At 40.0% G+C, this 54,630-nt stretch carries 36 protein-coding genes, 1 pseudogene and 3 riboswitches; of the genes and pseudogenes, 10 read left to right on the top strand and 27 right to left on the bottom strand.

Translation table 11 applies throughout. The features are described 5' to 3' along the window. Positions 1-395: 395 nt before the first annotated feature. The 7 genes from ptsG to SB775_RS20720 form a co-directional block, all read right to left on the bottom strand. Positions 396-2,465: a glucose-specific PTS transporter subunit IIBC gene (gene ptsG / locus SB775_RS20750; RefSeq protein WP_410863107.1), complete on the bottom strand. Its 2,070-nt coding sequence runs from the start codon at positions 2,463-2,465 to the stop codon at positions 396-398. Between the two features lie 214 nt (positions 2,466-2,679). Further along, the gene (gene glcT, locus SB775_RS20745; RefSeq protein ID WP_125162882.1) at positions 2,680-3,522 is read right to left on the bottom strand and encodes a glucose PTS transporter transcription antiterminator GlcT; all 843 of its coding nucleotides are present in this window, start codon (positions 3,520-3,522) and stop codon (positions 2,680-2,682) included. Between the two features lie 153 nt (positions 3,523-3,675). Beyond that, positions 3,676-5,007, bottom strand: a complete 1,332-nt coding sequence (locus SB775_RS20740; protein WP_089364198.1) for an NCS2 family permease — start codon at positions 5,005-5,007, stop codon at positions 3,676-3,678. A gap of 107 nt (positions 5,008-5,114) precedes the next feature. Continuing rightward, positions 5,115-5,216: riboswitch (purine riboswitch) on the bottom strand. Between the two features lie 224 nt (positions 5,217-5,440). Then, positions 5,441-6,997, bottom strand: a complete 1,557-nt coding sequence (guaA, locus tag SB775_RS20735; RefSeq protein ID WP_061461258.1) for a glutamine-hydrolyzing GMP synthase — start codon at positions 6,995-6,997, stop codon at positions 5,441-5,443. Positions 6,998-7,139: 142 nt separating this feature from the next. After that, positions 7,140-7,241, bottom strand: a riboswitch (purine riboswitch). A 36-nt stretch (positions 7,242-7,277) separates the two neighbouring features. Beyond that, positions 7,278-9,473, bottom strand: coding sequence for a DUF4129 domain-containing transglutaminase family protein (locus SB775_RS20730; RefSeq protein ID WP_410863105.1), 2,196 nt, complete (start codon positions 9,471-9,473; stop codon positions 7,278-7,280). Next, entirely contained in the window at positions 9,470-10,624 is a 1,155-nt protein-coding gene (locus tag SB775_RS20725) for a DUF58 domain-containing protein (protein ID WP_410863104.1), read from the bottom strand. Before SB775_RS20725 ends, SB775_RS20730 begins: the two co-directional genes overlap by 4 nt. 38 nt (positions 10,625-10,662) lie before the next feature. Then, on the bottom strand, positions 10,663-11,619 hold the full coding sequence (locus SB775_RS20720; RefSeq protein ID WP_410863102.1) for an AAA family ATPase: 957 nt from the start codon (positions 11,617-11,619) through the stop codon (positions 10,663-10,665). Between the two features lie 169 nt (positions 11,620-11,788). Further along, a riboswitch (cobalamin riboswitch) is annotated at positions 11,789-12,009 on the top strand. A 264-nt stretch (positions 12,010-12,273) separates the two neighbouring features. Between SB775_RS20720 and SB775_RS20715 the strand changes: the two genes are divergently transcribed. Next, the gene (locus tag SB775_RS20715; protein ID WP_410863101.1) at positions 12,274-12,642 is read left to right on the top strand and encodes an ABC transporter substrate-binding protein; all 369 of its coding nucleotides are present in this window, start codon (positions 12,274-12,276) and stop codon (positions 12,640-12,642) included. A 279-nt stretch (positions 12,643-12,921) separates the two neighbouring features. Here SB775_RS20715 and essA read toward each other — a convergent pair whose 3' ends face one another. The 7 genes from essA to SB775_RS20680 all read right to left on the bottom strand — a co-directional run bounded on the left by essA (position 12,922) and on the right by SB775_RS20680 (position 24,188). After that, positions 12,922-13,404 carry a type VII secretion protein EssA gene (essA, locus tag SB775_RS20710; protein WP_410863099.1) on the bottom strand — a complete coding sequence of 161 codons (483 nt, stop codon included), beginning with the start codon at positions 13,402-13,404 and terminating at the stop codon, positions 12,922-12,924. Further along, on the bottom strand, positions 13,391-16,318 hold the full coding sequence (gene esaA, locus SB775_RS20705) for a type VII secretion protein EsaA (protein WP_410863098.1): 2,928 nt from the start codon (positions 16,316-16,318) through the stop codon (positions 13,391-13,393). Before esaA ends, essA begins: the two co-directional genes overlap by 14 nt. Further along, entirely contained in the window at positions 16,311-20,792 is a 4,482-nt protein-coding gene (gene essC, locus SB775_RS20700) for a type VII secretion protein EssC (RefSeq protein WP_410863097.1), read from the bottom strand. Before essC ends, esaA begins: the two co-directional genes overlap by 8 nt. 29 nt (positions 20,793-20,821) lie before the next feature. Continuing rightward, positions 20,822-22,138 (bottom strand): type VII secretion protein EssB, encoded by a 1,317-nt coding sequence (essB, locus tag SB775_RS20695; RefSeq protein WP_410863095.1) that lies wholly within the window; start codon positions 22,136-22,138, stop codon positions 20,822-20,824. 71 nt (positions 22,139-22,209) lie between these two features. Further along, positions 22,210-22,449 (bottom strand): ESX secretion system protein YukD, encoded by a 240-nt coding sequence (yukD, locus tag SB775_RS20690; protein WP_061465940.1) that lies wholly within the window; start codon positions 22,447-22,449, stop codon positions 22,210-22,212. Between the two features lie 97 nt (positions 22,450-22,546). Further along, entirely contained in the window at positions 22,547-22,837 is a 291-nt protein-coding gene (locus SB775_RS20685; RefSeq protein ID WP_089364189.1) for a WXG100 family type VII secretion target, read from the bottom strand. Between the two features lie 436 nt (positions 22,838-23,273). Further along, positions 23,274-24,188 (bottom strand): nucleoside hydrolase, encoded by a 915-nt coding sequence (locus SB775_RS20680; protein ID WP_410863093.1) that lies wholly within the window; start codon positions 24,186-24,188, stop codon positions 23,274-23,276. A gap of 362 nt (positions 24,189-24,550) precedes the next feature. On the opposite strand from SB775_RS20680, the gene SB775_RS20675 reads away from it, so the two are divergent. After that, positions 24,551-24,733: a hypothetical protein gene (locus SB775_RS20675; RefSeq protein WP_410863091.1), complete on the top strand. Its 183-nt coding sequence runs from the start codon at positions 24,551-24,553 to the stop codon at positions 24,731-24,733. 57 nt (positions 24,734-24,790) lie between these two features. On the opposite strand, the gene SB775_RS20670 is transcribed toward SB775_RS20675, so the two are convergent. The 3 genes from SB775_RS20670 to SB775_RS20660 all read right to left on the bottom strand — a co-directional run bounded on the left by SB775_RS20670 (position 24,791) and on the right by SB775_RS20660 (position 31,123). Next, positions 24,791-26,518, bottom strand: a complete 1,728-nt coding sequence (locus tag SB775_RS20670; protein WP_410863089.1) for a glycine betaine ABC transporter substrate-binding protein — start codon at positions 26,516-26,518, stop codon at positions 24,791-24,793. Positions 26,519-26,522: 4 nt separating this feature from the next. Next, positions 26,523-27,728 (bottom strand): quaternary amine ABC transporter ATP-binding protein, encoded by a 1,206-nt coding sequence (locus tag SB775_RS20665; RefSeq protein ID WP_089364186.1) that lies wholly within the window; start codon positions 27,726-27,728, stop codon positions 26,523-26,525. Positions 27,729-29,089: 1,361 nt separating this feature from the next. Next, complete coding sequence (locus SB775_RS20660; protein WP_410863088.1) at positions 29,090-31,123, bottom strand: sigma-54 interaction domain-containing protein; 2,034 nt, start codon at positions 31,121-31,123, stop codon at positions 29,090-29,092. 275 nt (positions 31,124-31,398) lie between these two features. Between SB775_RS20660 and SB775_RS20655 the strand changes: the two genes are divergently transcribed. Beyond that, entirely contained in the window at positions 31,399-32,820 is a 1,422-nt protein-coding gene (locus SB775_RS20655) for a YfcC family protein (protein ID WP_410863086.1), read from the top strand. A gap of 28 nt (positions 32,821-32,848) precedes the next feature. Next, entirely contained in the window at positions 32,849-34,021 is a 1,173-nt protein-coding gene (gene iadA / locus SB775_RS20650) for a beta-aspartyl-peptidase (RefSeq protein ID WP_410863084.1), read from the top strand. A gap of 688 nt (positions 34,022-34,709) precedes the next feature. On the opposite strand, the gene SB775_RS20645 is transcribed toward iadA, so the two are convergent. Together SB775_RS20645 and SB775_RS20640 are read right to left on the bottom strand one after the other, a co-directional pair. Then, positions 34,710-35,117, bottom strand: a complete 408-nt coding sequence (locus tag SB775_RS20645) for a sporulation protein (RefSeq protein WP_410863083.1) — start codon at positions 35,115-35,117, stop codon at positions 34,710-34,712. A gap of 62 nt (positions 35,118-35,179) precedes the next feature. Next, on the bottom strand, positions 35,180-36,151 hold the full coding sequence (locus SB775_RS20640) for a sporulation protein (RefSeq protein ID WP_410863082.1): 972 nt from the start codon (positions 36,149-36,151) through the stop codon (positions 35,180-35,182). Between the two features lie 595 nt (positions 36,152-36,746). Between SB775_RS20640 and accD the strand changes: the two genes are divergently transcribed. Together accD and SB775_RS20630 are read left to right on the top strand one after the other, a co-directional pair. Then, a complete protein-coding gene (gene accD / locus SB775_RS20635; RefSeq protein WP_410863081.1) occupies positions 36,747-37,601 on the top strand; it encodes an acetyl-CoA carboxylase, carboxyltransferase subunit beta in 855 nt (284 codons plus the stop codon). Then, on the top strand, positions 37,598-38,551 hold the full coding sequence (locus SB775_RS20630; protein WP_410863079.1) for an acetyl-CoA carboxylase carboxyltransferase subunit alpha: 954 nt from the start codon (positions 37,598-37,600) through the stop codon (positions 38,549-38,551). The genes accD and SB775_RS20630 overlap by 4 nt, the downstream gene beginning before the upstream one ends. 787 nt (positions 38,552-39,338) lie before the next feature. Here the strand turns inward: SB775_RS20630 and SB775_RS20625 are convergent. The 5 genes from SB775_RS20625 to pbp4b all read right to left on the bottom strand — a co-directional run bounded on the left by SB775_RS20625 (position 39,339) and on the right by pbp4b (position 45,573). Beyond that, the gene (locus SB775_RS20625; protein ID WP_410863109.1) at positions 39,339-40,736 is read right to left on the bottom strand and encodes an amino acid permease; all 1,398 of its coding nucleotides are present in this window, start codon (positions 40,734-40,736) and stop codon (positions 39,339-39,341) included. A gap of 355 nt (positions 40,737-41,091) precedes the next feature. Then, complete coding sequence (gene hutH, locus SB775_RS20620) at positions 41,092-42,609, bottom strand: histidine ammonia-lyase (protein ID WP_061461238.1); 1,518 nt, start codon at positions 42,607-42,609, stop codon at positions 41,092-41,094. A 113-nt stretch (positions 42,610-42,722) separates the two neighbouring features. Then, positions 42,723-43,172 carry a histidine utilization transcription antiterminator HutP gene (hutP, locus tag SB775_RS20615; RefSeq protein ID WP_061461237.1) on the bottom strand — a complete coding sequence of 150 codons (450 nt, stop codon included), beginning with the start codon at positions 43,170-43,172 and terminating at the stop codon, positions 42,723-42,725. Between the two features lie 399 nt (positions 43,173-43,571). Then, the gene (locus SB775_RS20610; RefSeq protein ID WP_317778175.1) at positions 43,572-44,084 is read right to left on the bottom strand and encodes a GNAT family N-acetyltransferase; all 513 of its coding nucleotides are present in this window, start codon (positions 44,082-44,084) and stop codon (positions 43,572-43,574) included. Positions 44,085-44,199: 115 nt separating this feature from the next. Continuing rightward, on the bottom strand, positions 44,200-45,573 hold the full coding sequence (gene pbp4b / locus SB775_RS20605) for a penicillin binding protein PBP4B (RefSeq protein WP_410863078.1): 1,374 nt from the start codon (positions 45,571-45,573) through the stop codon (positions 44,200-44,202). 771 nt (positions 45,574-46,344) lie between these two features. Here pbp4b and SB775_RS20600 point away from each other — a divergent pair. The 3 genes from SB775_RS20600 to SB775_RS20590 are packed head-to-tail and all read left to right on the top strand — an operon-like array spanning position 46,345 to position 50,239. Next, on the top strand, positions 46,345-47,913 hold the full coding sequence (locus SB775_RS20600; protein WP_410863077.1) for a spore germination protein: 1,569 nt from the start codon (positions 46,345-46,347) through the stop codon (positions 47,911-47,913). 24 nt (positions 47,914-47,937) lie between these two features. After that, the gene (locus SB775_RS20595) at positions 47,938-49,041 is read left to right on the top strand and encodes a spore germination protein (RefSeq protein ID WP_410863075.1); all 1,104 of its coding nucleotides are present in this window, start codon (positions 47,938-47,940) and stop codon (positions 49,039-49,041) included. Continuing rightward, positions 49,025-50,239, top strand: coding sequence for a Ger(x)C family spore germination protein (locus SB775_RS20590; RefSeq protein WP_410863073.1), 1,215 nt, complete (start codon positions 49,025-49,027; stop codon positions 50,237-50,239). Before SB775_RS20595 ends, SB775_RS20590 begins: the two co-directional genes overlap by 17 nt. Before the next feature lie 745 nt (positions 50,240-50,984). Here SB775_RS20590 and SB775_RS20585 read toward each other — a convergent pair. Further along, positions 50,985-51,113 (bottom strand): annotated as a pseudogene (locus SB775_RS20585) (VOC family protein); the annotation flags it as partial. Between the two features lie 671 nt (positions 51,114-51,784). Here SB775_RS20585 and SB775_RS20580 point away from each other — a divergent pair. Then, positions 51,785-53,017 (top strand): glycerophosphodiester phosphodiesterase family protein, encoded by a 1,233-nt coding sequence (locus SB775_RS20580; protein WP_410863072.1) that lies wholly within the window; start codon positions 51,785-51,787, stop codon positions 53,015-53,017. A gap of 308 nt (positions 53,018-53,325) precedes the next feature. On the opposite strand, the gene SB775_RS20575 is transcribed toward SB775_RS20580, so the two are convergent. Beyond that, positions 53,326-53,475, bottom strand: a complete 150-nt coding sequence (locus SB775_RS20575) for a hypothetical protein (protein WP_167555960.1) — start codon at positions 53,473-53,475, stop codon at positions 53,326-53,328. A 425-nt stretch (positions 53,476-53,900) separates the two neighbouring features. Beyond that, a complete protein-coding gene (locus SB775_RS20570) occupies positions 53,901-54,413 on the bottom strand; it encodes a DUF3189 family protein (RefSeq protein ID WP_410863071.1) in 513 nt (170 codons plus the stop codon). Between the last annotated feature and the right edge of the window lie 217 nt (positions 54,414-54,630).

Here is a 54,630-nt window from a genome sequence, read left to right as displayed (position 1 = left end):
TTTTGCTTTTTTGATAGTGTGTGCTCACTTAAAATTTAACGTTGGCGCTTTGTTTTGTTCAGTTTTCAAAGAGCAATATTTTCCATCGCTTATTCAGCGACTTAATTAGTGTAACACCATTCGAACTTCATGTCAACAACAAGTTTTAATTTCTCTTGCTTGCCTTCACTGTCTCAAGCGGTGTATTTAATATATTAGCACCTGCATGTAGACAAGTCAATTAAATCTTTAAAAATTCTTTGTTTTTTCAAGAACTACCACCTCCTTCTATATAAACACTGTTTCATTTTATTTTGAAGCATAGAGATTTTAATATCCCAAATGCCCAGCCCTGCTAATGAATAAACAAAAACAGAAGGGCAGCTAATTATAGCCACCCTCCTGTTCTTGAATGTTTATTTGCCGATAGAAATTACGTCCGATTCTTCCCTGTCTACATTCCCCGCCTTTTCAATCTTCACACTTTCACCCTCAGAAAGGTTGGTAAAGACGATTGGCGTAATTATAGAAGTTGCATTGTTTTTGACATATTCTAAATCAACTTTAAGCAACGGCTGTCCGCTTGTCACTTTGTCTCCTTGAGCGACAAGTGCTTCGAAGCCTTTGCCTTCCAACTTAACTGTATCGATCCCGACATGTATTAAGATTTCACGTCCAGCATCGGAAACGATACCTATTGCGTGCATAGTCGGGAATAGGTTAACGATCGTACCATCAACAGGAGAAACAACCAATCCTTCCTCCGGCAAAATGGCAAACCCATCACCCATCATTTTTTCAGCAAAGACTGCATCAGGCACTTCCGTAATCGGTTTTAATTCGCCTTTAATAGGTGAAATAAAGCGCTCGGAAACTTCTTCCGTCCGTAAAGGTTTCGGGACGATATCCTCGATTTGTTTTTCCACGCCCTCTTCAGGAGACGCTTCTACTTTTCGAGGCCTTTTTCCATCGATAATATCCTTCATTTGCCCTTTGATCGTTTCTGAACGAGGTCCGAAGATCGCTTGGATGTTATTGCCAACTTCCAGCACTCCAGCGGCTCCAAGTTTCTTCAACCTATTTTTATCAACGTTACCAATGTCATTCACCGAAACACGAAGACGGGTAATGCAAGCATCTAAGTGAGAAATATTTTCTTTCCCACCCATAGCATCCAAGATATCCCCAGGTAGACTTCCAGCTGTACTTGCAGATCCCCCCGTTTCATCGTCCTCTTCCACTTCACGACCAGGAGTTTTAAGGTTAAACTTCCTTATTGCAAATCTGAATCCAAAGTAATAGATAAGTGCAAAGACTAAACCAACCGGGATAACAATCCAAGCATTGGTTTGAGGATTAATTAAACCAAACAGTACGTAATCGATCAAACCACCCGAGAACGTCATCCCGATTTTCACATTCAGTAAATGCATGGTCATGAAAGATAGACCTGCAAACAGACAGTGGATTCCGAAAAGTACAGGTGCAACAAATAAGAAAGCAAATTCAAGTGGCTCAGTAATCCCAGTCAAGAAAGATGTAAGTGCCGCCGAAGCCATCAAGCCGCCGACTATTTTCTTTCGTTCCGGTCTTGCTTCATGATAAATGGCCAAAGCTGCAGCCGGCAACCCGAACATCATGAATGGATACTTACCAGTCATGAAAGTACCTGCCGTTAAATTCTGTACGCCATCTTTAATTTGCGCCATGAAGATGGCCTGATCACCTCTGACTGGCGTTCCCCCGCCTTGAGGGATATAGCTGCCAAATTCAAACCAGAATGGCGAATAGAAGATATGATGCAACCCAAACGGAATTAACGCACGTTCCACAACCCCGAACACGAAGGCTCCCAGTGTCAGGTTAGCACCTAACATATTTTCGGAAAATGCATTTAATCCCGATTGAATCGTTGGCCAAATCAAAATCATCAACAACCCAAGAATAACTGCGCTTGCAGCTGTTACAATGGGTACAAAACGTTTACCTGCAAAAAATCCTAAATATGAAGGCAGTTCAATTTCATAAAATTTATTATACATAACAGCAGCCATGACACCGACAATAATACCGCCGAACACGCCAGTTCCCAACGTCGGGATACCCAGAACATTGCTGTACACCGCACCATTATTCTCAATGTCGGCAGTGTCAATTCCAAGGACAGTTCCCATCGTCACATTCATAATCAAGAACCCGATAATCGCCGCCAGCCCGGCAACACCCTCTCCACCAGCTAGCCCAATCGCGACCCCCACAGCAAACAACAAGGGAAGATTCCCAAAAATAATATTTCCGGCATTCTCCATGACCGATGCGATCATTTCAACTCCGCCACTCGCAAGAAACGGGGCGATATCCAATAAAGTCTCGTTTTGCAATGCATTACCAAACGCAAGCAATATTCCGGCCGCTGGTAAAATGGCTACTGGAAGCATCAAGGCTTTTCCGATTTTTTGCAAAACACCAAACAACTTCTTAAACATAGGTTTTCCTCCTCTTTACTGTTTTTCCATGCTAATAAAACGGTTACATTTAATGATGGACTTCATCTTCCCACGCAACAGAGTTCTAATACAAAAAAGGCATAAGCAAAGATAGGATTGATATGAAAATTCAGGTATATAATACCCTCTTTCATAACAATCATTCTCCTCACTTATGCCTGATCGAATCAGTAACACGTAAGTTAATGTATTTTTATTTTATTTTCTTTTGTAATCGTTGAATATGCATCGTTAGATAGACAGCTTCCGCATCACAAACCGGTTTGCCTAATTTCTGTTGCATAATTTTTATTAGCTTCCATGAGATATTGTAACACAAGGGATATTCTTCTTTCAATAGCAATGCAATTTTTTCAGGTTCATCTACTTTTTCCCCAGCCAACACCCTGTCTATCATGAATCTTAAATGACGGACCAAACGTGTATAGTCAATGCTTTCCTTATTAATTTGTACGTTGAGCTGTTCCTCAACGACTTGGATAAGATGGTAGATTAATTGTGAGTGCTGATTGACTTCCGATAAGTCTTTATTTGCTATTGCACTATGAATATGAAGCGTAATAAAACCGATTTCCCCTTGGGGAAGGCCTATGCCTGTCTTATCCTGAATTAAGTCGATTACATCAACAGCAATATCATGTTCAAACGGATAAAGGGTTATCGTTTCTTTCAAGAATGGATTTTTGATAGTCATTCCTTGTGAAACACGCTGAAGGGCGAACAGTAAATGATCAGTTAAACCGACATGTATATGTTCATTGAGTTTTCCAGTTACTCGATCGTTAATGAGATGAATGGATTCTATGATGGCAGCTTGAAGACTTTGATCGATCTGCGGTAAAAGTTTTTTATAACTTTCCTGTTCCTTAACATTTTTTAGAACGAATGTTTTTTCCGCAAGTTCCGGACTTAATTCTTCGCCTTTCTTTCGGTTAAAACCTAAGCCCTTTCCAATAGAAACTACTTCACCATACGACGGATGCGTGGCAATCACCACATTATTGTTCAAAACCTTTTCAACGATAAAACCATTCATTTTTCTCCCTCATTTTTTCCCAAAGTCATCCCAATGCCCCATACAGGATAAAGTACTTAGTACTTAGTCCTTTTACTATACACGATAAGACCTTTCTCTTACAACATGAAAGAAGAGCCCCAAAATCAGGGCTCTTCTAACTTACTCACATTATTACTTCAAGAAAATGAAATATAGAAGGAAGACGACTCCAAGTCCCCACATGATTGGGTGAACTTCTTTAGCCCTTCCTTTCATCGACATAGTGATCGGATAGAAGATGAATCCACAAGCTATCCCTGTCGCAATTGAATATGTCATAGGCATCATGATAACGGTAAAGAAGGCCGGAACCGCAATTTCAAACTTCTGCCAGTCAATGTTTTTAAGTGAAGATGCCATTAATACTCCGACTATAACCAATGCCGGCGCAGTTACCGCAGATGTCACCACTGAAAGAAGCGGGAAGAAGAAAAGGGATAGGACAAACAGTAAACCTGTTACTACAGCAGCAAATCCACTTCGAGCACCAGCAGCAACACCTGATGTAGACTCTACATATGATGTAGTGGTGGATGTACCAAGAATTGCACCTGAAACGATGGATAATGAATCAGCTAGTAATCCTTTTCCCACTCTAGGAAGTACATTATCCTTCATCAGTCCAGCTTGTTGCGCAACAGCCACTAACGTACCGGCTGTATCAAAGAAAGCTACGAACAAGAAAGTCAATATCACGATTAACATTTGACCAGTGAAAAGATCACCGGGATTTCCTAGGGCATCGAACGCAACCCCGAATGTTGGCGCTATGCTAGGAACGGCACCGATTATTTTCTCCGGCACCGGAACTTGTCCAAAGATCATTCCTGCAATGGCCGTAATGACCATTCCTATGAACACGCCGCTTTTGACGCCTCTCGTCATCAAAATGACGGTTACGACAATTCCGAACACGGCCAATAAAGTATTTCCTGATGTCAAGTCGCCCAGTCCGACAAGTACACTGTCATCATTCGTGATGATTCCAGCATTCTGAAACCCTACAAAGGTAATGAATAAACCGATACCAGCTCCGACAGCGTATTTCAATTCGACCGGAATTGCATTAATGATTTTCTCACGTATTCCCGATAGGGAAAGCAAAACGAAGATTATACCTGAAATCAATACCCCCGTTAAAGCTGTCTGCCAAGGAATCCCAAAACCAAGTACAACGGTAAAAGCGAAGAAAGCATTCAATCCCATGCCCGGGGCAAGCGAGATTGGATACCTGGCTATAATCCCCATCAATATCGAGCCAATCGCGGCTGCTAAGGCGGTAGCGGCAAAAACCGCTCCGTAGTCCATTCTCAATTCATCCGGATAGTCCTCGATGCTTTGTAAAGTCAGCATCACAGGGTTAACAACCAGGATATATGCCATTGAAAGGAACGTAGTTAGTCCCCCAAGTATTTCACGGCGATAATTAGTTCCCAGCTCATTAAACCGAAAATAGTTTTTCATTATGAGTCTCCCCTATCATAAAATCATAAGCCAACAGAAAATGCCCCATTCACTTTTGAACGGGGCTTGACTGCGGTCATGTAAAGAAGTGGCGGTTTATCCATAACTCGCCAATCCATACACATCGTAGTCAAGCCGTTCACGGCAGCTTGGTAGAAACTTTTGGGCCATATCCCCAATATTATACGACAATTATGTTTTTTTATTATTATAGGTATAGTGTACCAATCACTAAAATAATCGTCAATATACCAAACGAATATCTTTTATGTAATTTTAGGCAATGTTCGCTTTTCGCTATATATCCCTTACTTATTATGGCTATATATTCGCCAACATACGGGAAATGTAATTAATCTACATATTCAAAAATTATTTTAACCAAAAAAAATCAGTGAAGGAAAATTCCTTCACTGATTGGATGATCAATCTTCTATTCCCACTCGATAGTCGCAGGCGGCTTAGACGTAATGTCATACACGACGCGATTTACATGGTTTACTTCATTAACGATTCTCGTCGAGATGATTTCAAGTACATCCCATGGGATTCTCGCCCAATCGGAAGTCATTCCGTCAATGGATGTAACCGCTCGGATCCCGATTGTGTAATCGTAAGTACGGGCGTCGCCCATTACCCCTACACTACGGATGTTAGGAAGCACCGTAAAGTACTGCCAAATTTCACGTTCCAAACCATTCTTTTTAATTTCTTCACGTAATATATGGTCAGACTCACGAACGATTTCAAGTTTTTCATCTGAAATTTCGCCTAATACACGAATGCCTAAACCAGGACCTGGGAATGGTTGACGCCAAACGATTTCATCTGGAATGCCCATTTCACTTCCAAGTGCACGCACTTCATCCTTGAATAAAGTGTTCAATGGCTCGATCAATTTAAATTGCATATCTTCCGGTAAACCGCCAACGTTGTGATGCGATTTAATTGTTTGTGCAGTAGCCGTACCACTTTCAATAATGTCTGTGTAAAGTGTTCCCTGAGCAAGGAAATCAATGCCTTCGAGCTTCGTTGCTTCGTCATCGAATACGTAGATGAATTCGTTGCCGATGATTTTCCGTTTTTGTTCCGGATCTGAAACGCCAGCAAGTTTCGATAGGAAACGTTCTGATGCATCGACCTTGATTACGTTCATATTGAAGCCCTCACTGAATGTTTCCATTACACCTTCGGCTTCTCCTTTACGTAGTAATCCATGATCAACGAAAATACATGTTAACTGATCGCCAATCGCTTTATGAATCAAAACAGCAACAACGGATGAATCCACTCCGCCGCTCAATGCGCATAACACTTTTTTATTTCCGACAGTTTGACGGATTTTCTCCATCTCGACTTCAATGAAGTTCTCCATTGACCAGTCACCTTTGCAACCACAAACGCCGAATACGAAATTTTTCAAAATGTCATTTCCATAAACTGAATGACGGACTTCCGGATGGAATTGTACGGCATACAATTTACGTGACTCGTCACTCATGGCCGAAATTGGGCAAGATGGGTTCGTTCCATCAATCTTGAAACCTTCAGGCGTTTCCACCACTAAATCACCATGGCTCATCCAGACGATTTGTTCTTTCGGCAGATCACTGAATAACTTGGACTCATTTTGGATGGCAAGTGCCGCTTTTCCGTATTCACGGTTTTTCGCTGGTTCCACTTTTCCGCCAAAATGTTTAGTCATAAGCTGCATGCCATAACAAATACCGAAAATCGGTAGGCCCATTTCGAATATGCGTTCATCACAACCAAATGCAGTTGCATCATAAACACTATTCGGGCCCCCTGAGAATATTATTCCCGTTGGGTTCATTTTCTCGATTTCCTCTACAGTAATTGTATGAGGATGAAGCTCACTGTACACACCAAATTCACGGATACGACGAGTGATCAATTGGTTATATTGGCTTCCGAAATCAAGTACTACGATCATTTCCTGGTTCTTTTGCAATTCTGTTTTCCCCGGCACAAACGTCACCTCTATTAATGTAATTCACTCATAAAATCGAGTGATACTTTCTTATAAAAAATATTATCATAAAAAAAGAAAAACTAAAAATCCACCCTCAAAAATACACAAAAAGTATAGACGAAGGCAGATTTTCAGCTTTCCTGTTAAAATCCGCCTTCATAGTCAAATCATTTACGGTGATTCGGTAGAAACTTTCGATCCATATTATCGAGGATATATGAAGGATATATTAGTTTAAGTTAGTTTTTGTTATTGTATCAATATAATAAAAACCTGGTCAAGAGCTAGTTTTTCTCATTAAGCTTTCCCAACCCTTTTGAAAGTGTTTCCATTCGCGATCTTCCACGTCTCCACGATATATCATTAACTCGTATGCAGCCGTCAATTCACTCATCTCATCTGTATCGTACACTACATCCACATAGGCGGCATACTCCCTTAAAGTTTGCCCCTCCGGACGAACTAAACCTGCTCGCTTTAATTGTTTCAGTAATATTAAATATGCTGTCGTAAAACGAGCACCTGATTTGTTTCTATAATGAAGAATCTGCAGATATGGAATCCACTTCCTTCTGGAAAAATAACCTATTGTAGCAAGAATCATTACACTTAACAGTGTGATGGCAGTCCATTTTAAGAGCCCTTCCATGCCCCCAATACCCATTTTGCCTGATGATTGAGTTTCCCTATCGGGTGTATTCTGGCGTTCCCTGGTCTCTTTCTTTGTTTGTCCTTCCTTAGTTGGATCAGAGTTCTTGATCTCTTCCTGTTTCAATTCCGAATCGTAAAATTCAACTTCCCCATCGAAACCCTTTGTCGGCTCGAAGGGGACCCAGCCTATCCCTGAAAAATAAACCTCGGCCCAGGAATGTGCATTATTATTGGTCACCTTATAAACAGATTCACCATCATGGATTGATTTTTCCCCTTCCGTATAGCCCTTTACCCACCTGGCAGGTATATTGGCGGCACGAAGTAAAACGACCATTGCACTTGAATAATTATCACAATACCCTATCTGCGTCTCGAATAAAAATTGATCGACATAATCTTGATTTGTCTCCAGATACGGAATATCGTCCTTTGAATAAATGAATTCAGGTCCGTCAAAATAATCCTCTATTGCTTTTGCTTTATCGTACCAATTCGATTCATTTTTTGTAAGTCGGGATCCCAATTCGTAGATCCGGTTTGGCAATCCCTCTGGAAGCTGTGTGTTTTTTTCCATTAACAAATCCATCGATTCGTCAGGTTCTGTGGTTTTCCTTAACTCAGCTATATCAAAACTCGGCATATCATAGACCAGCCCATACTCTTTCATGACCAGTCTTTCGCCATTTTCCCGTTCAGAAATGACCTTGTCCATACCCTGATAATATTTGAAATCGATTCCGCTTTTGGCCTCAATCTTTTTTAAATACCCGGACTGCGGATGAATTATATGGGAATACGATTCCGTCATGGACAGTTTTGCTGTCATTTCTTCTGTTTTAACCACTTTAGGAACGTCATAAATATTTAAAGATGCCATATCCTGACCGTTGGAAAAAGAGTGAAAGTCCTTTTCCAGTATGGAAACCCATCCTTTCCCGGTATAAACGTCCTTGTTCTCCACTTTCCAATAATGTCCTGCAGGTGCATTATTATAAAAAACGGTGGAACTATCTGGCTCTATCGAACCGCCAAGATCCGAATCGTCTTCATCATATCCGACACTTTTCCCCTTCGAACTACCGTCTTCTTTCAGGGCTTTATCAGAATAAGAAGTAATATAAGGCACTGGGTCCGGCCACTGCGGAGTGAGTTTTGGAGCACCGAAACCAACAAGGACACTTACCGATATCATTCCGGTCAGCATCAAGATCCATTTATTTATGGAAACCATCGGAAACCTAATCATCTCCTGTATCGTTAGACGCAGCAGGGACAGCAGACCGAGCATCAAGAACCCGATGCTGATGATTCTTATCATTGCCTTATCCCCCACATAGGGAGTGAATGTATCTAGTACAGAAATGAAAATCACCGTTAACATAAAAAAGAAAAAGATGCTTTGCCTCACTATCACCCAGTAATGGATCAAATACGATACAAGCCAAAGAAGGGTAAAAAACAGAAACGTCCGAAATGGATTTGTTATCAATTCCCAATTCCCATCGTATATATACCCTAGGTTTCCCGAAAAATCCACTAGAAATCCTTTCAACCATGATAATTGAAATAAAGCGTTTTTCGAATGAAGGAACTGTAAAGAAATCATTATATAAGCACTAATGAGAATAAACCGGATTGACCAATGCACGCGGAAATAGTGCAGCAGTAAGGAAAAAATCAAAAATAGAACAAAAATGATGATATTCCCTGTATCTGTGAGTTTATCGACAGGCCTTAACCACTCAGTGATCAACAACAGACCAAAGATATATAGGAGGACATGCATGAACCTTTCCAACTTTTCGGTAGTGACTTTCATTTCGCCATCACCTCTGATAAATCACACTTTAGTTGGCCATGTTCAAAAAAGCTAACCTTTATCCCCCTCGAGACTGCTGTAGATCTTGACATTTTTTCCTCATCAGTAAGATCTGCCGGTTTCTTCACGCATAACATCAATCCATTATTAGCAAGGGAAGCACTCAACATGTCCACCTTTTCTAAGGTTAAGTCTGAAACAATGAATATCACAGCAGCGTTTGCCGGAAGGATTCCCTTCCATATCTTTTCGTCCAATGCGTTTACCTCACTTGGTTCTTCTTTAGCAAGTCGGTAAAAAATCTTTCGTCTATGGTTATTGCCTGCTCCTGTCGGTATGATTACCCTCGATCCCATACTTGCATACCCGATCTCCATGCCTTTTTTTAACATGGCATGTGCGATGGAAGCCGTCATTACAATGGATTCTTCTAATAAATCCGAAGGCTTATTATCAAGCACGATGAATAAATCCCGGTTTTTCTGCACTTCGAATTCCTTCGTCATGATTTCACTCGTTCTAGCCGTCGCCTTCCAGTTAATCCATGACAACTGATCGCCTGGCTGATACTTCCTTACCCCGGAGACCACTGAATGTTCCCGTTGTGTTTTCTTTGTTGAACCCACCGCCCCCTGATTGAGCACTCGATCAAGATCATTGTAGGCAAGCTCATGATATGGAGGGAAAACAGTTATTTTCAAAGGTGAGCTATATATCGCCTCCTTTTCAAAGAGCCCGAAAAAGTCCCCAATCCAAAAGCGGATCGATTGAAACGAATGTTCTCCGCGTGGCAAGTTTTCCAATGTATATGACATACTGAAGGTACGCTTGAACCCCGGAAAAATCATTATTTTCCTTTGGAATCCGCTATCTTCCATCCTCTGAGGCAATTCCTCCTCTACCAACATAAATAATAGGGGCATTAGGTTTTTACGGGTAAATGTAAAGACTATTTCAACAGAATCTCCTGGATAGCATTCCCGTTTATTGCTCTTTCTCTCAACGGTAAAGGCATGCAGCGGATAAAACAGCAGAATCGCAGCGTAAGTAGAAAATGGCAAAAACGAATAAAAAATAAACCAACTGACAAAACCACCTTGAAACATTGCAAAGCAAAAGGTAACGGCCATGAGTGATACCAGTCCGATCACACTCATATTTCCCCTTGAAATGCTGATGAATTTGCCCATTAAGTCACAACCCGCTTTACAGGCACTTGAGTCATCGCGACAATTTCATGTATCACCATCCCGGTATCGAATCCATCATAATTCGCTTCGGGTTTCAAAATAAGCCGGTGGGAGAATACGAATGGAACTAAATATTGAACATCGTCCGGTAAAACATAGTCCCTGCCCTGGATCAAAGCGTATGCTTGGGCTGCCTTCATCAACGCTATCGATCCACGCGGGCTTACCCCTAAATAAACCCCTTCATGCGTACGGGTTTGATTCGCCAATTCAACAATATAACGTTTTATTGAATCATCCACTATCACCGCTTTTACCTCTGCCTGTAATGATATCAATTCATCTATGGTGATGACGGATTCCAGCTCTTCAAGCGGTGCCATATATTGAGCCCTATGAAGTACCTCTATCTCTTCTTCCACACCTGGATAGCCAATGTTCATTTTTAATAGGAATCTATCCAATTGAGCCTCTGGAAGCGGATATGTTCCCTCGTACTCAATGGGATTTTGTGTTGCCATTACGAAAAAGGGCTTATCCAATCCTCTTGTGATACCATCAATCGTCACACTTGCCTCTTCCATGGCTTCAAGCAAGGCAGACTGCGTTTTAGGCGAGGTCCGGTTAATTTCATCGGCTAAAATAATATGGCCCATTATCGGTCCTGGCCTAAAAATGAATTCTTGTTCCTTAGGATTAAAGATTGAAACACCCGTTACATCAGAAGGCAGTAAATCAGGCGTGAATTGTATACGCTTAAAGCTTGCACCAATTGATTTTGCCAGCGCCCTTACCATGACTGTCTTTCCCACACCCGGAACATCCTCCAATAAGACATGTCCACCGGAAAGAAGTGCCACGATGCTTAGTTCTGCTATATCCCGTTTTCCGACAATCACCTTTTCGATATTACCCAGAACCATTTCAAGTTTCTGATTGACCTGCTTATAACTCATTCTCTACCTCCTGAGATTTCCCTTTCATTTCATATCTTTTCTATATCAATGCCAACACGCTGTTTACATTAAGATCCAATTAAACCTTACATTGTAAGTTTACTAGATATTCGGTAATCCATAAACGAATTTCTCTAAATATATTAATACTGCTTAATGAATAAGGTTTGGCAAACTGTTGCTAATAAGTGCTGCCTTGTCAGCTTATTAGGGAATTCGGTTTAAAACCGAAGCTGTTTCCGCAACTGTAAGTGCTACTGATATAAGATGCGTACCACATATTCGAGGATGTAATCACACGCCGATTGCCGTCCACATAGCCCAAACGGGAAGGCTCTTAGAGTAAAATGACGCACGAGCCAGAAGACCTGCCTTTTTTTACCGTATTATGCTCTTCGGAAGATAGAAGATTGTACGGCTCTTCCACCTTTTTTCTACTAAAGATACATAGATGCCCGATGCCGGCCAAACCTCTTGGTCGGCTTTTTGTTTTGCTGCAAAAAGCGATACGGAGGTCATTCACCCAACTACGATGATGTGTATGGAGATATCGGGAAGATCGCAAAAGTCATGGGCGTTACCGAAGAAGGGGGTAAATTAGTGAAGGATATCAAATCCAAATTGCAAGTGTCGAGGAAAAAGTGGAAACTTTAAATGAAAAGGAACAAACATAATTTGAAATTAGTCCTGCTCGGAAATCTATACACCAGGAGGGAAACCTTCCAACAAGAAACCTTGGACAATGCCGGCATTAAAAACATCTTTGCTGACCAAAAAGGCTGGGTTAAAGTATCCGATGAAGAAATCGTCAAGAGAAACCATAAATCCATCATTACCACTGCCACGTTTGCAGAAGATGCTGTTGATGAAATTAAATCGTGTACAGGCTGGGAAGATATCAATGCCGCAAAAAATGATGACGTCCATTTACTTGATGAAAATGTCACGTCACGTCCTGGACCAAGGATCGGGGAAGCTGCTGAACCCGGAGCAATAACCGCTTATCCTGACCTGGTCAAATAACTCAGAAAGAAAGGATACTCCGGTCATTAGGCAATAAATCTACGATCACATGATCTATTTATCTTAAGGAATTAAAAATGCACCAACTTCCTTTCTTTCTTGTTTATGCTAAAATAAATGCAATCCACTCATAAGATATAAGAGGAACTGATGAACATGTATAAAAAATTCTTCATTTTGATCTTCGCAGCCGCCCTTCTTTTAGGGCTTATTAAAACCATTACGGATATGTAGCAAAAACAGCCCGAGTCCTGACATTAGTCAGGACTCGGGCTGTTTTCATTTTCGTTTAACCTCTCCATTAAACTTACCCATTTTCGGGATAAGGATAAAAAACAAACAAATAACAGAAAGTGCCAAAACGATGCCGAGCAATATCGTCAGGTCAAAATTAAGGGAAGGCTCTGTTTCTTCTTCGCTTCTCGTTCGAATGCTGACTTCCGAGAATAATCCAAGCTGTTCTGATTTTGAAGCGATGGTATTATTTTGATTCTTCGTTACCGGAGAAAGAAACAGTGAATCCTTCACCGAATCCATGACATCATATTTCCCTCTTTCAAAAGTAAGGTCCTTTTGTTCTTCAGGCAATCTCCGCTTCTGCTCCAACAATCCTTCCTCATGGAAATATTCCGTTTGAATATCAATATCATTTTCTTGATATTCATTGGGCTCCACCATGGGTTCCTCTTCTGCCCCGCCATGCGGTGTATGGCTAAAGAACATGAAGAATAAGACTGCCATTACGTATTTAATCCACTTCATGGGCCATTTCTCTTCTTTCTGTAAGACGCCTCACTATATATGGAATGACCGTTCCGATAAGCGTCAGTACAATCAAAATGATAATAGCCGGAATGAATGCCGACTGATTACCGAATTGAATGGACATGTATGCGTCTGCAACCGGGTGGTCGACATTGAAATTAGGCATGATTAAATCCAATAATGGAATGGTAAAGAAACTGATTAAACCAATCACAAGGATAGAACCGACAAACGGACCAATTGAGAAGGCAAGCCGGGTAAACGCTGAACAGAAGAATAAAAGCAGGACAGTGAAAACGGTCCATTTAATCTCCTGCATATCGCCCAGTGGATAAATCTTCAAACCATATATGCTGATTATTAAACCTACGCTCAGATTCAATAAGGTAAACAAAGCCGCATGGACCATCATTGGCATGGTTTCATAATGATGCAGGAAGAAACCGATCAATAACCCAGAAATGAGTATGATCACCAACATGACAATTGGCGGGATATTGACCTTTTCCTGATGAAGGACTTCCCCGCTGATTTGAACGGGATTCGCTAAATATTCATACACATACCCGTTCTGCTGATCATCGACTAGAGTGTTGTTCAAGACACTATATACGTCCGTCTTGATTTTTACGGTTGAGTCTACATTTTGGGACCAATTATCATTAAGCTGATCGGCCCTTTCCTGTACGGACCCCACTTTCGCTTGCAGGTCTGCTGTTTCCTTCGTAACCATGTCTTGCCGTTCCGCTACAGAATTGACAAGGGCGGAAATGAAGCCGACAGTTTTTGCCGTATTGTCTTGAAGTGAGACAAACATTTCACCATCAAGGTTCACTGGAGGTTCCGTCCCTATTTCAGGATCTCCCATATGATCTGATAAATTGGCAGATACTCCTTGAGCCCGTTCGGTAATTGCCGCCAATTCAGCTAAAGTTGCTTTCTGCCCTGATTCGACGTTTGCATCATATTCCTTCATATAACCCATAATGGAGTCGGAGAACATCCGAAAGTTTTCATTGACTCCTGCCAAACTTGCTTTGACGAGTTTTGCTTCTTCATCTACATTTCCGGAAACCCCAATTTTCAAGTTTTCCAATTCTTTTATATTGGCTGCAAAAACCTTATCTACATTTGCTTCCGTGACTCTTTCAGCCAATTCTCCATAAGATGAGAGTGAACCATAATAGGCAAGGAGGGTAGTTGAATCCCGGTTAGTGATAGGTTTTTCAAAGGCCTTCACCAACATTGCCCGCCTTTCTCCCCCCACCTTTTCAAGCAATGCCTGTTCGAGATTCTTGATCTCTGTGATGGTCTCGTCAATTGTCATACTCTGGATATCCTGTAATTTTTGAATATCTTCCTGTGACTTCTTCCACTGATCACCTAGATCCTTATAATTCGTGCCAAGATCATTATAATCAGTCTGTAATTGCGTAAACTGTGCAAGCAGATCATTATATGAATCTACCAGTGTATTAAATTCCGTTATCACTTCATTATAATTTCCCGTTCTGCCGTTTACCGTTCCGCTAAGATTATTGATTTCAGTTTGGAGTTCTGCTGTAAGAATATTGATTTGTTCAGCGGTTCCTTCATTCCCCTCTGCCGGCACCAAACTTTCAAGTGCCGTGTTGATGCCATTTATTTGATCCAGCAGTCCCTGTAGCGACAGTTCATCAATCGGGTCCTTCTTTGAAGGAGCAGCCTCCGATTCACCTTTACCCGTTTCCGTTTCAATATCTTCTATAGATGTCGGTCCTTCACCAATAATTCCCCCATCACCAGAACCGCTTGCAAGATTTCCTCTTTGCATAAGCAAGGTAGACTGAAGGTTTTCAAGACCCGCCTCTTCAGATTGTTTGAATTGTTCAATCGAGCTTTGTTGATCTTGGGTGATTTTCGTAATTTGTTCTACTTGTTTGTCTTTCATGCTTGTTGAAAACTCTTCCAATTCATTATTACTAGAATCAAGTTTCTGCTGCATGACTTCAACATTCCCATTAATGCCTTGGTCATTTAGACTGTATTTCGTATTCATCCCTTGCTGAATCTCAGGTACAGATTGGTTCCCCTCATTCAACACCTTGTCATATGATCGTACACTGTCCATGATAAGCTGCTGATTTTGGGCCGAGGTTTTCTCAAAAAGGTTACTTTGAGCTTTTTGATATTCCTCAAAAGAGGCTACATCCTTCACAAAGGAAGCCATCTGGGCTTTAGTGTTCCCTATTTCACCCCTCATTTCATTACCCGTTTTCCCAGCATCCTTCATCTGGGCAAAGACTCCTTCAAGCATGTCCCTATGTTGTTTGATTTCCCCAGCAAGGCTTTCCGAGCTTGGAGTATAAAACTCATACATTGTGTTTTGAAAAGCGATTTCTTTAGCAAGGACATTATCGAACTTCTTACGGATGTCCTCGACTGATTGGGAAACGTAACTCCAATACTGTGTTGAAATATGCTTATTCATTTTATTCTTTGTCTTTTCTAATTCCTTTTGTACCTTCTCCATATTCTCTGCATTCAAACTTGTTTGTACCTTGTACTTAATTCCCGCCTTAACAGGCTGCTCATCATCGAACGTATAAATATTCTCTGAAAAATCGGATGGGAAATATATAACTGCATCATACTTTTCATTTTCAAGTCCACTTTCCGCCGTACTTCTGTTAACCACAAACCACTCATATTCAGAATCCTTGTCCAAGGTAGTAACTAGCTCTGAACCCACGTATATGGGATTGTTGTTAAATTCAGTGCCATTATCTTCATTGACAATCGCGATTTCACGAGAAGCCGTTTCTGTCTTTTTCATTGGATTTTGGCCAATATAAGAAAAAAACAGGATGGGCAGCGCTAAGATCACCAATATTTTACCGATTAATAACATCGGTTTTATTTTTTCAGACACTCTCTTGCACTCTCCTTCTATATTCACTTAGAGGAATTTGGATTTTACTTTCCTGACCGTTTAGTACAAAATATCCGTAACCAGGCTGAATTTCTTCTTCTTTTCTCGAATAGGAGAGCGTATACAAGCTTTGGTCTGATTTTTTAAGAAGCAAAACAGCCTGTCTGACTTGTTTCAATTCAGTTGTCAACGAATCATATCCCTTGGTGAAGTCGTTAGCATTTCCAGCTACGATCAGACTAAATCCTAAATGGCTGTACTGTTTCATCAGGCCACTGATCCTATCCTGAATCCTGCCGTCGATCGTTTGTTGAATCCTTGAAAGGCTATCTATGACAAATATGATGGATGGGAATTCCAGCTGCTTCATCGGTTTCATTTCCAATGCCGCTAGATATTGTCGTTCACGATCTTCAAAGATTTCAGTGATATGATCGAGCCATTCGGATATCTGATCTTTCGTTTCCACATAACGTACAGTCTCAAATAAAGCATATGAAGATAGTCCACGATCGACTCCGTCAAACAAACCAATTTCTCCAATTGTCTGTGTAAGCAACGATTCCAAGAGCACTTTAAGGACATTCGTTTTCCCTTTACGTGACTGTCCCACGACAAGCAAGAATGGATTGGAATTCAACTCCACGGAAACAGGCGTAACGCTCTCCTCTGACAGCCCGATTGGAATTGAATCCTTCTTAATGGCTTGTGAGCAGTAACTCTTGAAGCTGCTTGAATCAAGACGTGCCGGTAACATCGGAATCGCCGGCGGTTTGGCCATTTCCTTATATTTAACCTTATAATCTGCCACGGCCCGTTTCATTTCTTCCAAAACGGCTATATCATCCGCTCCATCGGCTGGTAAATAAACCTGCGTGAGATAGGTTTGGTCCTTCTTCACCAACGCCCTTCCCGGAACAGGTTCATTTTCATAGAGGGTCCTTCCCAGAACAGAATATTGTTCCGAACTGTCCATTAAGTAATGGACGACCTTCGTCTTAAGACTATTCATTAACGGCTGGCGAATCGCATTGATTCTCGTTGCCGTTAAAATCATGAAAATTCCAAGTGATTGCCCATCACGTGCAAACTGAATGAGCTGTGCTTCCTGGTCCAGCATTTCATCCTTCACTAAATCGAAATTGTCGACCACGATAAAAATGATCGGCAATTTATCCTCCACTAATGCGTTATAAAGCTTTATGTTACTAAGCTCCCTTTCTGAAAAAAGCTGCTTACGCCTTTCCATTTCCGCTTTCATGAACAACATGAATTTTTCAATTTTCCTTAACTCATCGAATCGAAAGTAATCCCCTGTGTGAGGCAGCTGGCGCAATGGCAGTAAAGCGCCATTCCCGAAATCGAAAATGTAATAATGCAGTTCTTCAGGAGTGAATTGATCTGCAAAACTAAAGAGAAGGGTCAAAACGGTGGTTGACTTGCCGTATCCGGAAGAACCAAAAATCCCAACATTCCCATCCTCAATCCAGTTATAGATATAATTTGTCTGGCTCTGCAATTCGGGCTCATCCTTCATTCCTAGATGGAATTGATACATCGCCAGGCTTGTCTCAGCATTTCTCGATAGACGGTCTTGAAGAGGCTGAAGCCATGGGCTTGCCAACTTCTTAATCTTCATTTCTTCCTGCGTCTTCACAATATGATCCGCAACGGCTTCAATTTCACTTATCTTTTCTTTCCTCTTATTAGTAATTTGTTCCGATACATTTGAGATTTGGACAAGACCAAGGTCTGTGACGATTGCCACTTCATCCTCAGATCCAACCGTATCCTCTAAATATGGTGCACCGCTCCAAGCTGACTGAAACAGTTCATACACCTCATTATTTCCTACCTGCAAATATCCCCGACCGGTGACAGTAATATTTGCGGCATCACTATTTTTAAGAATTTCCTTACTATCATTTGCATCCTGCACTTTTAAAGAAATTTTAAAACGGGCATTGCTCCAAATCTGGTTATCAATAACACCGCCTGGCTTTTGCGTGGCAAGAATCAAATGAACACCCAAGCTCCGTCCAATTCTTGCCGTACTCACTAATTCGCGGATGAAATCAGGTTCTTCGTTTTTAAGTTCGGCAAACTCATCAGATATCAAAAATAAATGTGGTAACGGTTCATCCGCTTTGCCCTCTTTGTATAAATCCGTGTAATCATTGATATGATTGACTTCGTATCGATCAAACATGCGCTGGCGCTTCTTCAATTCGCTATTGATGGAGGCTAGTGCCCTGGCACTGAAGTTCTTGCTTCCCTCAATATTAGTAATTACTCCCAACAGATGAGGGATCTGCCTGAATGGCTGTGCCATTCCACCGCCTTTATAATCAATGAGCAAAAAAGCAACTTCATGTGGATGATAATGAACGGCTAATGATAGGATGTAAGTTTGCAGTAATTCACTTTTCCCTGACCCTGTCGTCCCGGCAACCAATCCATGGGGGCCATGTGCCTTTTCGTGCAAGTTCAATTCAACCCTATCCGTTTTCCCTTTCAATCCAATCGGTACTGCCAAGGATTTGGAGGACTGATTGGTCCGCCAGTTTTGGCTGATAGGAAGCTCTTCCACTTCACGTGCTTTCAATAATTCCAGAAATGAAACCGTTTCTGGTATTGAATTGTTCATGCCCTTTTGATGATCTAGTGAACGCAGCATACGTGCATATCGCTCATTTCCTTCCGATGTATGTGCATCAAGTGTAAAAGGAGTATGAACAGCCTTCGTTTGCTGGATGAGAATCTCACCTTCGCGATCATTTATATACTTCACAAGTGTATGGACATTTTCCGTCAAACTCTCTTTTGCATCCGCAGCAAAAATCGTCGAGATACCTAAATCGTCTGTTTTACCTTCTAAATATTCCAATATGACATGCTCTGCAATTAAATTACGATCCGTGACAATAAAGACAAAATGGGGAGTGAATCTCGCTTTCCCTTTGTTCTCATCCATATCTCTTTCCCTCAATAGCTGATAAATCGAAGTCAGCAGCTGATCGCGTGATTGCTCATTGTATATAAAGCCTTTTGCATAGGCATGTGGCAGTTGAAAATGAGGGAGCCATTTCATCCATTCCCATTCTTGGTAATCCTTTTCCGGAAAAATGGCCACAAAACGAACATCATGATAACTATGAAAAAAGGACAGCTGTCCAATCAATTGTTGCAGTTCGCGTTTAACAATCGATTCCTTTCCGACAAGGCCCATCGATCCGCTTGATAAATCGATGGATAACGGAAGATCATCCAGGTTTTTGTATACATCCACAAGTTCCTGCGACTGCTCAAGTAAATCATCTATATCCCGATTGGACATATCGTTACTATTTGCCGAAACCTCATAACTTGAGGGTACGGTCGCCGTTCCGATCTTAAAGTGGAGAGCGTCTTCACTCTCCAACGTTCTCTCCCAAATACGGTCGCTGATACTATCAGTTAGATGCTTCATCCTTTCAAAAGAAGGGTAATGATAGAACAGCACTTTCTTTAGCTTTTCAGACAGCTCTTGCAGTTCTTCCCTCTTCTGGTCTAGATACCTGGTATACACACGTTGACGTTTCTCATCTCTGAATTTTTGCTTCTTTTTGTCTTTAAAGTATTGAACCGTCGAGGTTACTAAAGTCGTTGTGAACATCACAATCGATATGATGATGAAAATGCCCCGAGGCTGAACGATCGTGATGACCCCCATGACAATAAGCATCATTAACGGCGGCATCAGGATTAACCATAACCCTCTATTATTATCTTCCGATTCTTGGCTTGGAAATGATATCGTCACTTTCTCATCCGGCAATTCATAGATCATCCTTGGTGTCCGGCGATATTGTGGATAGCTTTTCTTCATTTCAGAGATTGGCTTCTTCATTTTAGATAAAGTTGTTTCATAACTCTCCGCACTATGAATCATCAATAGGTCGCCTTCAATCAACCTAAGCAACATATTTGGCCAGCAAATCAGATCACCATTTTGAACGGGAGCAGCCTTCGTTACCTTTTCACCATTCAGGAAAATCCTACTTTTTTCTTTAGGTATGAGAAGCCACTGCCCTTTATGAAGAACAAAGGAAAAGCCATTGCCGGGAAAAGGTCCTTCTTTACGGAAGGTTGCTCCCTCCTTGGCCGATATAGTGATTTCTTTCAAGTTGCCAATATAATAGAGGCTTTCTTCCAATTCCCCTGCCGTATAAAAAATCTCGACCGTTTCTTCTCCTTCATGAAAGGTGAAGCTTTGGAATGGTTTTACATCGCCAAGCTTCTTTCCCTCCCTAAACACCTCATATTCATTAAGCCCATCATGTTTTCTCAGCTTGATGGATCCATGTTCAAAGGGAAGGGAATAGACGGTGATCGTATCCTGTTTTGATGGCCCTATCGTAATTGGACCGTTATGATTATCCTTGATCGTATAGGACTGGTAGGTCCCCTTAGAATAAATCCATAATAAACTCATTAAATCTCACCTCCGCAAACACCCAATGCTCACTCTTTGCTTTTCTCTTTTTCTTCAATTGATTTTTTCGAGGAATCCTTACCTTCTTCTTTTACAGCAGGCTTTGCTTCCGCTTCACCTTTATCTTCCGCATTGGAATTTTTTGCAGGCTGGTTTTGTTCTTGCTGTTCCCCGTTCTCCTCCATTTGCTTATCCAATTCCTCTTTTTCCTTTCTATATTGGGACAACTCAGTATCGACTTCTTTAATTTGCGTTTCCTTCTCTTCCCCGGAAAGTTTATCGTCTAACTTAATCTGTTCTTTCTGATTTACCAAACCATACATAATCAATTCGCGATCCTCCATGATTCTCGCCAAATCGATCGCGTTCTCGTTCATGCCCCTGCCTATATATATCCAATATAGGAGATACTGGCTATCGGTTTGCAAAGTGATTGCATTTTCCACATTTTTCTTAGCGACTCCCTCCAATGGTTCGTAAGTGACATAGGATTTCGCCAGTTCATATTGAACGACATACGGCATATTTTTTGGGTCGTAGTTTTCCAAACGGTCAATGACTTCACTATAATTTTGTTTTAAGAAGCTTTCACCGCTTTCTACATATGCATCCTGCCTAGGTTGGGAGAAGAATAGTGTGTAAATCGTAAAGAACATCAGTGGCACTAGAACGATCATCGTACCCAAAAGTGTATAGCGGCCCATTCTCCATTTTTTCTCAGGGATATGCACAAATGCCTTTTCTTCCTTCTCTAAAGCATCTATCCGTTTTTGAACGACCGTGTATAGTTCATCCCAAGTCCCCGCTGCTAATATACTTTTTGATTCGTTCGATAGTTTTAATGTTTTATAATAAAGCAGATACTCTTCGAAGGTATACTGACCATCCACGAATGCCGAAATCGTTGCCTTCGTTTCTTGAAATAGCTCATCATGATTATGCTCATATGGAGGCAAACTGTCTTTTACACCATAATGTAGGAAATATGGTGTCAAGCTTGGATCAAAAATGATATTTTCTGGACAGACGACTAGTTGCAGCCGAGTCAATTCATGATTTCTGATTTTCTTCACGATTTGATAAGACGATACCCATCGACCTAACAGGTTTCTATCTTTAGCTTTGGAAAAAACAAAAAAAGAGGCTGGTGGATTTACTCTGATCTGCACCTCGTCCTCTGTCACTTCTATATGTTTCTGGAGAGCATCATCCGCTTCATGAATAAGCTGTAATTCCAGTGGGTCTTGCATCGATAGTTTTGCCCGTTGGAAAACGAACAGATACCCATTATCATCCTTCACCATTGCAGCTTCTGTTTTTTTCTCCAGATATGGTTTCTCATCCATTCTATGTACTCCTTTACCCCTGCTAAAAGGGCTTTAGACTTTATTCCTATAACGAGCCCACACTTAATCCATTAGAGGATCTCAAGGCGGTCCCCCGACGTAATTCCGCTATCAAGCAGGGTATCATAACCTGAACATACAAACTCTTTATTCTTGACCCGCACCCAATATCCATCTTTAGGTGCAGTGGCAATATCCTTTACCTGCCATACAATTTCAACAACCTTCTTGATGGAGCGGTAATTCGAGACTTGCAAGTCAAATACTTCCCCTGTATACCTGTTTAAATCGATCGTAAGTTGAATATATATGGAAACCACCTCTTTTAAAAGCAAAAAAGCACCACGATCTTCATTAAGAGTCGCAGCGCTTTTTCCTAGAAAATTCTTTATCTCTTTGACCTAATGATTATCCGCGAATTTGACTGGCAATCTGATTATCTGTATCTTCAAGGATTTGAGCTGATTTATTCAATTGTTGAGAAACCTCATTCAACAAGCGTGCCATATCCATGAATGAAGGCTTCAATTCTTCATATTGCCCGATGAAAGCCTCACTCGAAGAACCTTCCCAAATACCTGTTAAATGATCTCTCATTTTATCTAAACGACCAATGATATCCGTTACCTGTTGGCTCTCATTATCATATTGCCTAGCTACATCTTTCAGTTCCGAAGGTGTTACGCGAATTTGTGACATAGAAAAACTCCTCCTTTTATCATATATAGTACATTTTAATAGAACCATACATTTTCTGCCATATAAATAAAAATAAAGTCGAAAAATGGTAAATTATGATTATGGAAAAAACCTAAATATGGGATTATGAAAGTCTATGTACCTGTTTTTCCGAATCATTAAACATTTCTTTGAATGAATTTTAATTTTTATACCTTTTTATGGTAAAAAAAGAGTTCCTTATGCCCATTTTTTTGGACCATTACTAAAATGTAGGGTTTCCATCAAATCTCTATGAAATTAATCAAACGATTGATTAATATTTGAAAAACCAATCGAAAGGATATCCAAATATACGAAGATCCTTTTTCCAAAGCAAAATAAACTACTTTTAATACATGGATTTCAGTTGTGCCGACTTAGTTAATGGAGATCCTTATAGAACATGATCAAGTCCTTATATAACCCGTTCCAAAAAGTGTTTCACGAACCGATCCGCTTCCACTTTCGTACAGACGCGGATTCCAGGACCACTAACTTGTTGGCCTATTGTCCTGCCCATTTCTTCGCCTTCGGTTACAACCTTGACGTTCATCATTTCTGTACTTACAAAACTTGAATCAATCGCAACCCCGACTGCAAGTGGATCATGAAGTGCACAGCCGCCCAAACCTGGATGGGAGATTTCATAAGCTTTCATATAATAATCGGTCATTTCCGCTAAAAATCGGGCGCTCTCCTTACCAGTTGCCCGCCATTCATCAAGCTTCGATTTCAAAAGATATGTTTGCAGTGTCACATCAAGTCCCACTAGAGTGATTGGCAGCCCGGATGAAAATACATGATCAGCCGCTTCAGGATCGGATACTATGTTCGCTTCAGCATAAGGCGTTACATTTCCTTGTACGTTTACAGCACCGCCCATAATAATCACCTCTTTTACTAAGGACATGATTTTAGGGGCTTTTTTAATCGCCATTGCGATGTTAGTCAGTGGTCCCACTGCAATAACCGTAATTTCATGCGGTCGGCTTTTCACTTGATCGATAATGTAATCTGATGCATTCCCTTTTGATGCTTTAATAGTTGGTTCAAACTGAAGGGTATTTCCTAACCCGTCTTCCCCATGGATATGCTTGGGATATTTCTTCTTCTTTCCCCGTACCAATGTTTGACCGGCTCCTTCAAAAACCGGAATGCGCCTATTTAATTTTTCCAAAACGGCCAGTGTATTACGGGTCGATTCAACAACGGGTACGTTACCAAAGCAAGTGGTAAACCCCAGCACTTCCAATTCTGGTGAATTTAATGCATATGCCATCGCCATGGCATCATCAATCCCAGTATCAACATCAAATATGATTGGTTTCAATATTTCCACACCTTCCAGAATTACATTTTTGTGCCACTAAATATTACTGTCCTTTCTCAATAAAGAAATAAATAGCTTTCTACACGTTTCATATCTTTCCTTATGTCAGGGATCACTATTTTCCAACTGAATTTTAACATTCAATTATAGGCAGTTCCACAGAAATTTAAGAATTTTCCAAACAATGAAAAAGCATGCCGGTGTTAAAATAGTTGACCGCTTATAAATATCAATGATATAAAAAGGGAAATGAAGAAGTGGGGCCCTTATTCCTTTTTAACTTGTTCAATGCTATTACCCAAACTAGAGAGTGTTCTCTAAAGGTAGTTATATTACATGCGGTTGACGAAGGTGGATAAAGGATGAAAATGTTTAGGTTAATCGAAGATGATCCTTCTACGTATAAAAAGGGGACAAAATTTTTTTTAATATCACATTCAGAATTCATAGGTGTGAAAAGTTATGTATTACTAGCTGAAGATTTGAAAGGAAAGATCGAAGTAACGGAAGAAGAATTGAAGAGTAAATTCGCTTCCATACATTGATATTTCGTTTAACTGAAAAAACGAGGGAATTTCATTTCTGAAATCCCCTCGTTTTTCTTATTTTAAATCTTCAATTGAATCAATATCGACGTAATCCGGTACAACCAGTCCATTCTTTGTTCCTTTTAAGTTTGGTCCAAGGTCAACCATATCATCTTTATACTTATTATAGTATTCAAGATGTGTACCAGGAAGCCATGCAGCCACCATTGCGTCCGCACTTCCGTTTGCAACGCCGGCAAACATTGGTCCCACTTCAACTTGACTTAATGTTACGTCATAACCATTCTGTTCCAGAACCTTGCCAATTACATTTGTACTGGCAATTTCAGTGTCCCATGCAACATAAACCAGTTTGATTTTTTCACCATTTCCTGATTTAGCACCTTTAGTCCACTTGGACACTTTGTCCGGATTTTCGCTTATCCATTTTTCTGCCGCTTCTGAAGGAGACATCCCTTCAGTGACTTTGACCATTACATCTTCCATATCTTCAGTTTTCCAGAAGAATTGATCAATAATTTTATAAGCGCCGGGCGCATCCTGTTCTAGGCCTTTTCTGGCAATCGAATTAATATTTTCTGACCCGCCAAAGGATTTTTTCGGATCTTTGAGATATTTCAAGTCATATTTCGAGAACATCCAATGCGGTGACCATCCAGTAACGATGATCGGTTCTTTTTTATCAATTGCTTTTTTCAATTCAGCAACCATTGCCGCCGAAGATCCTTCAACCAACTTCCAATCATCCAACTTATAATCACCTATAGCCGTTTTAGTCAACTTCATCAATCCTGCTCCAGGTTCAATTCCGATGATTTCATAATTGGTTTTGGCAGCAAAACTGTTTTTATCCCCGTTCACAGCTTTTTCTTTTGTAAAAGTACCGAACAGTGCAGTCCCTACAACAAGTAAAGCTAATATTGTAAAAATGATTTTCCTGCTAACGATATGCTCGTAAGCTGGCTTACGAAGGTTTTGCGTGATACGATCTAGAATGATTGCAATGATTACGATGGATAATCCTGCTTCAAATCCTTGTCCTACATTAATTTGGCTGACAGCCCGGTAGACATCTGCCCCAAGCCCGGGTGCTCCAACCAATGAAGCTGTAACAACCATGGATAATGCAAGCATGATGCTTTGGTTAACTCCTGCCATAATCGTTGGAGTAGCCAATGGTATTTGTACCTTGAATAACTTTTGGCTGCTTGTTGAACCAAAAGCATCCGATGCCTCAATTAAATCATTAGGCACTTCCTGAATCCCAAGATTGGTCATACGGATTGTCGGTGCGATTGCGAAAATGAATGACGCAATGATCCCCGGCACTACCCCTATTCCAAAGAATAATATTGAAGGAATCAAATAAACGAACGCAGGCATCGTTTGCATGAAATCCAAAATTGGGGTTACGATCTTACGCACCGTTTTATTTTGGGCACACCATATTCCGATCGGTATCCCGATCAGTATCGTTAGGAATCCTGACAATATAACGATAGCAAGTGTTTGGATGCTTGATTCCCAATAACCAAGATTATCAATCAAAAGTAAGCTAATGAAAGTAAATATTCCCAATGGCCATCTGCTTGTATAGGTAACCAGAAGGGTTAGGACTATAATTAACACGATGGAAGGTCCAGCACTCATTACATCGACCAGGATATTCAGTAGACCCTCAATCACATTCGTAATAAGTGTAAATAATCCAGCAAATACAATAGTTATCCAATCCACTAAAGAATCGACCCAAGCCCCTAGTGGTATTTTTGTCATATTCATTGAATTATTCACTCTCCATTTCATTCAAGGAATCTTTATTTCCTGCTAAAGCACCAATCACGGCACCGCGAAGCAGAATTCCTTTTATTCTTTTCTGTTCATCAATCACTGAGATTGGCAAGCTTGAAGTTGCCATCACATCCATGAGGTTACCAAGTAATTCATCCTCTTTTACAGTTGGGATATCGGTTGACATCACTTCAGAAATCGATTGGTTATTGCTCATAGCCTGACGAGCCTGTTCTGCAGTCACTGCCCCCAATAATTTCTGCTTTCTATCCACAACAAAAATGCTGGAATACCCTTGTTTACGCATGATTTCCAATGCAACCCTCGGACCTCTGTCAACTGCGATCTTCTCTGGGCGTATCATTACATGAGAAGCTGTCAGTACTTTTGATAGATCAACATCTTCAACAAACTTCTCGACAAATTCATTAGCTGGATTCATCATGATTTGTTCAGGAGTTCCCAATTGAATCACACTTCCATCTTTCATAAGAGCAATTCTATCCCCTATTCTTAATGCTTCATCAAGATCATGGGTAATGAAAATGATCGTTTTTTTGTACTGATCTTGAATTTCAATCAACTCATCCTGCATATCCTTACGTATTAATGGATCAAGAGCACTGAAGGCTTCATCCATCAATAATATGTCCGTATCACTAGCAAGTGCCCGAGCTAACCCAACCCTTTGCTGCATACCACCGCTAAGCTGTGACGGCAGCTGATTTTCGTAGCCTTTCAATCCAACGGCCTCTAGAGCCTTCATCGCTTTTTCATGACGTTTTGTTGGATCCACTTTTTGAATTTCGAGCCCAAATTCAGCGTTTTCCAATATCGTTTTATGCGGAAATAAAGCAAAGTTCTGAAAAACCATGCTTATTTTCTTTTGCCTGACTTCCCTTAGGCGTGCCGCGTTCATCTTTACGATATCTTCTCCCCCAATTAAGATTTCTCCCAATGTAGGATCGATCAAACGATTGAACATGCGGATTAAAGTGGATTTCCCACTTCCGGATAGACCCATGATGACAAAAATTTCGCCAGGATAAATCTCGAAATTCACATTATTAACTCCGACCGTTTGTCCCGTTTCTTTCAAGATTTCTTTTTTTGTTTTGCCTTGCCTCAATAAATCTGTTGCTGCTTTTGGAGATTTGCCAAAAATTTTCGAAACATTTCTGACTTCTACATACGGCTTCATCAAGTCACCTCATTCTAATAGTTGCCCATATGATTCAGTTTTGCTGAATTTCCCCGTTTTATGCGAGTGATGATTATTAATACACAAGTACCTTGAAATAATCGAAATTTTAAAAACGATTCTACCCATACACTTTTTTCTTCTGTTCTATACCATATTGAGGTAAAAAAAGCGGAATTGACACATATGTGAGTGGCACCTTCTTGCACAGGACCTAATGAACAAAGAAATTACTATTTTTATTGTTCCCAAGAAGGCATTCTTTACTTGGATTTTATATGTGTGATTAATTGAGCATTTCAAGTAGGAAAAGGAGGTGCAATCACAATTGAGGAAACAAGCAGGCACAGCATATACCAACTTTAATATAAACGATTTCCACTTAGAGTTTTCTGTCCAGTCGTTGGACTAAAGATTACCCTCTTAAGTACTTCATTTTCCTTAACCAGGTGGAATGATACTTGCAGTATGACACCATACGCATTGAAAATGATTATGGGATTCCCAATGTGTCTAATTTGAGCATTTCAAGTAGGGAAAAGAGGTGCAATACAACTGAGGAAACTAACAGGCACAGCATATATCAACTGAAATATATTGGTTTTTATTTTAGAGTTTTTTGGTCAGTTCCATCACACGGAATAAACCGTTCTCCCTAAAGTACTTTATTACCTTAACAAACAATGAATATAAATTCAAATGATGTGCGGCGGATTTGTTGAGTATTTATGCTAAGAGTGTGCATCATATGAAAGTGACACCATTCTTCTATAAACATTGATATATCAACGGTTAAAGCAAAAAAATCGGACATCGAAAACAAATTTTCGGACACACGATTTATCATTTTTTTCAAATGTGAAATTAACTCACAATTGAATACTCTTCACGGATAAAACCAATACAAAAAATATAGCTACTTTAGTTAGTGGATTGCCTTCTTTCAATTAATCCATTCATAGCTTCATCGGCTGTACAAGTTTTCCATTGCTGCAAAGGATATTAAATAATAAAAAATACAGACCGTGCATTTATAACTACACCCAGCGTGAACAATCGCTACACTTCTATTGCCTTGCTGTTCATTATCAAGATTTTATATTCAATCGTTTTTTTGTTATTTTAAAATACTTTTTATGACGTTGTCGGGCAGATAACAACCATATACCCCAAAATCAATATCCCGAACATCACTAGATTTCTTGTTAAACAAAATCCTCATCTTCACTTATCAATTCATAATTTCTATATACTGTATAGATTCTTTCTATAATTTTTTTCACATGCAGATATGTAAAAAAACCAATTAATTTACCAATCGGTTTTTTTGTTGAGAATTTAATAACTTATTTCAGCTACCCTCAGCGATTTGACTTTAGAAAATATAAATACTCTATTCCAGCCGCAGTTATCTTTGTGCCGGCCCGTCCTCTGCCTTTGATAACAAATCCTTCGCCCGATAAAATATCCAAGCGGCGGCGGATCTGCTGCGTGGACAAGACAATGTCCGAATCTATGCTTTGACTTGATATAAGCTCTCTGCTCGCCGCTTTTCCTTTATCGTTACATTGCTTGATTACTTCCAAAATAAAAGTGCGCTCTTGCATTTCCAGCATACTTTCACACGCGGAGTATTTCGAAATCACACTTTCTTCCGTTTGTCCGTGCATGAACGGAAGGTCCCTTTTCATCACTACATTTCCCTCACAGACCGTCAGCATATAATCAATAGTACTTTTCAGCTCTCTTATATTGCCGGGCCATTCATATTGCATGAAATATTCCAGTACGTCTTGCTCTACCTTTACCCACTTCCCACTCTTTGTGATGAGATGCTTAATCAAAAGTGGAATATCCGCCCTTCTCTCATTGAGTCGCGGAATGCAGAGATTAAGTACATTCAGCCGGTAAAATAAGTCAGTTCTGAACGAACCGTCCCGCATCTTTCCTTGAAGATCCTTATTCGTTGCTGTAATCACCCGTACATTAATGGGTATGATTCTTCTGCCGCCAATCCTACGAATTTCCCCCTCCTGCAGGACTCGCAGCAGATGTGATTGAACTGTGAGACTTATGTCGCCAATTTCATCCAAGAAGATAGTCCCGTTATCCGCCAATTCAAACAATCCCTTCCTGCCTCCCCTTTGCGCTCCTGTAAATGTCCCTTCTTCATAGCCAAACAATTCACTTTCAAGCAAAGTTTCTGTTAATGCGCTGCAGTTCACAGCAAGAAACGGCCCGTTTTTTCGCATTGAATGCTCATGAATAGCATGCGCAAACAGTTCCTTTCCCGTTCCTGTCTCACCCTGAATCAAAATTGGATGCCCCGACAAGGCAAGCTTCTTGGCGATCTGCTTACGTTCTTTCATTACTTCATGCTCGCCGATAATATCATGAAAGCTGTATTTCGTATAAAACCCCTTATTTCGCATTTCCCTTTGTGCCGTCTTTTCAATTTCAACAGCTTGATGTACACTCTTGAAGGTTGCGACAATTGTATTTTCTTTCTCCATTTGTAATCGAAAAATGACGACATCCACGCCATCTATATCGAAGAACTTGCTTTCATCCTTACCGTTAATGATGAAATCGGTAATATCCCGGCTATGCATTACTTCCTTCATATACTTTTCAACTACATCTTGTGGATCAACATGAAACAATGCCGCAAGCCTATTATTAAAAACTGTAATCCGCCCTTCTTCGTTAACGACCAATATTCCATCATCGACAGTTCCCAGCACATTTTGGATGTGCTCGCTCATCCGCTTGGCATCCCGCTCTGCATATAACAGCCTACGTTGTAATTCAATGATATTCCTAATGTACCTTTCTGAAATCCTCGAGGATATATCCTTGTTCAAACCGCAGCGTTCTACAACTTCTAAAATTGTTGTCATGTCAAAAAGTCGCACACCTATATCGATTACTTCTTTTATGTATGAGGGACAAAGATTTGTTTCTCCTGGTGTAACTGCAATATGAACATCCTCATAAAACAAACTCCCCTTCCGAAAAGGGATGAATTGAACATGATCGACACCAAGCTGATATAAGGATTCAATAAGACTTATTGTTGCCTCATCAACATCATTCACCACCAGAACTGTTGAGCCTTCAGGTATTCTTAATAGTTTATCAATGTATTCATGATGAACCGTTCTCTTTCCCACAATTATTTTCTCAGCATTTATGCTATATATGTCGTTTGTTTTATCGTAAGCAGCATCTGATGAATACAAGATTATTGTATCTTCCAGAGACTCCGGTAATCCCTCATCGGCAGCATGGCTTTTAACATGAACATAGTCTCCAAGCAATTGTTCCAGCTGTTCCTGCAAGGCTTGCTTTGTTTTTGCACTTCCCGCTATAAGCGTAAGTGAGGATTTTGACATAAAAGCACCTACCTGTCTTTAAATTGGTTCTATTATATCACCAAAAAGAACCAATAATGACCTTAAACTCTAATCTAATTCTAAAGTTTTCATAATAATCAATCTAGAAATATTGGCACAGATTTTGCATATATAAAGCATTGATGTGCCTATGGATTTGAAAAGGAGGGAAACAGCAGAATACGAGTAAAACAGATGATAGTCTATGGGGCCGGCATGTTTTTGTAAGCGTTTTAGTTCCATGCTTTTATTTTAAATACAAAGGAGAGACACTTATGAGCCAAATTGAAGAGAAGGTTGTTTCGCTTGGAACATCAGGGAAAAAAGAGAGAAAAATTAATGTTTTTGTACTGCTGCTCTGCATTCTCGCAATAGCAACGCTATTCACTCACATTTTGCCGGCCGGGGAATATGCACGAATTGAAGCGGATGGACGGACAACTGTAGACGCCAATTCTTTTAAATGGATAGAATCTGCACCAGTCGGATTGTTCGATATGATAAAAGCTATTCACACAGGAATGGTAGAAGCCGGAAATATTATCTTTTTTTTATTGATTATCGGAGGGTTTTTCGGTGTTTTAAGAGCAACAGGTACGGTTGATGTACTTATCGGGACAATGGCTCGGAAGTTGGCGAAGCGTGAAAAGCTATTGATTCCTGTCGTGATGCTGTTTTTCGCAGTAGGCGGCTCCTTAATGGGGATGGCAGAAGAAACACTGGCATATCTTCCTCTTATCATTCCCCTGGCGTTGGCTCTGGGATTCGATACAATTACAGGAACCGCCATTGTTATAGTAGGGGTAATGTCAGGGTTTACGACAGCCGTCATGAATCCATTCACAGTAGGACTTGCCCAAGGAATCGCAGAATTGCCGATGTTCTCAGGAATGGGATTCCGCCTTATTTTATTTGTTATTGTCTATCTGGTTTCCGTTCTTTATATCTATCGTTACGCAATGAAGGTAAAGAAAAATCCTTCTATAGGAATCTACGGGAAATATACAAAAGAAGAAGCGAAAAACCTGCTGCAATCAGGTGCGAAATTAACAGCGAGACACAAGTTCATCTTAATAGCCTTTTTAATTAACTATATCGTCTTGGCGTTTGGAGTCATCAAGTTCCAATGGTACATGACAGAAATTGCTGCCTTATTCATTGTTTTGACAATCGTAATTGGAATCATCGGAAAACTTTCTGCAGATCACATTGTCAACTCCTTTACTAATGGATCTGCAGCCTTGCTCGGCGGCGCTTTGATAATCGGCGTATCACGCGCCATTCTTGTTGTATTGAATGAGGGCCATATCGTCGACCCTATGCTGCATCAAGTAGCTGAATCTATCCAGCATATCCCCGCCTTTTTAAGCGTTGCTGGCATGTACAGCTTCCAAACTCTTATCCATTTTATTCTAGCGTCCGGCACCGGTCATGCGATGCTGACAATGCCAATTATGGTGCCGCTCGCAGACTTATTGGATATTACACGCCAAACTGCAGTGTTGTCTTTCTCTTTCGCGGACGGAATCGGGAATATGATTTTCCCGACCGCTACCACCTTAATGGCGGGCTTAGCAATCGCAGGCATTTCTTGGACAAAGTGGGCGAAGTGGATTTTGCCGCTGGTGCTCATTCAATATCTTATCGGATTAATAGCTGTTATCATAGCCCACTTCATCGGGTATGGTCCATTCTGATAGCAGTATTTACAGGAGGAGAAACGAATTGCTTACTTTAATTAAAAATGGCGAGATATACTCACCCAATTACTTAGGACGGAAAGACATATTGATTACAAACGATAAAATCGCATTTATAGATGTCAGAATCGAGATTCCTGACAACTTTGCCCCTATTCAAATCATTGATGCGGCTAATCTTTTCGTTGTTCCGGGTTTTATAGATTCACATGTTCATATTATTGGTGGAGGCGGCGAGGGAGGATTCAAAACCCGCACCCCCGAGCTGATGCTCACTGATATTACAACTTCAGGTATTACAACGCTGGTCGGCTTACTTGGTACGGACGGAACTACGCGTAGAATGGAAAGTCTTCTTGCCAAGGCGCGGGCGCTTGAAGAAGAGGGTATTTCCTGCTTCATTCATACTGGCTCCTATCAAGTACCAGTAAAAACATTGACGGGAAAAATCGAGGACGATATTATTTTAATCGATAAAATTATCGGTGTTGGAGAGATTGCAATATCCGACCATAGATCATCAGAACCCACATTTGAGGAATTGACTAAAGTCGCCTCAGCGGCACGCAATGGCGGTATCCTGTCAGGAAAAGCTGGGATATTAGAAGTTCATGTAGGGGACGGAGATGGAAAGCTTTCCTTGCTGCATGAAATTGTAGATAAAACCAACATTCCGATTAGGCAGCTCCATCCGACACATATCAATCGAAATGGGGAATTATTCAGGGCGGGAATTGATTACGCGAAGAGAGGCGGATACGTAGACTTTACCACAAGTACCATTCCTTTGTTTTTGGAAGAAGGCGAAGTGAAGTGCAGCAAAGGCTTGCGCCTGATGCTTGAAGAAGGGGTTCCAGTCGGGCACATAACCTTCTCTTCAGACGGACAAGCAAGCCTTCCCTTCTTTAACAGCCATGGGGAGTATGCAGGCCTACAAGTTGGAAAAGTATCCTCGCTATATCACGAAGTCCGTGATTCCGTTTTAAAAGAAGGCATCCCGCTGGAAACGGCACTGAAGGTCATCACCACCAATCCCGCACAAGTACTAAAGCTTTCGAGCAAGGGCAGCATCCAAACCGGGAAGGATGCTGATATTGTTTTGTTGCAAAAGGATACATTGACAATTGATACTGTAATTGCAAGAGGACAAGTGATGGTAGAAAGGATGGTTCCGCTTATAAAAGGAACGTTTGAATGAGGGAGTGACTTTAATGCCAGGGAAAAGTCACCACTGTCACGGCGGAAGTTATCAACAAAGTGGATTTTTCAGGTAATCGGTAATGACATACAACTTGAGTTGTATGTCATGGAGCCTGTTCTTGTCTTCAGCCCGCTTCAATCTACCAGCATTATGTACAGCTCTATCTACATTGAGTAAATACTATATTGAAGCTATTGCTGTAAATGAAGAGATCCGTGGAAAACTACGTTGGTATCATCACGGCAATCAGTCTTCATATCGGCCATGAGACAGCTTTCCGTAGTGCTCGCGAAGCTACCTTCGGCAAAAGAAAAGTGCGTGAGCTGTGTATAAAGCTGGGGTTCTCAAAAAGAGGAACGGGATGTCATTATGAATTATTATGAAATGACGCATCCCGAGATTTGCAGGTGTGCATCCATTGTCCAGAACATAAGATACAGCAAGTATTTGAAAGTACTTTAGGGTTTGTTAAGAAATATAAAATAGAGATTTCCTGTTAACTTGGAGATTATGCAGCTAATCAAACAATTATGAGTACATTCTTTTTTTGCAACTTCACCCCTGGTGAAGTTGCTGTCTTTATACCCTAGCACTTAGTTTAATGATGACTATTAATATCCTCCTTCGTAAACTTGGAAAACATGAAAATCATAATCCAAACTAAATTTATATATTATTGTCCACTTCAATTTTCTTGACTAATTTGGTCTACTATTTGAATGATGTCCTGATCCTCGCTTATTACTCCTTTATCAAAAAACAACCTCGTGTTAAATCGGTAGGATATGTGCTCTGATGACAAGGCAGCGGAAATCGGCAACTGGAATGAAAATGGAATAAGGATTTCCTGCTCCTCCTCTATAAATTTTGTTGTCAGTATGGTTGTGGTATCAAAAATCCGTTGTACATTATTCACCTTGTCTAATTGCACTAAGTCACACTCCAACCGTTTTATTTTTTGCTCACAGATTCCTCCTATTATGGAGAATTCACCTGTTATCCGTTCTCCCAACCCATACTTTACCTTAGGCAATTTAAGATTGATTACAGCTTTTCCTATTCCTAATTGTGACAGATATTTTCTCAACAACAAGTTGTTTTCCCTCCTGGAATTTTACTACAACAATTAAAAATGATTAATGTTTGGTATCTAAGTTACTCATCCCCATCACCGAAAAAGCCACCAAAATCTTCAAACTGTTCTTCCACATCAAACATATCTTCTTCTATTCCAAGGGCATCAGTAGCCCCTTCTAGCACCCCATCCATATCTAAACCATCTATCATTTCGCTAAGCAGCATGCCCCCCAATACTCCTGCGGCTAATCCTCCAACCATTCCCCCAACACTACTGAATTTATTTCCTGTAGGTGAATATTGATCATGATAAGAAAATGGACGCGTGAACAATTGAGGCTGTTCCACTACCTCTGCAATTTGTTGCTGTAAAAAATGGGTAAGCTCTTGATGTTCCTCTAACAGTCTATGATCAATAACAAATTCCCGTTTGGCTTCAATTTCTCGATTCCCTTTTTGACAATCGATTTCCATAAACACCTGCTCTACAGCTTCTTTTGAAGAAATCCGTATCTCCAATTCATTGATCTGGCCGGCAAATTGCGCTGTTGGAAAGAATGAAAATTCCTGTCCATAGGCATCCACTTTTCCTGAAGTAGGTTGTTCTCGAAAACCGAGCTTACTTAGTGAGTTGAAAATGGCTTCTAGTTCCTTTGGAGCCTTAAGGACCAATGCATCTACATCAATGTGATCCAATCCACCTTGAATATCTAGGTGAGTATCGAAAAAGTAAGAAATCGAACCTCTTGTTAAAGGAAGATCTTGCGGGATTTTGTAAGTGAAATCAAAATGTTTCTCTTCCTTTTCCTTAATTGTAAACGGACCGCTTAAAGGTACAGATGACACTTTTTTCGTGACAGTTTCCCCACGTTTTGTCCTCACTTTAATCATGAAGCCAACTGCTAACTGGTTAATTTGTTGTTCCACTTCTCCGCCATGTAAAATTACTTCCCCTTTTAGTGTCTCACCAGCATAATAAGAACGGTTTTCGTAGCGTAAATCAACAGTTGCTGCACCTTTCCCTAACTTAGCCATAAACTTCTTAAACATTCGGTTCATTTCTCCTTTAATTTCCATTAGTCTGTTATGATCATTTCACTTTCGCTTGAAACCCTATCAATTTATACGAATATATAGCTCTTAAAGTTTCATTTACATTCTAAGATTGCCCTCTTGAATATTATGTGTGCCTAATCTGCCCCTTTAAATTAAGAAAAAAACTATTAATCTTTATCTTTTTAACAATCTGATAACCAATAAAATATTATCCATGGAAGAATGACCCATTCAATTATATTAGTAATTGCATATTATGAGTTTACACCAATTAATGGAATAAAATGACGCTTTGCTATTTGGTAAATCGTTCTTTCTAAGAACTGGATCAATATTCATTATATAGAAGATAAGTAGTTTTTGATGTTTATATACTCGGTTTGTATACAAGCCTATGTATTTCCCGTCGATAAAATCGTAAGCTTTTGATTTTCCAAGTAAACATGCATTCATACAGGAATAGATAATTTTTTATAATGAAGTCCCACTCTAGGGTGATTGCTGATTTTATAAAACTTTTTAATGAAAAGCTAAAAAACACAACGGTGAGCGTAACTTGTAATAAAGCTGTCTTACCAAGGGAGGATTGATGGAGATTTACCCATTAAAGAGAGAAAAAATAGAATCAAATGAAATAGACAAAAGCCTTACTCCAATACCTTTTACTTGTAAATCATGCGGGGAAACTTATGATGAATCTCTTATGAAAGTAGAATTGAATGTATGTCCGAAATGCCAATATCACTACCCGGTTACAGCTTATGACCGCATTTCAATGGTTACAGATAGTGGTTCATTTTCGGAATTCAATAAAAGTTTAATTTCCGTTGACCCGCTGAAGTTCCCTGAATATAAAGATAAATTAATTTCTGATAAAAATAAGACTGCATTAAATGATGCGGTTATTACCGGGGAAGCTTCCATTGGTGGTTATCCGGTTGTGATTGGTGTCATGGATTCTCGTTTCCGTATGGGAAGTATGGGCTCAGCAGTCGGTGAAAAAATAACAAGAGCCATTGAGGAATCATTAAAAACACGAAAACCATTTATATTGTTTTCGGCAAGCGGCGGAGCTCGCATGCAAGAAGGAATTCTTAGTCTCATGCAGATGGCAAAAACGAGTGTCGCTTTAGAACAACTAAACTACGAAAAAATCCTTTTCGTATCCGTTTTAACGAATCCTACAACGGGTGGAGTTTCTGCTAGCTTCGCTTCGTTAGGTGATATCAATATTGCCGAACCGCAAGCTTTAATTGGCTTTGCAGGAAGACGCATAATTGAACAGACGATAAGAGAAGAACTTCCAGAAAATTTCCAAACCTCTGAATTTTTATTAGAACATGGGCAACTGGATATGGTTGTAAATAGGAGTGAATTAAAACAAACATTAACAACCATTTTAAAAATCCATCATCTCGATTTCAGGGAGTGTTTTAAACGATGAATTTGCAAGTTTTAAAACAACTGGAAAATCAAATTGCTGAATTGAAAGAGGTGTCTGCAAAGCATAATCTTGACCTTAACGAAGTAATAAATAATCTTGAGCAAAGAGTCAATGAAATCAAAATTCACCTTAATGAGAATATGGAAGTTTGGGATAAAATTCAACTATCCAGAATTCAACAACGCCCTACTACTTTAGATTTTATCCACCATATTTTTGAAGACTTTATTGAACTTCATGGTGACAGACTTTATGGGGAAGATCCTGCATTGGTTTCAGGAATAGCTACCTTCGAAGGAATGCCTATAACTGTTTTAGGAAATCAAAAAGGTAAAAATACTAAAGACAATATCTATCGTCGTTTTGGCATGTCACAACCTGAAGGCTACAGAAAAGCCCTAAGAATTATGCAACAAGCTAATAAGTTCAATCGCCCCATCGTAACATTTATCAATACGGCAGGGGCCTTCCCAGGTCGTGAAGCCGAAGAACGCGGACAATCACAAGCTATCGCCCTCAATCTTCGTGAAATGGCAAGTTTTGGAGTGCCCATCATCTGTTTTGTAGTTGGTGAAGGTGGGAGTGGTGGTGCATTGGCTCTAGGAATAGGCAATCGAATCTACATGCTAGAAAACACATTTTATTCGGTTATTTCACCTGAAGGAGCAGCAGCATTGTTATGGAAGGATGCCACACAAGCAAAACGAGCAGCTGAGGCATTGAAAATTACGGCTAAGGACTTGATGGAACTAGGGGTGATTGATGAGATCATCAAAGAGCCTGTAGGAGGAGCACATATTGACATCCCACTTCAATCGCACTTTATCAAAGAAACCTTACGAAAAGCATTGCAAGAACTTGGTCAATTAGATAAAGGCAATCTACGCCAACAACGTTTTGATAAGTTCCGAAAAATCGGTGAGTTTATGGAAGAAAGGACATTTAAATAGGCTGTTTTCACATACTTTGTTGCTATTTACCAGGTAGTGAGTTGTGGTTGATTTCCCCTCCAGATGCTCGCTTTCCTTGGTGCGGGCGGTGAGCCTCCTCGGCGTAAACGCCTGTGGGGTCTCACCTGTCCCGCTGCTCCCGCAGGAGTCTCGCACTTCCGCTCCAATCAACCTTAAATAGTTTCGGTTTTAAAACACAATCTTTACGAAAAGAGCTTTTAATAAGAAGATGAACAATTATTTCCCAACATGTTCATAGAACATTTGATATAGATTGTTAGACTCAACATTTTGTAATGTAAATTATAGTGCCCATGTCTTTCCTCCCCAATTACACCTGAATTATTTCTTATCTTTTTGTTACATTATTCATGGCCATGCCAAATACCCCCCCAAACCCTTTTGGCAGGGCTTATCTCTGTTTTACAAATTAGGCTATATGGAAATCTCTTGCCTACTTAAAAAAGCATAAACTCAATGAACCTCCCCCAAATTTAATCGAACCACTTCACGTTTAATATGTTTGTCCCTTTTCGCCAATAAAAAAAATTCCCCTACAGGTAGATTATTAAATGTACTTAATAATCTACCTGTAGGGGATAAAAAAGGGATATCATTTAAATGAAATTGATATTGTCCGTATTGATTCAACCATCTCCAACAGTTACCTCGGCTCAATCAACTGGCATCATTCAAATTTTGTTTATTTGGCGGTAAGGAACCTTGTCATTTCAAGGCTGCTAAATTCTTAACAAAGAAAGTTAAAATTATTAAAGAAGTCTTATGTTTATTTTGCATTCCTGTGTTCATCAAAATCAATCTTGCATTCCTCTAGCGGAATTACTTTTGTTTTCTTAACAAACTTATACCCAAGCCACATTACCAGAAAAAATGGGATGCCAATATAGGTAGCAACCACACTTGCCCAATTAATGGTATCTCCAAGAAAGGCTTGATAGTTTTGCGCCATTAAAACGAAAAAACAAAGGGCAAAGGAAAATATCGGTCCGAAAGGAAACCATTTTGATAGATAGGGAAGATCGTCCAGTGAATACCCTTGAGCAATGTATGCTTTTCTAAAGCGGTAATGGCTCGCCGCTATACCTAGCCAGAATATAAATCCAGTGACCCCAACTGCATTCATCAGCCAAATATAGATAACTCCATCACCGAAAACGGAAGCAAAAAATGCAAGCATCCCAACAAGTGAGGTCACAATCAGTCCCCAAATGGGAACGCCGCGCTTGTTGAGCTTCCCAAAAATCCGCGGTGCTAGCCCTTCATTTGCCATTGAGTACAACATTCGGCTTGTCACGTAAAGACTTGAATTACCAGCAGATAATACAGCCGTTAAGATGATGGCATTCATGACGGAAGCAGCAAATGCCAGTCCCACTTTTTCAAACACCATCGTAAACGGGCTAACCATGATCGTGTGTCCCTGCAGGCTGCCATTCGTATAAGGAACGATCAGTCCAATAACAAGTATCGCTAGGATGTAAAAAAGGAAGATCCTCCAAAAGATGCTACGAACTGCACGAGGTACATTTTTTGCCGGGTCTTCACTTTCACCGGCTGCCACACCGACTATTTCTGTCCCTTGAAAAGAGAAACCAGCAGCAATGAAAATACCCAATGTTGCCAAAAAGCCACCGGCAAACGGAGCGTCACCAACTGTGAAGTTTTTAAAACCAATCGCCTCTCCGTTCATGATCCCGAATATCATCAATATTCCGACAACGATAAAAATGATGATGGTCGCCACTTTAATGAGCGAAAACCAATATTCCCCTTCTCCATATCCTTTAACTGATACGTAATTCAATAAGAATATCAAAACTAAAAACAAAGAACTCCATAAGAATGACGGGCTGTGAGGAAACCAAAACTTCATAACCATCGTTGCGGCAGATAGTTCCGCCGCAAGCGTCATCGCCCAGGTGAACCAATAGTTCCAACCAAGTGCAAACCCTAGTGCCGGATCGATGAAACGCGTAGCATAGGTACTAAAGGCTCCGCTGATTGGCATAAATGATGCCAGTTCTCCGAGACTTGTCATAATAAAATAAACCATGATACCGATAACGGTATAAGCTACCAAAGCCCCGCCAGGTCCTGCAGAGTGAATCGCCGGCCCGCTGCCGAGAAAAAGCCCTGTTCCAATTGCACCGCCCAACGAAATCATCGTAAGGTGGCGCGCTTTTAGCTTTCTTTGTAAAGTATTTGACGGCTGGTTTTGCTCATCTTTATCAAACGGCTGCAATTGCCTATTTTCCAAATTGGGTTCCCCTCCAAAAATGCATATTTAATCTAGCACGAATAAGTAAAGTGGATCATTCATCAATAGTTACTTTTTGCAATTTTCACTTTTTTAAAGTCATTTTTTCTTATGCTAAGACCTTTTTTGGAATTTTAGGGATCTAAGTAGCATTTCCGCAACTATGCTAGGCTTAAAAACTCAAGTCAAAGGGCTTATATGCCTAACGTTTTTTAAAAGAATCACCGAATTTTTAAAGATTCGGTGATTTAGCATCATCATATTATGTTGTAGGTAAACTCCTATTAATAAATGAATTCCAATCGATTTGATGTAACCAGCTTGCCGTTGCTTCAATATCTTTTGAAAAGATACGGTCTTGCGTAATGCTTGGAATGAGCTTTCTTGCTTCCGTATAAAACTCTTTTGTAAACGGAGCCATCTTTTCTATTCCACGGTATTCCACCGCTTGCAGGGCACAAATGAGCTCAATCGCCAAAACGCGGCGAACGTTTTGAATGATTTGATGTGCGTGTCGGGATCCAATCGTTCCCATGCTTACATGATCTTCCTGGTTCGCTGAAGATGGAATGGAATCCACGCTTGCAGGATGTGCAAGTGTTTTATTTTCAGAGACGAGTGAAGCTGCACAATATTGCATGATCATCGCTCCAGACTGCAAGCCAGGTGACGGACTTAAGAATGGCGGTAAGTCATTCAGCTGAGGATTGACGAGTCGCTCAATGCGGCGCTCTGAAATATTCGCAAGCTCGGCAACAGCGATTTTCATGAAGTCCATCGCAAATGCTATCGGCTGGCCATGGAAGTTCCCCCCTGAAATAACCTTTTCCCCATCGTCAAAAATAAGCGGATTATCCGTCGCAGCATTCATTTCGATCTCCAATTTTTCTTTTACATAATCAAGAGTTTGCCATGAAGCACCATGCACTTGCGGAATGCAGCGAAGCGAATAAGCATCCTGTACCCGCAGTTCTCCTTGCTTGGTGATGAGCTGGCTGCCGTTGATCATGCGGCTAATCCTTTCCGCGACCTCTGTTTGCTGGCGGTAACCGCGTGCTAAATGAACATCCCGATCAAAGGCATCTTCAATACCGCGTAATCCTTCTAAAGTCAGTGAAGCAATCGCTTCAGTTTGATGGGCCAGCTGTTCGGCTTCAATGTAATTGACGAGCCCCATCCCCGTCATGGCCTGTGTTCCGTTAATTAATGCAAGACCTTCTTTTGCTTTAAGTGTCACCGGAAGAATGCCTTCTTTCGATAAAGCTACGATGGCCTCCATTCGCTCTCCTTTATAAAACACTTCCCCTTCTCCCATCAATACTAGCGCCAAATGGGAAAGAGGCGCCAAGTCCCCACTTGCTCCAAGAGAACCTTGCTGAGGGATGACCGGATGGATATGAGCATTCAAAAGATCGATCAGACGTTCAATGACAACAGGACGGACGCCTGAGAACCCTTTCAATAGTGCATTGGCACGGAGAAGGACCATAGCTCTCGAAACCACCTCAGGAAACGGTTCCCCGACTCCGCATGCATGAGAATGAATCAAATTCCACTGTAGCTGCTCTGCGTCCTCTGCATCAATCAAAACATCGCTGAACTTCCCGAATCCTGTTGTAATTCCGTAGACGACTTTCTTTTGTTTCACGATATTCTCAACCGCTTCCCGGCTTTTTTCCACTTTCTTAACACTCTCGGCTGAAGCAGAGACAAATGCTTCCCCATATAATACTTTTTTCGCTTCTTCAATCGTTAAAGTTTGGCCCGTTAACATAATCATTTCCTGCACCCCTATTCTTTTTTTAAACAAACAAAAGGAGGCCATATTGACAGACTTATCCAGTCTACAATACAGCCCCCTATTTCACTAAATAACTATAGGCTTTTAATTATTTAAATGTGGTTAATTCCCAAACCAACGGCTTCATGTTCAAATCCCCGAACCGGTGCTCCAATCGTTCCATACACGGCGACAGCAATCCATTCACCTTCGTCCCCGCTTTTAAACGGCCTGCCCCGAACGATTGCAAACCGAAGGCCCGCAGTCCTCAAAAGACCGCCAAGCTCGACTTGGCCCCGTGTCACGCCTTGGAGTGCTTCGATGATCGCATGATACAGCGCATGCATTTCCCGATACATATCGGGATTGACTAATCCAAGTCTTTTAGCTGATGTCTCAATGGCCGCAACTATTTTCTGCAGCTCCATTGAACCGACTTTACCTTTTCCATAAAGCCAATCCATCCGCTTTAGATCATTCGTCAATATGACTTCTTCCTCTTCGTCCGCAAACGCGTACATGATTGCATGGCGCCCGATTCTTTTGTCGAATTCCTTTGTCATGCAGGTACCTCTTTTTAAAATTTTCTAAATAGACTAATAACTAAATATTATTGTAAGCGGATACAGTCTGTTCGGTCAACATATTTTTTTATTTGTTTTAACATTTCTTTTTGGGGCTAATGTTCATCACCCCTAACTACATCGAAAACGCTAGCTTTGATAAGCGCTTTTAGGCGGTGGTGGTACAGCATCAAACGGTGGTTCCCCGCTTGCCTTTTGAGGACACCAAGAGGATCTTGATGAAGTGAGTACTCCTTATCCTCCCTCGGTCCGGTACCGTTGACAGGCGCCAATGTGTCGCACTTGGCCACATTTATAAAAACTAAAAATCACAGTTCAGACTGAACGGTGTAAAAAATAAGTCTTGTTATTAACGCACCCGTAGTTGAAGATGACACTTTATTTTTCTAAACATAGAACCATATGTTCTTCGTCATAATAGACACCATTTACTTTTAAAGCTTTTTCCTCAAAGCCAAAAACCTTGAAACCTAAGTTTGCGTAAAGGTTTTTGGCTTTTTGATTACTTGTTACTACAGTCAAATTTATTTTCTCGACATCATCTATTTCTTTCGCTTTATTTATAGCTTCTGTTAATAATGTTTTTCCAACACCCAATCCACTTTTCTTCGAAGTTACATACATAGCAAAAATATTTGCCCTATGTTGCAGTTTTTTGTGCTGTTCCTGAATTAAGGTAACTACACCAATGAGTTCCTCATATTCATCAAATGCCCCAAAGGTAAAATTCCCTTTGGTTTTTAAATTATTAGCAACCTGCTCTATTGGATTCTCCTTATTTATAGCTTCCTCGTAGCTTGTTGCGAATGCTTCTGGATAGTTTTTTAATCCTTCTATTCTTAATGCCCAATAACTTTCAGCATCAGATGGAGTTAGTAGCCTGACTTTCATTATGTCCTCCAAAAATATTATTTAAGATTTAAGACTGTGTACCACATACATAGTCAACTTGGTGACCCTGATATCCCGACTGCCAAATTGACTTCCCTACGAAACATATTGCCTCTTATTCCTTCGTTTCCAATGCATCATAAATCGCAGTTACAACACTTCCATAGCTTCCTGTTTTGAAGAGGTCACCGAAAAACTGATTGGAATTGGCTACAGGGTTAACGAGCGGGGAATGCTTTTTATTTGTAAGTAGAACAATCCCTAAATCTAATTCAGGATCTATGATCGTGACCGTCCCAGTCCATCCAGTATGTCCGTAAGCACTGTCACTCGCATAAGGGCTGAACATCCACTCCATGCTAGCATCGCCATTTCGCCTCCACCCAAGACCGTAAGTAGGATTCATTTCGGAAGGTGCGACGAATTCATCGATTGTTTCTTGATCAAACAACTTATGTTTACCGTAACCCCCGCCATTCAGCATCACTTGCAGGAGGACAGCGAGATCGCTTGTAGTCGAGAACAGACCTGCATGACCCGAAATGCCTCCCATCGAATAAAAGGCTTTTTCATCATGAACTTCACCTTGAAGTGTGTATGTGCGAACGTTAGGAAAATCAATCACGCCATCCCGCGTGTTCCCAAGCAATTCAGTTGCAGCAACATCCTTTGGCTTAAAGCCTTTTTGAAGGGGGTTGAACTTTGTATTTTTCAAACTAAGCGGCCTGTACAATTCATTTTCAACATAGGTGTCAAGCTGCTGACCCGTGATTTTTTCAACAATGGCTCCGAGCAGCATATAGTCGACATCACTGTATACATTCTGTGTTCCAGGTACATATGTCAGCGGTGTTTTAGATATGAACTCAATGGTCTTATCCCGTTCCTGTGAAAAAAGGTCTTTCGAAACCTTTGGATTATGGTATTGCGGATCTGGTCTAAAACCCGCTGTATGATGAAGCACATCAATAATCCTCAGAGTATCCTTTCCTTTGATCACATCCGCTTCCATGTCTTTGAATTCAGGAATGTATTGCTGAACTCTTGCATGGATATTCAACTTGCCTTCACTGACTAATTTCTGAATAGCAAAATTAGTTGCATACATTTTCGTGTTTGAAGCAAGGTCAAATAAAGTGTCCTTGTCCATTTTCTGAAACTTTTTAAGTGGCGTATATCCATTAAATTTCTGTTTGTACCCATAGCATTCATTTTTAACGATCTTACCGTCCTTTATGACAATCAGGGCAGCACCAGGGAAACCGGCAGCCACTTCCATTTCAATCAGCCGATCCACCTTTTCCAGCTTTTCAGATGAAAAGCCCGCTTCTTCTGTTTTTTTTGCTTTCGTTAACACAGGATACTGGCTGGCAGTTTCCTTACTCACAGGAACTTCCTGATTTGCATTTTCTTTAGCAAATGACACGGAAGGTGCAAGTAATGAGAGTGCCAGGATTGAACTTAGTGTGCAGCTTGTCCATATATTCATCCTTTTCCCCCTTTGTAATCGTACTTAGAAAACAAGAAACGAACAACTTTACCCTTTGACTAATGTCGAAAGAAATAAACTGGATTTAATAAGTTTAAGGAATGTTTCGATTAATGAGGGAGAATTCTTTACTTCCGTTCTATTTCCAGGATTCACATTCCCACAAAACGGTAATTACTTTTCCTTTCCGTTCCGGTACAAGGGTTGCGATTGGATTATTTTATTCTTGAACGTCTTTATTTTGCAATTTTTTTTATCACGTAGTCGTTAATGGTTAAGGATACTACTTACTAACAATTCCCAATTTTCAGTATATATTATTTCAAACATAATTTCAATTTGGTATCTGAATCTTTAAAATTACATTTCAATTATGAGCATAAGCCCAATGTAGGAGGAAAAGCAATAATTGACCAAAATTATCCACATCATTTTTACACTCGGGCCTTCCCATCGATACACGGGCAAATGTCAAAGTTAAGTACATCAAGGCTAGTACCAAATATAAAGGGGGATAGAAATAGGCTTTTGCTTTTAACTTTCTTGCATAAGAAACGTGTAAGAACATCATACTATTTGAGAAATAAAGGAATTTAAAAGAATTCAGCTGCTGATATGAGGCAAGTATAGGGTGATGATAATGTGGAAAACGATTGTTTCCTACCTGCCAGAATGGCAGGTTTTTATACAAGCTTTTATAGTTTTATTTATTCCGTATTTATTCTCCAAATTGTTAAATCGGCTTCGCAACTCAAAGGATGAGTGATGATAATGAAAGAGTGGATATCAAAGATCAGTAAAAAAGGAAAAGTTACTAATAATGACAAACAAAAAGAATGTACCTCCCAAGATTCAACTGATCATTTTTCAGATAATTTTGTATTAAATCTAGAACTAGTTAAGCAAGAAATTGGCCATAATTGGGATGTGCATTTTCGAGAATTTAATATAGGACGTACCGGTATTCGGTCAATTATCATTTTTGTGGATGGACTATCAGATAAAGAACTCATTGATAAAAATATCATGCCATCATTAATGGTTGATTTTTCAGCAGAATACAAACAGGGCCTTCCTTACATCAAAGGAAGCATGTCAAAAGAATTTATAAAAAATGAAGTGTTAACTATCAGTGAAGTAGAAGTGGTCGATTCCATTAAAGGGTTAGCATCAAAAGTATTAACAGGTTCTACCGCTCTTTTAATTGATGGATTGCCTGAACCGCTAATCCTCGGAACAACAAAACCTAAAACAAGGACGATTGAAGAGCCGGTATCAGAGGCATTAGTCAGGGGTCCACGGGTCGGTTTCACTGAATCTTTGAGTGATAATACATCTTTTTTAAGGGGAAGTGGTGAAAACGAAAATTTATCGTTAGTAAAATTCCAAGTAGGAAAGCGTTCGAAAAAAGACTTGGTTGTCGCTTACATAAAAGATATTGTTGATCCCGAATTAGTTCAAGAAGTAGAAAATCGAATTAAGAGAATTAATATTGACAATGTGCCAGAATCAGGTTATGTAGAGCAACTCATCGAAGATAATTACCTAAGTCCTTTTCCGCAGATACAGAATACAGAACGTCCTGATCGCGTAATCGCTGCTTTGTTGGAAGGCCGGGTGGCCATCTTATTGGATGGGACGCCATTTGCTTTGATTGCTCCAGTTACCTTAAGCATGATGTTACAATCACCGGAAGACTATTATGAAAGATGGATTCCTGGCACATTCATGCGTATGCTTCGTTATCTCGCAGCCTTTCTAGCCCTGTTTACACCGTCTATGTATATAGCTTTCATCTCATTTCATTCAGGGTTAATTCCGACCAAACTGGCCATATCCATTATAGGAACGAGAGCAACCGTTCCTTTTCCGGCACTTATCGAAGCATTATTTATGGAAATATCCATCGAAATTTTGAGGGAAGCAGGCCTGCGCTTACCTAAGCCAATTGGTCCTGCAATGGGGATTGTCGGCGGATTAATCATTGGGGAAGCTGCTGTACAGGCAGGAATTGTTAGCCCTGTTTTGGTGATTGTAGTCTCGTTAACTGCCATTTCATCATTTGCTATTCCTCAATATAGTACAGGGTTTACATTTCGGATACTTCGTTTTCCATCTATGTTGTGTGCTGCCACATTAGGATTATACGGAGTCATTCTCTTTTTTCTTTTCATGGCCAGCCATTTAGTGAAATTAAAAAGCTTTGGTGTGCCTTATTTGAGTCCAGCCGTTCCTTATCGCTTAAGTGAGTGGAAAGACTTGATGGTTCGCATGCCAATTATGATGATGAAAAGCCGGCCAAAGATGATGCATACGAAAAATCCTATGCGTAAAAGATAACATACGGTGAAGGGTGATTAAATAATGAATCTCAGTCCGAAAGACCAAATTACAACTCCTCAAGTAGCGGTCATAGTCATAAACTTTATACTTGGTACAGGATTACTCACCCTGCCCAGAGCAGCCACTGAGAAGGTGCAGACACCAGATGCATGGATAAGCGTTATTTTAGGAGGGGTTATTGCCATAATCGCGGGGGTGATCATCGTCAAATTAAGCCAACAGTTTCCCGAAAAAACCTTTTATCAATACAGCAATGAAATTGTGGGAAAATGGTTAGGCAAATTACTCAGTTTAGCTTTAATATGTTATTTCCTTATTACTTGCGGGTTTCAGCTCCGTTCTATGGCGGAAGTAATAAAGTATTTGCTTCTTGAAGGCACCCCTACATGGGCAATTTCGATGATTTTCATGTGGGTAAGTCTCTATCTGGTCATCGGCGGCCTTAACCCGATTGCCCGTCTTTTTGAAATTATATTACCTTTGACGGTGATCCTTTTTTTGGTCGTTGCCTTCATGAGCATTAAAATATTTGAGATTGATAATCTGCGTCCTGTACTAGGGGAAGGAGTCATCCCTGTACTAAAAGGAGTAAAAACGACGGCTCTAGCTTTTACAGGACCTGAAGTCATGTTACTGCTTGTTCCGTTTATGAATCAGCCCAAAAAAGCAGTAAAAGCCATGCTTGTTGGAATTTTCATTCCATTGATTTTTTACGTGGTAACGGTCGTAATGGTTATCGGGGCATTATCTATTGAAGGAGTGGTCACAAGAACATGGCCGACACTTGATCTTATACGCAGTTTTGAGGTCTCAGGTTTGATCTTTGAACGGTTTGAATCTTTATTGCTCGTGGTATGGATCATGCAAATATTTGCCACATTCACCATTACATACTATGCAGCTTCTTTAGGGCTAGCTCAACTTTCAAAAAAGAACATTCACCCTTTTATGTTTGCCTTGCTTCCGGTTTTATACATCATTTCCATGATTCCAAAAAATATGAATGACATCTTTAAACTTGGAGATTTCGTCGGCAATTACGCATTGTATTTATTTGGTTTACTCCCGCTTCTCCTGCTTATTATTCAAAAAGTAAAGGGAGGAAAATATGAAACAACCACATAGCAAAATACGGCCCCTCTTCATTTCCCTCTCCGTTCTATTGTTCGTATCCCTTACAGGATGTTGGAGCAGTCATGAAATTGAAGAGCAAAGTTTAGGCATAGGTTTGGCATTTGATAAAGGCTTGAAGTCCAAAATTGAGAAAGAGTTAAGCAAAAAAGGGGAGGGTTATACAAAAAAGGACCTGATTACCTCAACCTTTCAAATCATCACTCCACAAGTAGCAAGTTCCAGCACAAAACAATCAGGCCCCTCACAAAAATCTTATATTAATATTTCTCAAACTGGGGATTCCGTCCTTCAAATGATTCGTGAATTTTCATTAGAAAGGGAACAGGCATTAACCAGTCACCACATGAAAGTGATTGTTATCAGTGAAAGTCTTGCAAAATCGTATGATTTGGAACAATTACTCGATGAAAATCTTCGTGATAACGATTTTAGACCAAGCTGTGTTGTGCTCATTAGTAAAGGAAGAGCAAAGAGCACACTGGAAACAAAGACAGCAGGGGAAATTCCAGCGTTTCGGCTGGTTGGCATTTTAGATAATACCTTTCGAACATCGAGGATTTTGCCTCCTATGCCGCTTTTTAAATTAGAAAGCAAGCTTCATTCAGAATCCAGTTTTTTGCTGCAAAATGTAGACTCAGTTAATGGGGAAGTCAAATTTGCGGGAGCTTCCGTGATCGATGGAAAAACACATAAAATGAAGGGCTTTTTGAATGAGGAAGAACTAGAAGGCGTAACATGGATTACAGGAAAGGGTAAAGGCGGTGTTGTAAAGAGCTTTGATAAGAAGACTGGTCAGCTTATGGTGTATGAAGTGGAGACCATGAAAAGCACGATTAAACCTCGAGTTAAAGGAAAAAACATATCTTTTGATGTAAACATTGAATCAGAGGGAAGGCTAGCCGAAAATTGGGTGGTTTCGGGAGATCCCTTTAAAAATGAATTTCTAAAAAAAGCGGAAAAATCAGCGGAAAAAGAAGTGAAACGCTTGGTAAGGAATTCATTAGAAAAAATGCAAAAAGAATATCGAGTGGACGTCGCTGGCTTCGGAAATCGCTTGAGAATCAAGAACCCCAAATTATGGATGAAGGTCAAAAAGGATTGGGACCAAACATTTAGTGAAATTCCGATCAACTACAATGTAAAATTAACAATTAAAGATTATGGAACATCAGGAGGAACAAAAAAGTGAGCCCTCGGATAAACACATTGAATCATATAGCCTTCATTAAATGAGAAAAATAAACAATTTAAAAACAAGAGGACAAATGCTTGCAAATCATCAGTATTTGTCCTTTTATTTTTTCCCATTTCGGATCCCCCCTTTCTCAAACAAAAAAACCAGAACTTGACCGATTTTGGTCGAATTCTGGTTTTCACTAACTTGGTGGTGTTTGGAAATAGGTGTTGTGTTAACCAGTTTTGCATCCAAATGTTCATATGATGCCTAAGCATCCGACCCCCATAGCAAAATGGCACTTTGAAGTTCCTTCGGCTCAACAATCCTAACTTACTTTCAATCTATAAAAGTATAGTGAAAGTTATAATAGATATTAAAGTAACCGTTACTAATAAGAACAATAACATAATAGACATTGACCTCTTAGGAGCATCTTTTTTAGCATACTTTAGAGAATAAAATATGCTTAATATAATCATCATTATTAAAAAAATTTGTTGTGTATATGTCATAAATACTCCTTATCTTGATACTACAGTAAAGACTTATACCCAAGTAACTAAAAAGTGTTCCACCTTTACCTTCATTATGCGCATCCATTCTCTAAACACTGGCTGCAGTATGAGAATTGTTATACCGGTTTTATATCCCCACACCAGTATCTTTGAATTTTTCATTTTGAGCTGCTCTTGTTTGAATCGTTTTTAACTGATCCTCATATTTTGAGGAATATCTTCATTGATACCTATTGTACCTTAAGAATTGCTTTGTCTTCATCTCTATAGCTTAACTCCGCACCCAATTTACTTACATACCATTCCGAAGTAAGTTCTACATCAGTAACTTGTATATAAGTAATACGTCCCCTTAATAATTTTTCATTCATCAAATTAGCCTCCATTTATTTGATAAATAAAATATTCTCCACTTATATATCTCTGTCCTTTGAAACTCTATTAGGAATAAAGAAAAATCTGCCTTAAAGACAGCTCCGATCATAACCTGCTAGTTTTAAGTGCAATCCTTGGAATTTAATACAACAAAAAGGTTCTAGAACAAAAACGTTTTTTAGTTTAATTTACTTTTAAATCCACCTTCTAAAATGAATAATCTGACGTGTAATTCAATCTGTTTCATCGGCCACTAGAAATCTTATAGTTTTTGCACATCTCTCGGTTTTCCTAAATCCTTTGACTAAACCAACAAGGATAGCAAATGGCAACTTTGTAAAACCTATGTGAATATTTGTAAAAAATTGTCTAGTTATAATATTTAATTACATAGTGAAAGTATAATGAAACTGTAAAAGTGGATGCATCCAATAACTATGTCGGGAGGTTGAAAATATTAAAACAATCTTTAATTGATTAAAAATTGAAAGGAGCATTAACAATAATGAAGCTAAAAAAATTATTTTTATTAGGGTTAATAGCGTCTGTCTTAGTACCGGTACAGCAAGCAGGAGCAACCGCTTCTAATCCGATTGCTGTCCGAGAAGGCAAGTCCTTTGAACAGATTCACGCAGAATTGCTCGACCATAGTGAAGATGCACCACTCATGATCCTGGCTCACCGGGGCCAATGGCGTGAATATCCCGAGAACTCGCTTGCAGCAATCAATGAGGCTATTGAAGATGGCGCCGAAATTGTAGAAATAGATGTCCAGCTAACGGCTGATGGTGTACCTGTATTAATGCACGATACGACCGTTGATCGTACTACCAATGGCAAGGGAAAGGTTTCTGACCTCACACTGGCTCAAATTAAGAATCTTCGCCTTAAGGAAGGTCTCGGAGGTAAGACGGCAGCGCTCACCAAGCACAAAATTCCAACGCTTAAAGAGGTCATGCTTGCAGTAAAGGACCGTGCAATCGTAAACCTGGATAAGGGCTGGGAGATCCGGGATAAAATGTACGAGGTTCTCGTTAAAACCGACACAGTAGATCACGGTCTGTTTAAAGGCAGCCCAAATGTTGAAGAAGCAGCCGAATTCATGGCAAAAGATCCAGAAATCCTATATATGCACATTATCCTTGATGACAGCGCCAACACTGTAGGAACGTTCCCGGGCCGTCAGCCGGTCGGTTATGAAATTGTCTTTGATGATCTTGCAGATCCGCAGATTCAGCCAGAGAAGGTGAAACAAATCAAGAAAAATAGCAGGGTCTTAGTGAATGTAATGTGGTATGGCCTTGCTGCAAAATACACAGATGAGGCTTCACTAAGAGATGTAAATCTTGGATGGAAGGCAGTAACAAAGCTTGGAGTTAATATGGTGCAAACTGACAATATTGGAGCTATTGATTACTGGCGTAATGGAGGCAACATGCGAAACTGGGAGTACGATACCGGAAACCGTACAGTTCGGGTTCAAGCTGAGGACCCTCTTGGCGGTGGACAAGGTACCGGATATTTTGATCAGGACGCCAACCGCTGTAATACAGCCGATCAAGATTCAATTGATGTTTGCGAAATCGATGGAGCTATTGCAGTAAGCCATAACATGGATGGCGAGTGGGCGAAATACAAAGTGAATATTAAGAAGTCAGGAACATATAAAATCTCCGGCAGAGTTTCTGCAGCATCTACCCCGGCTGGCACCATCAACTTGGATTGGGCTGGCGAAACAAGCGGGGAGATCGAGCTGAAAAATACAACTCACAAACGTGCATTCAAACTTCAGAATTTGGAGTACCGCTACCTAAAAAAAGGTACTCACGTATTTACAGTAAAGGTCACAAGGCCAGGTTCCTACAACCTTGATTATATTCAGTTTGATTTGCAGGATTAACTGTAGCCTGTAACACCATTAAGTCTAAGCTTTTTGATAATTTTTAAATACTAGAGGCAAAATTCGTTCGGTTTTTGGAGTTAGGTGTAGCTTTAATAGAAGGGCATGTTTTGAAAAAGGATTGATCAAAACATGCCCTTCTACTATTTAATTGGATTAGTCATTTTTGTGTTCCTTAATCAACTAACACTCCTGATAGTTCTATAAGACTCATTGTTGAGTTGACAAGTGAAGGAGGGAGTAGGATGGAGTAGGATGGAGAAAATCACTTGAAAAGATAGAAAAACGCCCCAAAAAAGGCGTTCAGTTTAATCATTTTTATTTATTTTACCGTCGTTCCCCTTATCAATACCAGTAGCGTTATTAACTATTTGTGGAAACAAGTTTAACCCTTGATCCAAGGCATTCATTGAATCGGCTTTTTGGCCAAGATTTTTTGATTTTTCTTGTTTTTTCATTTTTTTCGCCTCCTAAAATTAGGATTCGTAGTAAATCAAAAAATATTCCAAAGTAATTTCCAAATGATTATGTTGCACAGTTCGAATAAACTATGGTACTTGAACTATTCTGCCCCAATAGTTTGAATAAAGAAAAATCTGCCTTAAATACAGCTCTGATCTTCAGCTAACGCACCCGTTGGTTGAACAAGCACCACCTCTTCTATTGCATATATTCATCCAGAAGCGTAACAAAAAAAAGCCAACATCAATTGTTGACTTAATATATATATATCTATCGACATTTTAGTTATTTAATGTATATCCTACTACTTCTTATCCAATTTATGGAATTCCTCATTAAGTTAACAACCTACTATTTTCAAAAAAAGAATTCCTATGGGCTAAGCAATCTTTTACTAACAGAGATAAAACATTAAATAGTATTACTTATATATTTCATTTTCCAATATAATCACTTCTTCCCCATTCGCTGCTTTCCCTATTTGTTTCGTATTTTCAACCAACCGAAAAATATTATCACAGCATTGTTTGGCACCTATAACCAATAATGGTACACCTATAAAATCAATTTTTAATGCTCTTGATAAATACCCCCCTATAGACATAGCAATAGGTACAGTTGGTGATGTATTGGAGAATACTATTTTTTCGTTAAAATGAAATTTCTCTTCTAGTAGTAAAGTCAATTCTTTTAATGCCGGAACAACAAGTTTCTCTCTTTTATGTCCAATCGTATAAACTGAGTTGCCCTCTTCATCGGTCCCACGAAAAATTAGCTTTCCAAAATCCTCTTTCGTTAATTTATTGAAATACTTTACATTTAATATTTCTTCCGAAGTTAGTTTTCTTTCCGATTGAGGTAATTGTTTTAAATGATATGCGGCAGCCAAAGACGTCGTATGTGTACCCCCATAATCATTATAGATATACATCATGAAATCATCCCTAATAGTTTTTTTAATACTATTATGGTCATATACTCCATTTCCAATTCAGTTGATTATTTTAGCTTTTATTACACTTTATGTAGCAAATGCGACTGCTCTCCTCTACAACTAAACTGCCCCGTTAGTTGCATAAATCGAGTAGGAGGAGGCGCCTAGCCTCCGACCTCTCACACCACCGTACGTACCGTTCGGTATACGGCGGTTC

This window comes from Peribacillus sp. SIMBA_075 (assembly GCF_046534585.1).
This window is presented reverse-complemented; position numbering and strand designations above follow the sequence as displayed.

Coding starts and splice junctions, on each gene's coding strand:
- SB775_RS20640 (WP_410863082.1), bottom strand. CDS start 36,151: ATGTTTAAGAAGTTTATGGCTAAGTTAGGGAAAGGTGCAGCAACTGTT.
- SB775_RS20580 (WP_410863072.1), top strand. CDS start 51,785: ATGATCCTGGCTCACCGGGGCCAATGGCGTGAATATCCCGAGAACTCG.
- SB775_RS20570 (WP_410863071.1), bottom strand. CDS start 54,413: ATGATGTATATCTATAATGATTATGGGGGTACACATACGACGTCTTTG.
- SB775_RS20715 (WP_410863101.1), top strand. CDS start 12,274: ATGAAAAGGAACAAACATAATTTGAAATTAGTCCTGCTCGGAAATCTA.
- SB775_RS20670 (WP_410863089.1), bottom strand. CDS start 26,518: ATGAATATGACAAAAATACCACTAGGGGCTTGGGTCGATTCTTTAGTG.
- SB775_RS20685 (WP_089364189.1), bottom strand. CDS start 22,837: ATGTCACAAATTCGCGTAACACCTTCGGAACTGAAAGATGTAGCTAGG.
- essB (WP_410863095.1), bottom strand. CDS start 22,138: ATGGATGAGAAACCATATCTGGAGAAAAAAACAGAAGCTGCAATGGTG.
- SB775_RS20655 (WP_410863086.1), top strand. CDS start 31,399: ATGAGCCAAATTGAAGAGAAGGTTGTTTCGCTTGGAACATCAGGGAAA.
- pbp4b (WP_410863078.1), bottom strand. CDS start 45,573: ATGAATATATGGACAAGCTGCACACTAAGTTCAATCCTGGCACTCTCA.
- SB775_RS20600 (WP_410863077.1), top strand. CDS start 46,345: ATGAAAGAGTGGATATCAAAGATCAGTAAAAAAGGAAAAGTTACTAAT.
- SB775_RS20610 (WP_317778175.1), bottom strand. CDS start 44,084: ATGAAAGTCAGGCTACTAACTCCATCTGATGCTGAAAGTTATTGGGCA.
- essA (WP_410863099.1), bottom strand. CDS start 13,404: ATGAAGTGGATTAAATACGTAATGGCAGTCTTATTCTTCATGTTCTTT.
- ptsG (WP_410863107.1), bottom strand. CDS start 2,465: ATGTTTAAGAAGTTGTTTGGTGTTTTGCAAAAAATCGGAAAAGCCTTG.
- SB775_RS20720 (WP_410863102.1), bottom strand. CDS start 11,619: ATGAGTTATAAGCAGGTCAATCAGAAACTTGAAATGGTTCTGGGTAAT.
- hutH (WP_061461238.1), bottom strand. CDS start 42,609: ATGATTATGTTAACGGGCCAAACTTTAACGATTGAAGAAGCGAAAAAA.
- SB775_RS20625 (WP_410863109.1), bottom strand. CDS start 40,736: ATGATTTCGTTGGGCGGTGCAATTGGAACAGGGCTTTTTCTCGGCAGC.
- accD (WP_410863081.1), top strand. CDS start 36,747: ATGGAGATTTACCCATTAAAGAGAGAAAAAATAGAATCAAATGAAATA.
- glcT (WP_125162882.1), bottom strand. CDS start 3,522: ATGAATGGTTTTATCGTTGAAAAGGTTTTGAACAATAATGTGGTGATT.
- hutP (WP_061461237.1), bottom strand. CDS start 43,172: ATGACAAAGGAATTCGACAAAAGAATCGGGCGCCATGCAATCATGTAC.
- essC (WP_410863097.1), bottom strand. CDS start 20,792: ATGAGTTTATTATGGATTTATTCTAAGGGGACCTACCAGTCCTATACG.
- SB775_RS20630 (WP_410863079.1), top strand. CDS start 37,598: ATGAATTTGCAAGTTTTAAAACAACTGGAAAATCAAATTGCTGAATTG.
- SB775_RS20740 (WP_089364198.1), bottom strand. CDS start 5,007: ATGAAAAACTATTTTCGGTTTAATGAGCTGGGAACTAATTATCGCCGT.
- SB775_RS20660 (WP_410863088.1), bottom strand. CDS start 31,123: ATGTCAAAATCCTCACTTACGCTTATAGCGGGAAGTGCAAAAACAAAG.
- SB775_RS20665 (WP_089364186.1), bottom strand. CDS start 27,728: ATGAAGCCGTATGTAGAAGTCAGAAATGTTTCGAAAATTTTTGGCAAA.
- SB775_RS20595 (WP_410863075.1), top strand. CDS start 47,938: ATGAATCTCAGTCCGAAAGACCAAATTACAACTCCTCAAGTAGCGGTC.
- SB775_RS20575 (WP_167555960.1), bottom strand. CDS start 53,475: ATGAAAAAACAAGAAAAATCAAAAAATCTTGGCCAAAAAGCCGATTCA.
- SB775_RS20675 (WP_410863091.1), top strand. CDS start 24,551: ATGAAAATGTTTAGGTTAATCGAAGATGATCCTTCTACGTATAAAAAG.
- SB775_RS20730 (WP_410863105.1), bottom strand. CDS start 9,473: ATGAAAGTCACTACCGAAAAGTTGGAAAGGTTCATGCATGTCCTCCTA.
- SB775_RS20590 (WP_410863073.1), top strand. CDS start 49,025: ATGAAACAACCACATAGCAAAATACGGCCCCTCTTCATTTCCCTCTCC.